The organism is Streptomyces sp. NPDC056835 (genome assembly GCF_042789485.1).
GTDB lineage: Bacteria > Actinomycetota > Actinomycetes > Streptomycetales > Streptomycetaceae > Streptomyces.
The window spans coordinates 1-57671 of record NZ_JBHUBB010000043.1 but is presented as its reverse complement, the minus strand read 5'-3'; the positions used below and the strand labels follow the sequence as shown (position 1 = coordinate 57671).

The following is a 57671-nucleotide window of genomic DNA, read 5'->3' as shown; positions in this document are numbered from 1 at the left end:
ACGGCCCGCGGTCCGTTGATGACGCCGACCGAGACGTCGTCGGCGCCGTCGAGCGCCGCGAGCAGTTCCTCTTCGGTCGCCTCGACCGCGATCATGGCGCCGCCGGGCGGCAGTTCCCCCATCAGCTCGCCGCGGGCGGCGACGAGGGCGGCCGCGTGGGCCAGGGGCAGGGCCCCGGACACATGGGCGGCGACGATCTCGCCGAAGGAGTGGCCGACGAGCAGATCCGGTGTGACGCCCCAGGAGGTGACCAGGCGGTAGAGGGCGACCTGGAAGGCGAACAGGGCGGGCTGCATGTAGCGCATGCCGTCAAGAGCCTGGGCGGCGGCATCGTCGTCGAGGCCGCCGAGCAGCACCTCGCGCAGGTCGAGACCGGGGACGAAGTGGTCGAGCACTTCGTCAAGGGCCTCGGCGAAGACCGGGTACGTCTCGTACAGTTCCCGCCCCATGCCGACGCGGTGGGACCCGACGCCGGAGAACAGAAAGGCGGTCCCGCCGGTCGTGGCGACGCCGTTCACCGCTTCGTCGTTGAGGCGTGCCAGGCTCGCCGTGAGCGCGTCCGTGTCCGTGCCGATGACGACGGCGCGGTGCTCGAACGTGGACCGGCCGACCGCCAGCGACCGGGCGATGTCGGCGGCGTGCGTGTCCGGCCGCTGCTTGAGGTGGGTGAGCAGCCGGGTGGCCTGCGCGTTCAGGGCGCGGCCGGTGCGGGCGGACAGCACCCAGGGCACGGGGCGGCCGGCCGCGGTGCGGTTCACCGGGGCGTCGGGCTGTCCGGTGTACGGCGCGTCGGGCCGTCCGGTGTACGGCGCTTCGGCGAGGACGACATGGCAGTTGGTGCCGCCGACGCCGAACGAGCTGACGCCCGCCACGAGAGGGGCGGCGGGGGCCGGCCAGTCGTCGAGCTCGGTCTGCACCCGGAGGTTCAGCTCCGCCAGAGGTATCGCCGGGTTGGGCGCGTTGAAGTGCAGGCTGGGCGGCAGTTGGCGGTGACGCAGGGACAGCGCGGCCTTGAGCAGGCCCACGATGCCGGCGGCGGCCTCAAGGTGGCCGACGTTCGTCTTCACCGAGCCCACTCGCAGCGGTCCGCGGTCCTCGGTGCTCCGGCCGATGACATCGGACACGGCGGCGGCTTCGACGGGATCCCCGACCGGGGTGCCGGTGCCATGGAGTTCGACGTACTGAACGGCCTCGGGGCTGATCCGGGCGTCGGCGTAGGCCCGGCGCAGGACGTCCCGCTGGCCCGCGACGTCGGGGTCGGTGAGACGGTCACCGCCGCCGTCATTGTTGACGGCGCTGCCCTGGATGACGCAGTAGATGGGGTCGCCGTCGGCGACCGCACGGTCGAGCGGCTTGAGCAGCACCACCCCTCCGCCCTCACCGCGTACGAACCCGTCGGCGCTCTCGTCGAAGGCGGCGCAGCGGCCCTTGGCCGACAGGGCTCCGAGAGCGGCGGTGGTCCGCATGCTCTCCGGCGAGAGGATCAGGTTCACACCGCCTGCGAACGCGAGGTCGGAGTCGCCGCGGCGGAGGCTTTCGCAGGCCAGGTGGACGGCGACCAGCGACGAGGCCTGCGCCGCGTCGACGGCGAGGCTGGGGCCCCGCAGTCCGAAGGACCAGGAGACCCGGTTGGCGATGATGGCGCGGTGCCGGCCCGTGAAGTCGTGCAACTCGCCGTGTTCTGCCCGGTCGCCGCGGGCGGCGAGGGTGGCGTAGTCGTCGGACGAGACGCCCACGAACACTCCGGTGCGTGAGCCCCGCAGCCGGTCGTCGCGGACGCCGGCGTCCTCCATCGCCTCCCAGACCAGCTCCAGCGCGAGCCGCTGCTGCGGGTCCATGGCGGCTGCCTCGGCCGGCTCCACGTCGAAGAACGCGGCGTCGAAGGCGCCGACCTCGTCCAGGAAGCCACCACGCCAGGACCGGCTGCCGGGGCCGCGCTCCGTCGGCCAGGACGAGACGGCGTCGGTTCCCTCCGACAGCAGGCGCCAGAACTCCGCCGGGCCGGACGCCGAGGGGACCCGGCAGGAGGCTCCGATCACTGCGATGGCGGTCTCGCGGGTTCCGCCGATCCCCTGGTCACCTGACATGGATGGCTTCATAGGGGGAGTATCCGTTTCCGACCGGGGGCGGCACTTCGGCCAGAGGATGGGGCTCGGCAGCCGGGCTTCGGTGCAGGACCGTCCCGTGGAACCAGGACTTTCGACCAGGCCTACGGGACAGCCCTTGGCCAGGGCGTGTTGAGTCCTGGGTCCCGACATGACGACGGGGGCGTACGCACGGTATGAACCGCGCGTACGCCCCCTCTCGCTCGTTCGCTCTTGCCCGTTCGCTCGCACGCGGAGCTCGCACGCGGAGCTCGCACGCGGAGCTCGTTCGCGGAGCTCTCACATGGCCACGGCCGACGCGATCAACTGGGCCCGGGACGCCATGTGCGCCTTCGAGAGCACATTGGAGACATGGAACTTGATCGTCTTCTCGCTCAGGCCCAGGCGGCGGGCGATCTCCTTGTTGGCCATTCCCCTTCGCACCAGTTGGAGCACCTCGGACTCGCGTGACGTCAGCGGTTCATGCGTGGGCACGGCCGACAGGTGGCGCGGCAGCGTGGCGCGCATGAACCTGAGCAGCGCCCCGCTGAGGCCGGGAGAGACGTAGCCGGTGCCGTCGCTCACCCGGCGGACCGCCTCCACCAGTTCCTCCTCGGGATCGTCGCAGTGGACGAGGGCGTGCACATTGGCCTGGGTGAAGCGGATCCAGCGCGTGGTAGTGTCCACGTCTCCCACGACGACGATGCCCGCGTCGATGCTGGTGAGTTCCTGCGCCTGGCCGATCTGTAACTGCCCCTCCAGCACTACGACATCCGGTTCGTACAACTCCACTGCCGAAAGGAGTTCGACGATGTCGGCGGCCTCGCCGACCACGACGAATGCGGAATCCTGCTCAAGTGCCCTACGGATGCCACGACGTGCGTATGGATGTGGATCACACACTATGACTCGCGCCTGAATTACACCGTTCAATTTGAACGCCCCTGTCAGTTTTTTCACTTTCCTGTCATGCGGGGGGCGAAAAACGCATGCCAATAAACCATCCTTGAGCCCGTTCGGCGCGCGCGCGTCAATCGGCTCAAATCGCCCGGAGATGGCGACCGCAATGCGAATCCGGGCATGAATGGACAGCGTGACAGCACGCTCGATATCTTCGCGATATTCCAGTACTTGCGAATAGCGGACCCATATCCGGCCCGTCGCCCGCCGAGAAGAACTCGGCGGGCTCCAGGCTTCAGGGCGGGATGGGTCGAGATCCGTGACGAGTATCGAAACGCGGCGTATTCCCCCGTGTGTTACACCGTTACACCGTTACTACGCGATCACGACATCATTGGGTGATCACGCGATGCTGGACGTCGACGTCGATCGCCCCCATCGGACACATCTGCGCGGCCACCTCGACCAGGTGATGGAGATTCTCGGGCGGCTCGCTCATCTGCAGCAGCACCAGGCCCTCCTCGTCGTCCTGGTCGAACACCTCCGGGACGTTCACCACGCAGTTCCCGGAGCCGACGCACCGCTCTCTGTCCACCGTGATGCGCATGGTCACCACGCCACCGGCAGCTCGGCCACCCCGAACGTCACCGCCATGGGACGCTGCGGGACATCGGCCAAGGCCGTTTCCGACCGCAGTTCGGGGAAGCGGCGGGCCAGCTCGACGAGAGCCACCCGCAGCTCGGCCCGGGCCAGCGGCTGGCCGATGCACTGGTGCAGGCCGAAGCCGAACGCCATGTGCCGGTGCGCCTCGGGCCGTGCCGGATCGAACAGCTCCGGATCATGGAAGACCGAGCTGTCCCGGTTGGACATCGCCAGCATCGCCACGACGCCCTCGCCCGCGCGGATCTTCTGACCGCCGATCTCGGCGTCCTCCATGGCGAGGCGGGGCAGCCCGGTACGTACGACGGTGAGGTACCGGAGCAGTTCCTCGACCATCCCCGATGCCAGGCTCGGGTCCTCACGCAGGGCGTCCAGGTGCTCGGGGTGGTCAAGAAGCACGAGGGCGGAGAGCCCGATCATGTTCGCGGTGGTCTCATGGCCCGCGACGAGCAGGAGCATGGCCAGGCTGACGAGTTCGTCCTCCCGGAGCTCGCCGGGCACCACACGCTCGATCACGAGCCGACTCAGCAGATCATCGCCGGGCGCGGTCCGCTTGGCCTCGACCAGGGCTCCGAGGAGGCCGGCCAGAGCGCCGAGGGCCTCGTCGACCTCCGCCGGGCCGGAGTTCCGGTCCATGATCACGCGACTGTGATGCTGGAAGAAGTCGTGGTCGGAGTACGGGACGCCGAGCAGATGACAGATCGTCATCGACGGCACGGGCAGCGCGAACTCGGACATCAGGTCCGCGGGCGAACCGAGAGAGCGCATCCGCTCCAGGGCCTCGACCACCGACTCCTCGATCAGCGGCTCGATCCGGCGGATGTTCTTGATCATGAACTCGGCGGTCAGCATCCGCCGGAAGCGGCTGTGCGCCTCGCCGTCCATGAAGATGAACAGGCCCGAGGCGTCGTCCTGCTTCGGTGGAATCGGATTCAGCACCGGAAACCCGGGCTTGTACTGGTCGGAGCTGAAACCCGGGTGGCGCAGCAGCTGCCGCACGTCTTCGTGCCGGGTGATGAGCCAGGCCCAGCCTCCGAACGGAAGCCGGACCTTACCGACGGGCCCCTCAAGTCGCTCCAGGTCGGATCCCTTGACGGGAATAAATGGATTGTCGTCCGGACCGATGAACGGGTATGCCGGAAGGCCGGCAACATCTATGTCTGCCATGTTCTCCACGGCATCCCCCATGACGTCCCCCACTACTTCAACACCTCGCGGAACTCGGTTATTGAAAAGAGGGGTTCAGTCTAACAAGGAGGTTGGTCGAGAAACGTTCGTCAGTGAGCCAGCTCACACAAGCGGAGATAAGGAAGGATCAATTCCGTATTCCGGCTTCGGAGGTCCACGGAAGTCCCCACGGAAGTCCCCCACGGAGGTCCCCACGGAAGTCCTCCGCGTAAGTCCGCTACAGCAGCTTCGCGATCTGCCGCGACACCGCGGCGGCGACACTCGGCATCTGGTCTGTCAGATAGAAATGGCCGCCCGGGTGGGTGTGCATATCGAAGTCGCCGTCCGTGTGCTCGGCCCACGAGCGCACCTCGTCGAGGGTCGCTTTGGGATCGTCGGTACCCACATGCGCGTGGACGGGAGCCGCGAGCCGGGGTCCGGCGACATAGCGGTAGGTCTCGGCCGCCTTGTAGTCGCTGCGGATGGCGGGCAGCGCCATCCGCAGGAGCTCCTTGTGCTCGAAGATCCGCGCATCGGTACCGCTGAGCGACCGCAGCTCCGCGATCATGCCCTCCTCGTCGCGCAGGTGTACGGGAACGGCGTTCTCACGCAGCCGGGAGGGCGCGCGCCGGCCGGAGGCGAAGACCACGAGCGGTCGCGTCCCCCGCTGTTCGAGACGCAGGGCGAGCTCGAAGGCGATCATCGCGCCCATGCTGTGCCCGAAGATCGCGAGCGGCCGGTCGGCCCACGGAAGCACCTCGCCGACCAGCGCGTCGGCCAGGCCGGTGATGGAGTCGACGCACGGCTCGTCGCGGCGGTCCTGGCGTCCCGGGTACTGGACGGTGAGCGCTTCGACGTCGGGCCCGAGCGAGCGGGAGAAGGGGAGGTAGAACGACGCGGAACCGCCGGCGTGAGGCAGACACAGCAGCCTCGCGCGCGCGTTCGCGGCCGGGTGGTACCGGCGGATCCACGGACTGGTTCCGGTGATGTTCGGACTGGTTCCGGTGATGTTCGCGGTCACCTTCGTGCCTTTCGCGGACTCAGGCAGCGGCAGGGAACGCGAACCGCACGGTGGTCATCTCTTCCGACAGCTCCCACAGCCGACGGCAGGTCTCGGCGTCGGAGGCCCTGGGAGCCAGCTCCACCTTCTTCGGCGCGCCACGCAGCTCGCCCATACCGCCGGGGCCGATGAACTGCCCGCCCGCCGCGTCCGGGGCGGTCGCCGCGTACAGCTGGGACAGCGCACCCTCGTCCGGGGACTGGGCGAGCGGGAGGAGGATGCGGCCGAACAGCAGCTTCACCATGCCGACCGGCGAGCTCGTCTGCAAGTTGGTCGAGGTGTAGCCGGGGTGGGCGAGCACGCTCCGCACCGGGCTGCCGGCCGCGGTCAGCCGCCGGTGGAGCTCCCAGCCGAAGACGGCGTTGGCCAGCTTCGACTGGTTGTAGTACCCCATGGGCGAGTACTTGCGCTCACCGGAGAGGTCGTCGAAGAAGATGGTGCCCTGCCGGTGGTTGGGCGAACTCACCGTGACCACGCGGGGGTTGTTCCCGACCTCCAGCAGGTCGAGCAGCAGGCCGGTGAGCGCGAAGTGGCCAAGGTGGTTGGCCGCGAACTGCACTTCGTGACCCCGCGCGTTGAGCGTCCGGGGCGGCGCCATCAGGCCGGCGTTGTTGATGAGTACATCCAGGTGCGCGCGGTCGGAGTGCAGCTGCTCGGAGAAGGAGCGGACCGAGTCCAGGTCCGCCAGGTCGAGTTGGCGCACCTCAAGCCGGGCACCCGGGTGCTTGGCGGTGATCTCCGCGACCGCCCTGCGCCCCTTGGCCTCGTCTCGTACGGCAAGGATCACGTGCGCGCCCTTGCGGGCGAGGGCCCGGGTGGTCGCCAGGCCGAGGCCGCTGTTGGCACCGGTGACGAGGAACACGCGCTTGCTCTGATCGGGGATCTGCTCGGCGGTCCAGCGCTGCTGATTGCTCATACGACACAAGCTGCCTCATGTGGCATTCAGTGTCAAGCTGATCCCTGGGTGTCATCGACGGCATGGCGTATACGATGGAGGGGTGACTATTCGCCCTGAAGTGAGCCTGGCCCAACGCAAGCGTCAGCTCGTCTCGGACGAGCTGACCGGCGCCGCGCTGAAGCTGCTGGCCCGGAAGGGGTTCGACGCGGTCACGATCGACGAGATCGCGCTCGCCGCCGGCGTGTCCAAGCGGACCTTCTTCCGGTACTTCGCGTCCAAGGAAGACGTGGTCATCCAGTTCCTGGCCGAGATGGGCACAGGCATGCGGGCGGAGCTGGCGGGCCGCCCCGCTCGGGAGTCGCCGTCGGTGGCGCTGCGGCACACTGTCTGGCTTTCCATCGACGCCTGCGCCGGCCATACCGATCAGGCGCTGCGCGTGGTGCAGTTGATTCTGGGTACGCCCGCCCTGCACGCCCGATTCCTGGAGCGTCAGGCTCAGTGGCGCGACGGGCTCGCGGCGGAGGTGGCCGACCGGCTGGACCTGGACCCGGCGACGGACCTGTACCCGCAACTGGCCGCCGGAATCGCCCTGACCGCCTTCGACACCGTGCTGCAGCGATGGAGCGACAGCGACGGCGCCGAGGACCCCGCCGAACTGACCGACCGGGCCTTCGCTGTCATCGCACCGGCCTTGGACGCCGTCGCGTAGGAGAGGGCAGAGGTGCGGGCAGAGGGGTCCACGTCGACGACGTGGGCCCCTTCGCCTCGCGTAAGAGAGACATCGGCGGCTCGATGAGCGGCCGCACGCGATGTATGGCCGGTTCTGTGACGGCCCGCACGGGTCGAGACCCGCGGTACGGGGCAGCCCCGCCCACCGGCACCCGCGTCAGGACAACAGGTCGGCCTAGGAATCCGCACCGGAGGTGCTGAGGGCGGGCTGGGGCGCGGCAGCCGTGCGTACCGGAACCGCGCGCCGGCCGGCCAGCCGGCACCAGAGGCAGCCCGCGTGCCCCTGGCGTGCGGAGCGGTCCCGCACCGTGACGCCCCACTGGCCGGGAGTCCGAACCCCGGGCGGTTTGCCCCAACCCGCGAGGTGCAGGATCCATCCGACCAGAGCCGCCAGCACGATGACGACCGACCCCACCCAGATCCCCGGGCGCCAGCCGACGATGCCCACGCCGGCGACCGCGGCCCCGGCTGTGGCAATGGCGCAACCAACCCATCCCGCGACGGTATGGCCCTCGTCGTGTTCGCTCACGTGCCTGCCTCCTTGCGCCCGCCAAGCCGTGGCACGGCTCGATGCAGGGTCTATGATGTCTTAGTAAGTGAGGAATTTATCCTACGCGCTAAGGGAATTCAATGGAGGGCAAGCCCCGCCCCGCCGCCTCCGCATCGGACGCGAGCAGTGCGATGGACGACCTCGTCGCGACGAGAATCGTCGGTCAGCAGGAGTTCGCCCGGAATCTGGGGCTGAGCGTCACTGACCTCACCTGCTTCGCGTATGTCCTGGACGCGGGGGACTCCCCGGTCACCGCCGGCGACCTGGCCGTGCGTGCGCACGTCACGACGGGAGCGGTGACCGGCATCGTCAACCGCCTGGAGCGCGGCGGACTGGTGACCCGCCGGCCGGACCCGGCCGACCGGCGCCGGGTTCGCATCACCGCGGTCCCGGCCGCCGCCGAGCGTGTGCGGGCCGTCTACGGGCCGTACTACGCGCTCCTCGCAGAGCTCTTCGCGGACTACACGTCCGACGAGATCGCCGTACTCACCGACTGGTTCACGCGCGCCGGTGCGCTGACGCGTACTTACCTCGAAGAGTCCTGTTAGGCGGGACACGGGACACGGGACACGGGACACGGGACACGGGACACGGGACACGGGACACGGGACACGAAGAGAGTCGCCGGCCGGGTCGGCGGCTCCGGCCGGGACCTACAGATCCCGTCCCAGTCATGCCTTTTCATAGTGGGACGGGATCTGCGGCCGGGTGCCGGAACAACCGACGGGTGCCTACCTGGCCCCGGCGATCGCGGCGGACTGTGCGACTACGGAACGGTTCTCCGCCTTGACCTCGTTCAGGGCGGTCAAGTTCTTCTGGACCTGCGCCTGTTGTATCTTCGCCTCGGCGTCGAACCACGTGCGTGTGACGTCGAACCGCGTGCGGCAGTCGAGGTCGGCCTTGGCCGTGGTGATCTCGCTTTCGATCACGTCGGTCGGGTGACTGAACCGGGGGTCCTCAAGGGGTTCCAGCGGTGTCTTGTACGCGTAGCCCTTGTCGTTCATGCATGAGGACCAGTTGGCGAACGCGGCCACCACCGCGGGATCCTTCATCGACTCGGTGTAGGAGTCGCCGTCGATCTGCTGCACCAGCTCATCGGTTTGCGTGTCGGGAGCCTCGCCGTCAGCGGCCTGGACACACCCGCGCAGTGCCTCCGGGTCGGAGCCCGATGTGTCGACGGCCCCGACTTCGAGCGCCGCGTCGTACGCCTCCTGAAGGGCTGCGTCCGGGTGGTAGCCGCGTATGGCGGTCAGTTCGGCGTCATGGATGCCGTACCGACGGTCGGTCAGCGACTCACCGCTGAGGTCCGGCAGGTCCGGGGCAGGCTCCCACTTCTCGTAGCCCGCCTTCCCCATGCACTCGTCGATCAGATCGTCCCGCACACCGCTGACCATGCGGGCCTCTGTTCTGGCCGGGATGTAGGCCTCGACGGGCAGTCGCCACGTGGCGGGGTTGTCCTTGTCGCCGACGGATGCCTGCGGCACACCGGCGGCCGCCGTGTTGGGGCGCGTATCCGCCATCGGCCGGCTCGCGTTGTCCGACGCGTCTCCCTGGGTCCCCCACAGGGCGAACGCCACCGTTCCGACAGCGGCTGCTGCCGCGAAGGGAGCGCACAATTTGACGATTTTTCTATTCGGATTCACTTTTTCTCCCCGTCTTGTTGGCCCTATTCCTTTCCTTGGGTGCGTTCAGGCCCAGGAGAAGGATGCGTTCTCGTTGTAAACGTACCTGAACCGGTCTATGTGCTGATAGGGGTTCATAATGTCTTTGGGTCCCCCGTATCCGCTGTTGAAGTGGACCCTGGCCTTGTATTTGTAATGATCATTTGTGCCGGATGCCGCATTGTTCTTCACCGGCTGATTCGACCCGGGCCACGGATTGCTGGCGCCCAGAATGCAGTAACGCAGCTTCGTGCCACCGCCGGGGGAGTTGTTCCCGTTCCAAAGGACATCGAAGTTGTAGACGTTGTACCCGATGTTCCGGTAGGCGCCATTTTGGCCCGAGTTGTAGTAAAGGTGAAATTTGAACGCGGAAGTGTCGGGATTACTGCATGCCGCCGGATCCCATAGGTTGTCGATATCGCCGCCGGCCATGGCCGCCGTCGGAGTCATCAAGGCGAGAACTGTCCCCGCGATGACTGCAAGTCTTTTTCGCATTGCTCCTGCTTCCTTTGCATGGCTTGGAAGGGGATCGATCACAGGTGAAGCGATAACGCGATGATTCGGGCGTGGATACGCGCGTCGGCGCAGAATTGGCCGATTTTCCCCAGATGTACCGGCAGTAGGTACCGGCAGTAGGTACCGGCAGTGCTTCGGCGGGTCGACATCGGCCCAACCCCAGGTGGGAATGATTCGACAGCCACTGCCGCAAACGCAAGCGATATCGCGATTTTTCTTCTTCGGGTGCGCCTCCTTCAGCCGCTGAATTCGGATTCGCGTGTCGATTGGCGCGCCGATGGTATGCGCTGTGGCTGGACCGGACCAGTGCGCCCATCGTGGCCGCTGAGGCGTGGCCGGAACTAAACGCCCTCAACAAGGAGACTCGTGACCCGGGGCGGGGCGGTTGGCCTGCGTTGATGATCACGCGGCTCGTCCTGCGCTCGGGGACCTGGTGCCTTATGGCCCAAGCGGAATGTCTCATACCTGTCGGCTTGTCGGCTGGCTGCTGCCCGCTGTCCGCTCCCCGCTCTCATCGGTGTGCGCGACCGGGGCCGCGGTCGGATGGTCCTCGACCTGCGCTTCGAAGTCGGCCGGCCCGGTGGGGGGCGCTGGCCGGAGCGGACAACTGGGGCTCAGTTCGCGAGCAGGGAGGCCGGATTGAGCCAATCACGGTGCGTCAGCAGGACTGCACCTGAACTTCCGCTTCACACACCCCACGTGTCATGGGCACGGTCTCTTCTTGCTCAGTCGTCCGAGGGCGGGCGGTTCCGCTTGTGAAAAAGCGTTGACTACGGGCCAGAAGTCAGTGTTGCCTTGCATGTACATGGCGCGGCTACAGTGACCGGGCAGTTGCTGATCACATGCCGCTGCTTATCTACTCGCGAAACGGGGGGCGTCGGGCTCTGCGACGGGTAAGAGCAGCCGTCGATCCCCATCTGCAATGCGCCATGGATACCCAGTGCCTGTTCCAGCGCGTCGGCTCAATGGAACCGCGACTCCTGCGTGGGACCCCGCAGGCCGGCGGGTCGTTCGGCTGGACCTCATAGCTGCTTTTATTTATTGACATTTTTTTAGACGGGGGATATTTGTGTCTACTGCCATGAACTGTCGTGTCGTTGATGCCCTCTTGGCCGCTGCCGCTCTCCTCGACGCCGCAGCCGCCGACAAATCCTTGAGGACCAGTTCGCCGACAGGTCCGCCCGCCTCACCAGTTTCAAGCTGACTACTCGGGTGGACAAGCGGACCTGTCGCACCCGTCGCACCCGGCACATCCGATGCGGACGGCATAGTCACGTCGAAAATGTGTGACTTCACAGGGCAGTTCAACGCAGTTCAACAAGGACTGGGTGAATACCCAGGGCCTGATCTGCCGGACGCCGGCCGTGTCGTTCGATCCGGCCGCTTGTGACCGGTTCGTTTCCGCGGTCGTCCAGGACATTGACGGTGCCGACGAAGGCGTCCTTATCCGGGAGGTGACCGGCTCACCGCTGGTCCACTGACCCGGCCACGGCCCACGAGTCCAACTGGCCGCCACAATCCCGAAAAGGGCGGGGGCGGCCTACGCGCCGCGTACGTGACCGTAGACGCGAAGCGGCACCCGCACGTCCGGAACGAGCAGAACACCGGTCAACAGCGCGCGAGAGAGCCGGAGCCTCTTGCCGTGACCCATTGAGCCCTTCCCGCCGACCGTCACAGTCCCGACCCCGACTCCGACCCCGACCCCTTGGGAACCAGGGCGGTCGGCCGTGCCATGCCCACCTCGGCGACACCCCCATGAACTCCCGTCCTGGCGCGGAACTTCCGCCTACCGGGGCGGGCCGAGCCGTGCCGCGAAGCACGGGAAGACACCGCAGGGCAGAAGGAGAGACGTTGAGATTACGAAGAGGAACACGAGCGGCCATGGCCGTGGTAGCGGCCGGAGGGGTACTGACAAGTCTGCTCCAGGCCGCGGCCTGGGCTGACGAGCCACGGGCAGCGGATCCGCCGGCGTCTTCGGCGGCGAAGCCCGCCCCGGACTCACTCCCCACGAGCGACCGCGCCAAGGTTCTCGGCGAGGACTACAAGAAGTCGGCCGACATCGCCTGGACCACCACCGGCGATGCCCAGGGCTTCCATTTGCTGACCGCGACGGAGAAGAGCGGCTACACGTGGAAGACCCTGGCTTCCCTGGCCGAGCCCGGGTTTGACGCGGACCAGTGGATCGGCAACGCGTGCGTGACCGGCTCGGGCAAGCGCGCGGTCGTTGTCTACGCGCCGCGTACGTTCACCAACGACCCGAAGCTGCTGGCACGCGGCGGGTTCACCGCCATTGTCGACCTGACCAGCGGCGCGGTGACGAAGCTGAAGGTCAACGCGTCACTGTCGTACTACAACCCCGGTTGCGGCACTGGTGAGGAGGCCGTGCTGACGCAGTCCCCGGGCGAGGACAAGAAGCAGACCCGGCTGATCCGCGTGGACGCCGCCACGGGCAAGTTGAGCAAGCCGGTGGTAACTGACGGGCAGGTCACGTCCTCGGTCCCGGCCGGCGGTGGGAAGATCGCGGGAGCCTCCGGACGCACGCTCATCGAGATCGACACCCAGGGCGCCAAGAAGAAGCTCGCGGCGACGGGCACCGTGCCGTACCGCATCAGCAAGGACAGCGAGGGCGGTTACGTCTTCCTGGAGCGCGTGCAGCGGGACAGCCTCAAGCAGCAGGAGACCGCGCTCGTCCACCGCTGGGCGGACAAGAAGGTCTCGAAGCTGGGCTCGGGACCGCTCGGCGGCACCGGCCTGACGCGACTGGGCGGGCACGTCTACCTGACCGGTGACGTCAAGACCGCGACGAGCCTGCCCAAGGCGGTGACGCGCCTGGCCGGCACCTCGAAGGACGCGACGCTCTCCACCACGGGCGCCGCGATCGTCCAGCACACGGTGTGGGCGGACGGCAAGGGATCCCCGCAGTACCTGCAGCCGGAGCAGGCCACCGACGCACGCCCGGTCAAGATCACCGCGTCGGTGCGCGACAGCGGCGAACGGGCCGGGTTCACGGTGACCCCGCTCAAGGCCAAGTCCCCGCAGTGGGAGACCTCCCGTACCCCCTCGCCGCTGCTGGGCACTCCCAGGAGTGCGGCGTCCGACGACGGCGGGATGCGGACGAACTCCGGCGGGACGCGCGCGCTGGCCGATGACCCGGGCGATGTGACCGGCACCCGTACGGAGATCGTGGAGTCCGAGCGGACCTGCTCCGTGCCGCGCAGCGACCCGCGTAACCAGGCCATGCAGCCCAAGCCGCGTCAGGTCGAGTGGGCCGTCAACAAGGCCATCACAGGGAAGCTCGACATCGGCGCCACTCGCCCGGCGAACTGGAAGAACCTGGGGATGCCCGCGTACGCGCCGCAGACCCTCTTCCCGAATCCGGCGCTCGACGGCGGTGGCCGTGTCCCCGCCCAGGTGATGCTCGGCATCACCGCGCAGGAGTCGAACATGTGGCAGGCAGCCCGCTCGGCGGTGCCCGGCGTGACGGGCAGTCCGCTGATCGGGAACTACTACGGCATCGACTACTACGACGGCAACAGCGACAACGACTGGGACGTCAACTGGTCCGAGGCGGACTGCGGCTACGGCATCACCCAGGTCACCGACCACATGCGGCTGGCCGGGCGTGAGCACGGCAAGGGCGGTACGGCCTGGGACTACCAGAAGCAGCGCGCCGTCGCCCTGGACTACGCGGCGAACGTCGCCGCCGGGCTTCAGATCCTGGTCTCGAAGTGGAACCAGACGAAGCAGGCCGGGCTCGTCGTCCACGACGGTAACCCGAACCGCCTTGAGAACTGGTTCTTCGCCCTCTGGTCCTACAACAGCGGGTTCTACGAGAACGTCAACGGCAACGAGCCCTGGGGCGTGGGCTGGGCCAACAACCCCGCCAACCCCGAGTGGGACGCGGGCCGTACGCCCTTCCTGGAGGACCGCCTCGGCAACGAGGACGCCTCGGCCGCCGCGCGCCCGCAGAACTGGCCCTACCCGGAGAAGGTGCTCGGGTTCGCCGCTCATCCGCCCTCCTTTATCGAGTCGCCCGGCAAGATGGTGGCCGCCTTCCTCGGCGCCTGGTGGAACGGCACCAGCGAGGACGCCACGATCAAGGGATCGGCGAAGTACAACCGCGCGGGCGTGAAGCCGCCGGAGGACCTGTTCTGCGGCCCCTACAACTGGTGCGAGCCCTCCAAGATCTCGGACAACGCGCAGAACGAGCCCGGACAGGGCCCGTGCACCCAGGCGGACTTCAAGTGCTGGTTCCACCAGTCGGTGCAGTGGAAGACGGACTGCTCCTACTCGTGCGGTAACGAGTACTTCCGGTTCCCCTCCCCGGACTACGACGCCGAGCAGGCGGACGGCACCGCCTACCCGCCGAACTGCTCCCGCTCCGGTCTGCCCTCGCGGGCGATGATCATTGACGACCTGCCAGGGGGAACCCCGTCCGTCCGGCCGAGCTGTGCCAACAGCGACTGGAGTAACGCGGGCAGCTTCAGCCTCGACTTCGGTGCCGGTGAAGCGGGTGTAGCCCACGACGGAACCACTATCTCCACCGTGTGGCCCGCTAAGGTCGACCTGCACCAACTCGGCGCCGGCTTCGGCGGCCACTTCTACTTCGGCCACACCCGGCAGAACGACGCCAAGGGTGAGCGGCTGAAGATGACGGCCACGTGGAAGCTGAACCAGGCCGTCAACGGCGCCGCAAAAGTGTGGGTGCATCTGCCCGACCACGGCGCGCATACCAAGTACGCCGAGTACAAGGTCGACACGAAGTACGGGACCAAGACCCGTGTGGTCTCCCAGCCGGGCAGCAGCAACCGGTGGGTGCCCATCGGCGCGTTCATGTTCGACGCCGCGCCCGTCGTGCGCCTGTCCACCACCACCAAGGACGGCACCGGCGATCAGGACATCGCGTTCGACGCCATCGCTGTGGAACCGATCGCCGGCCGCTACGTCCAGGACACCGTTGATGCCATCGCGTTCTTCGACGAGGACCAGAACGTCGACACCGACCCGAACAGCACGATGTTCTTCGATACGCCGTTCAAGGACCGACAGTCCCTCTATGACTGGGGCATCGACACCTCGCAGGCGGTCCTGACCCTGCCCACCTGTGTCGACAGCCCCGCGCCGTCGTGCGTGAAGCCCGAGACCAAGGCGGCGATGGGCACATGGAACACATGGGTCAAGGAGTCGGGTACGCACCCGGTCGACCACCCGGACGGTAAGAGCATCCCCGCGTGGGTGCATTTCTCCAACAGGTACCAGGACCGTCCCGGACCCACCAAACCGTCGTACTTCGACACCGACGACAGTACGTACAAGATCAAGAGCAAGGTGAAGGTGAGCTATGTAGCTGCCGACGACGGGTCCGTGATCGAGGGCAGCGAGGACATCGACTACGACTCTCGCACCGCGGACACGCACCTGCCGAATTTCGTGATGGACAGCTTCAAGGCGATCCAGAAGGACTACGGCATAGCCCCTCCGAACCTGAACTACTCGACGGGCGATCTCAACGAGCACGACGGGCGCACGACCACCACGGACACCAACTCGACCGGCATCATCCCCGGTCGCGCGTACGCTCCGGTCGGCAAGAGGCCCGAGATCACCGACACCAAGGGCTACGCGGCCTCCGGTGCGAACGCCAAGTGCGTGAGCGCTGCCTACACCTCCGGAGGCTCGATCGGCTACCGGCCGATGCTCGGCGTCTCCGGCGTGGACGCCGAGGTCAACGCGTGGCGCGCGAGGGCCAACGTGTCCGGCACCGTCGTGCCGCAGGCCGTACGCGACCTGATGAGCGAGATCTACAACGCGTTCTTCAAGTCAGGCATCACGGGATCGATCTTCAATCAGTCCCCGCCGATCTGGCAAGAACTCAACTTCATCTCCTGCTCTGACGGCACGATCCGTAAGCGGCACAGTGAGAACGCCGGCAGCGCGATCCTGCGCTCCAGCTTCATGCCGAACCAGTACCTCTACCGCAACGGCCAGTCCATGGCACTGGACGGCTCTGACGTCAGCTCGTTCGAGCCGGTGATCACCGGTGATTTCAAGGGCTTCAGCCGGGTCGCCACCCTCAATGGCGACAATACCCCCTACGGGTATTGCGACCAGCTCTCCGGGCATGGCGGCAATCCCTGGGGCATCGACCTGACGGACGGGCCGGGCGTTAACCGTGCGGGCCGTAGCTGCTTCGAAGGGTCAAGTGGAGACCCCGACTACAACGTAGGGTAATGCGAAGTTGATCCTGGGAGAGGGCGTGGTCCGCCCTCTCCCAGGGTTCAGGTCAAGGAGAAACCGTCATGGTCCTCATAGCGATTGCCTACGTGGCCGCGTGGTTCGTGTTCTCGCTGCTCGGTTTCTGGAAGTTGACTGACCCGAGGCGCCAGATGCTGTTATCCGGCTCCCTGATCGCGGTCGCTGTCGGGGTCACCTTTGGTGTGCTGCGCAGCGCCGGCCTCGGTGCCTTTGTCTTCGGTATCGGCGTGATCGCGACACTCGTGCGGCTCAGGCGCGCGTGGGGCCGGCTGCCCATCGACCCTCCCCGCTGACTGGCCGTGACCTGAGTTCCCCCAGTGAGAGTGAGGCCGTCCAATGACGCACGGCCCCGGAGTCCCGGTGATCACGGGATGTCGTGGAGGGCAACGGCCACGCGTACGGTAAGCCGAGCGGTCTGCGTTGGTCATGCCCCCATGCAACCCGATGGCTCCGACATACCGCGAATGCGCCGAACAGCCTGTGGATAAAGTTATCCACAGGGGTCGCGGGATCCGGCCCGGCGCGGGACCGTCGAGCCATGAATACGCACCACGAACCGACCGGATCCTCCGACGAGCAGCAGATCACCCTGCGCAGTCCCGCGGAACTCGCCGACGCTCTCCCGTATTTGCTCGGATTCCACCCCACCGATTCCATTGTCATGGTCGCGCTTCAGGGCGACCGGGGACGCTTCGGCGGACGGCTCAGGCTCGGCATCCCGCGCTCGCCGAAGGAATGGCCACCGGTGGCCGATCAGCTGGCCGAGTGCCTGATCGAGGGCAGCGAGCGGCGCGGCGGCCGTCCCGACGGAATCGTCGTCTTCCTCTGCCAGGACCCGGCCGCGGGGGAGACGGGCCGACAGGTGATGGAGCGGCTGCGCCCCCTCGCACAGCGGCTGCGCACCGCGTGCGGAAACCTCGACGTCCCCGTGCACGAGGTGCTCTGTATCTCCGACGGGCGCTTCTGGTCCTACTGCTGTCCCGACGTCCGCTGCTGTCCGCCCGAGGGGACCGGGCTGACCCTGCCCGGTACGTCGGTGATGGCCGCGGCCGCCGCGTACGCCGGAGTCCAGGTGCGGGGATCGCTGCGGGAGATGGAAGCCCGGCTGGAGCCCTGGCGTACGCCGGCCGCCGAGGAGCAGGAGCGGGCGCTGGACGACGCGGGCGCGGCGCTCGTGCCCCGAATCCTGGGCGGTGGAAGCCGGGAACGGGTCGGTGAGGAGACGCTGCGGCTCACGCGGGCCCTGATCGGGCGGCTGAAGGAGGCGCCGAGCGCGGGCCCGGCCGCCACGGACGCCGAGGACGACCGGCTCATCACCCACGAGGAGGCGGCCACCGTCATCCTCGGACTCCAGGACAGGGAGATCCGCGACCGCGCCGCGGAGTGGATGGAGGGACCCGAGGCCGCGCCGGCCCTGCGGCTCTGGCGCGCGCTGTCCCGGCGCTGCGTCGGTCCGTACGCCGAGCACGCGACCGCACCGCTGACCCTGGCCGGCTGGGTCGCCTGGTCGACCGGCGACGAACCGAGCGCGCGGGTCGCCCTGGGACTCGCGTTACGGCTCGATCCCCAGTACGTCTTCGCGCGATTGCTCCACCAGGCGTGCAACGAAGGACTGGACCCCGAGACGCTGCGCCGCTGTCTGCGCGAGGAGCGCGGTGCACGGGCGCTCGCCGGCCCGCACAGGACGAGTGGGCGGCCCAAACTCCGTCCGGTGCGCAGGCCCGTCCCCCGCAAGAGCCTTTCACCCAAGGGGTCCTCGTCCGGTGCGCCGGCCGCGCACAGCCGGGGTGCCAGGCGCAGCGGGCGGCGCGGGACCAGGAGCGGCCGATGAGAGCCGTGACCCGGCCACCCGGGCAGCCGTTCACCTCTGTGGCGAAGTCGTACGAGCCGCGCCGCCGTACACAGCGCGGCTCTCCGGAGCGCACAGAAGGCAGAGCAGACCACCCATGGCCCTCACCGCCCTTCCCTCACCCAACCCAGGTACTTCGAGCGGCGCGCCGTCGCGGGCCGCGCCGTCCCGTGCCGCACCGTCCGGGCCCGCGGGGAGCGGGGGCCCGTCGCACGGCGAGCTGCCCGACGTACACCGCGCGCTCCTCTGTGTCGCACTGCCACGTCTCGCGGTCTCGGCCGAGCACGGCCAACTCACCGGCCAGGGGCTGGAAGGTTTCTACCAGTCGGGCCGTCGGCTCCTCTCCCGCTGTCTGTTGCGCGTCGCCGGACGGGAACCCCTTCCGTTGCAGGGCAGGCTGGTTGCGGCTGACCGGGCGCGGTTCAGCGCGGTGGTCCGTACACCGGCGGACGCCGGACCCGATCCGGAGATCAGTGTCGAACGGCTGCGGGACGCCGACGGCACCGAACGCATCACGCTGCACAGCTCGGCCCGCGGAGTCCGCCGGTTCCCGGTGGAGATCACTCTGGGGACGGATCTGGCGGAGCTGGCCGCGATCGCGGTCGGCCGCGCCGGCCCCGAACTCCCGGCGAGCGTCCACGCCGCGGGTCTGCGCTGGGCCGCGGCCGACGGCGAACACGCCGCCGTCGCCGCCGAGCCGGCGCCGCAGGACGCGCTGGCCTCGGCCGGACTGCTCCGCTGGGACATGGAGCTGGTGCCCGGGGCCTCCCGCACCATCGAGCTGCGGATCAGTGCGGACCGAGCGGCGCGGCCGACCGGCCGGACCGCCAGCAACCCCTTGCCGGAGGCGAGCGCCGAGGGTGACGACCCCCGGGTTCGCCCGCTGTTCGCCGCGAGCCTCGGCGACCTCAAGGCGCTTCTGCTGCGCGGGCCCGGCGGTTCCACGGATGTCCACCCCGCCGCGGGCGTGCCCTGGCGCTGCGGGCCGCCGGCCGCGGAAGCGCTCTGGGCGGTACGGATGGCTCTCCCGCTCGGCACCCGGCTGGCCGCCGGCACGATGCGTACGCTCGCCCGCACCCAGTTCCGCGGCCCAGGACGCGACTTCGGGCGCATTCCCGGCCCCTTGCGGGACGCCGGGCCTCATCTGCCGCCGAGCTGTACGGGAGTTGAGGCGACGCTCGCCTTCCCCGTGGTCCTCGCCGAGGCGCGCCGCTGGGGGCTTCCCGAGAGTGATCTCGCCGAGTTGCTTCCCACGGCGGAGCGCTGTCTGCACTGGCTGCGCACCGCCCTCGGGGCCGACGGGCTGCTGGGGGAGCCGGGCCCCACCGGGCCCCGGCGCGTCGAGACCCAGGCCCACGCACACCGCGCGGCGCTGCTCGGGGCCGATCTGCTGGAGTCCTGCGGCCGGCCGGGGGCTGACAGCTGGCGGGAGTGGGCGGGCGCGCTGCGGCTGCGGTTCCGGCGGACGTTCTGGGCCGATGAGCCCACCGGCGGGCGCCCGGCCGCGGCGCGGTGTGCCGACGGCCGGCTGCTTCCCCATGCGAGCGCCAGCGCCGCCCATCTCCTGGACACGGGTCTGCTCGGCGGAGGGAAGCGGGCCCCGGGACTGCTGGACGCGTCGGAGACCGAGCGGCTGGTCGCCATGCTCCGGGGAGCGGACCTCGACTCGGGGTGGGGGCTGCGCGGCCTCGGGGGCAAGGAGCCCGGACACAACCCGTTCGGCCACCGCGCCGGGGCGGTACGGATCCATGAGACGGCCGTCGCGATCGCGGGCCTGATCGCGGCCGGATACGACGAGGAGGCAGGCTCCCTGCTCCGGGCTGTGCTGGACGCGGCGGAGGCGTTCGGCCACCGGCTCCCCGAGATGTACGCGGGGGAGCGGCGGACCGCGGGCGGTGCTCCCGTCCCGCACCCCGCGGCGTGCCGTCCGGCGGCCGTGGCGGCGGCCGCCGGAATCCATCTGCTCACCGCGCTCGCCGGTATCCGCCCGGACGCGCCCGCCCGCACCGTCGCGCTGCGCCCGGTCCGCTGCGCCCCGCTCGGGGCGGTACAGCTCACCGGGCTGCGGGTGGCGGAGGAGCCCTTCTCCCTACGGGTCAGCGCGCTCGGGCTCGGCATGGTCGAGGAGGCGGCCCCTTGCCTTCAACTGGGGGTCTGATGGGGGTCTGAGCCGTGGCGGGCAGGTGAGCCGGACCGGTGGCGCGAAGATCGTGAAGATGGCGAAGAAGTAGACAGCGCGAGTGACGGAAGGAGTGTTTATCGTCAGGCAGACGACTATGATCGCGGCATGTCGCCCTACGACCCGTCGGCCTTTCCCGCGTTCGCTGTCACCGTCGACCTGGTCGTGCTCACCGTGCGCCGCCACGCGCTCTGCGCGCTGGTGGTGCGGCGCGGGGAGCCGCCGTTCCAGGGCCGGTGGGCGCTGCCGGGCGGCTTCGTCAAGGCCGACGAGGACCTCGCGGGCGCGGCGGCGCGCGAACTCACCGAGGAGACGGGCCTCTGCGCGCACGACCCGGTTTCCCCCGCGCCCGGGAACGCGGCCCATCTCGAACAACTCGCCACCTACGGGGATCCCGGGCGCGATCCCCGGATGCGGGTGGTCAGCGTGGCCCATCTGGCGCTCTCGCCCGACCTTCCCGCGCCCCGTGCCGGAGGTGACGCCAACAGCGCGCGCTGGGCCCCGGTGGACGCGCTGCTCAACCAGGACGGCGGTTTCGCCCGCGAGGACGAACAGCCCGCCCAACTCGCCTTCGACCACGCCCGGATCCTCGCGGACGGGGTGGAACGGGCCCGCTCCAAGATCGAGTACTCCTCGCTCGCCACCGCGTTCTGCCCGTCCGAGTTCACCGTCGGTGAGCTGCGCCGGGTGTACGAGGCGGTGTGGGGCGTGGCGCTCGATCCGCGCAACTTCCACCGGAAGGTGACCGGCACTCCGGGATTCCTCGTCCCGTCGGGCGGAACCACGACCCGCCAGGGCGGCCGGCCAGCCCAGTTGTTCCGGGCCGGCGGGGCGACCGTACTCAACCCGCCGATGCTGCGCCCGGAGGTCTGACGGGGGCCACGTGCCGGACGTCTGACACCCGGGGGCGCCACCCTGCACCACAAGTCGGACATGTCGCGTTATCTTGCTGCGGTACCCACCCTGCCGCCGAGCGGTCTCACCTCCCGCGAGAGAAGCGATGCTCCAGGCCATCGGACTGACCAGCAACCCCCGTCGAGACCTCCCGCCCGCCGTGGACGATCTGACCTTCGAAACACGGTCCGGCTCTGTCACGGCGCTTCTCGGCGCCCCCGGCGCGGGCAAGAGCACCGCGCTCCGGCTGATGCTCGAACTCGAACCAGGCCGCGGGGTCACCTACTTCCGCGGTCGCCCCCTCCATCGAATCGCCCATCCCGCACGCGAGATCGGGGTGCTCCTCGGCGATGTGCCGGGCCACCCCGCGCGCTCGGTCAAGGGCCAGCTCCGGATGCTCTGCGCCGCCGCGGGAGTGCCCGCCTCGCGCGCCGACGAACTCCTCGATGTCGTCGGCCTCGGCGGTCTGCGCGACGAACGGCTCGGCTCGCTCTCGCTCGGCATGGACCGCAGACTCGGGCTCGCCTCCGCGCTGTTGGGGGATCCGCACACCCTGCTGCTCGACGCGCCGTCCGCCGATCTGTCTTCCCGCGAGAACAGCTGGCTGTTCGGACTGCTGCGCGCGCACGCCGACCACGGCGGCACCGTCCTCTACACCACGCAGGACGCCAAAGAGGCCGCGCGCACCGCCGATCATGTCGTCACGATCGACGAGGGCCGGCTCGTGGCCGACCAGGACGCGGTTTCCTTCGCCCGTACCAGGCTGCGTCCCCGCGTCGCCGTCAGGACTCCGCACGCCGCCCGTCTCGCCGACGCCCTCAGCCGCGAGGCCCGCGCGGACCGGCGCTCCGTCGAAGTGGTCTCCGAGCCCGGTGTGGGCAGTCTGCTCACCGTCTACGGCAGCAGCTGCCCGGAGATCGGGGAGACCGCCTTCCGCAACGGCGTTCTCGTCCATCAGCTCGCCGACGAGGTCGGCGACACGGGTCCCACGCCGGGCTCCTCGCCTCTGCCCGTACCCGCGCCCGCCCCCGCCTACGACACCGCTCACGACACCGCTCACGACACCGCTTACGACCCCGCCCGCGATCCCGCCCGCGATCCCGATGACGCGTACGGCTACGAGGACGACCTCGACCGCCGTTACGAGGACGGCGGGCCTCCGCGTCACGACCGCGGTCCGCTCCCGGCGCCGCTGTCGTCGGGGCCGGTAGGCAGTCCTCTCCGGCCGCTGCGCTACGAACTCCGTCATATGTTCGGGATCCGCACCACGGCGGTGATCGCCGTCGCCGTCCTCGTCGCGTCCGTGGCCCTCGCCGTGCCGCTCGCCCGTACCGGCAGCACTTCGCTGCCCGGTCTGCTCAGCGCCTGGCCCGCGATCCTGCCCCTGCCGCCCGCGGCCCTCGGTGCGGGGCTGCTCGGCGCGTACTCGTTCGGCGACGAGTTCCGTTACCCCGCGCTCGCCGGCGCGCGGGGCACCGTCCCGCGCCGCCTGGGTCTGCTTCTCGCCAAGCTCGTCGTGACAGCGGCGGCGGCGCTGGCGCTCGCGGCGCTGACCGTGGCCGCCGACGCCGGGGCGCTGCGCCTGGTGTACGGCGCCGAAGCCGTGCCCGTGCCGGGCAACTGGTTCGCGCTGAGCGCCGGTTGGGCCGGACTTACCGTCGGCTGCGCCTGGGCGGGGCTGCTGGGGGCGGGGGTCTTCCGGGTCACGGCCGCGGGGGTGGCCACGGTCGTGGCCGTACCGACCCTGGTCGTACCGCTGATCCAGCGGGCGCAGGCCGGTCCGTCCGCGCGTTCGGTCGTCGGACTGCCGGGCCGGCTGCGTGAGCTGGCCTGGCTGGACTGGCCCCGTCAGGCCGACCACTGGCTGATGGCCACGTTCAGACTCGTCGCCCAACCGGTCGCCGCGGCCCTCACGTTGTCGCTCTCGGCCCTGCTCTGCGCATATCTGCTCACCGGCCTTCGCCGCAGGGCCCGTTGGTGACCACGGAACGACCGGACCGTTCAATGGTGTTCGCAACTCCCCTGATAACGCCCGCTTCTTTCCGATAAGGCGTCAATCGAAGGGCGGGCGCCGATCACCCTTTCGTGTGCTTTTCACCAAAGACCTCAAGGGTCGCGGGAGCAACGCCGACAAAGGATGCGTGAGTACCCTTGCGCACACCATGATGACCGCCGCCCGTTCCGTCGAGTCCGGCCTCGCCGAGCCGGGTGAACTCGACCGCTACCCCTTCGCGGAGGCGCCCGGCGCCGACCGCGGCGCCGCCCCCGTCTGGGACGGCGCCGACACCGACTTGGGCCGGGTGGGACGACGTACGACGAGCAGCCGCGGCCGCGGGCTCCACGGCCAACTCGTCCAGCAGCTCGGCCAGATGATCGTCTCCGGTGATCTGGGCGCCGACCGGCCGCTCGTACCCGAGGAGATCGGCCAGCGCTTCGAGGTCTCCCGCACGGTGGTGCGGGAGTCGCTGCGCGTGCTGGAGGCCAAGGGCCTGGTGAGCGCCCGGCCCAATGTCGGTACCCGTGTCCGTCCGGTGAGCGACTGGAATCTGCTCGACCCCGACATCATCGAATGGCGCGCTTTCGGGCCGCAGCGCGACGATCAGCGCCGCGAGCTGAGTGAGCTGCGCTGGACGATCGAGCCCCTCGCCGCGCGGCTGGCGGCCGGCCACGGCCGGGCGGATGTCCAGCAGCGGCTCACCGACATGGTGGGGATCATGAGCCACTCCCTCGCGCAGGGTGATTCGATCACCTTTTCGCGTGCGGACGCCGAATATCACTCCCTGCTGATCCAGCTCGCCGGCAACCGCATGCTGGAGCACCTTTCGGGGATCGTCTCGGCGGCCCTCCAGGTCTCCGGCGGCCCGGTCACCGGATGCGACCGGCCCACCGAGGCGTCGCTCTCCCATCACGCGCGGATCGTCGACGCCCTCGGCGCCGGTGACGCGCACGCCGCCGAATCGGCCATGCGTCAACTGCTTACCGTTCAGCCTGAAGTGGAGCGTGTCGTTCCGGCACCGCGCGAGCACTGAGCGCCGCCGAGGGGCGGGCGTACGGGGATGTACGCGTCGTGTGTCGCCGGACCCAGAGGGTCCGGCGACGCGATTATGGGGTCTTAAATCCCCCTTCTGGTCATTTTGTCGCAAATGGAGTGTGACTCGGGCCACGTGGAATGGGCGTAACACTCCTGGAGACAGCGCGATGACCTAAGAGGTGACAGCCGAGGAGGGAATACGTCCGCCGCGCATGGCGCTGTATTCACCTCTGAGGTCCTAGCCCGCGCCGTCGGCACATCCCCAGCCGACGGTCGTCGGCTCCGGCCCGATCCTGGGCGGGGCCGGAAGCCGTTTCCATCGTTCCGAGAGGTTGTTCGTGTCGGCCAGCACATCCCGTACGCTCCCGCCGGAGATCGCCGAGTCCGAGTCTGTGATGGCGCTCATCGAGCGGGGAAAGGCTGATGGGCAGATCGCCGGCGATGACGTGCGTCGGGCCTTCGAGGCCGACCAGATTCCGCCAACCCAGTGGAAGAATGTTCTGCGCAGCCTCAACCAGATCCTCGAGGAAGAGGGTGTGACGCTGATGGTCAGTGCCGCGGAGTCGCCGAAGCGCACCCGCAAGAGCGTCGCAGCGAAGAGCCCGGTCAAGCGCACCGCCACCAAGACCGTCGCGGCCAAGACGACCACGACGAAGACCGTCGCGGCCGCCACCTCGGCTCCGGCGGCAGAGATCGTGGAAGCCGCGGCCGACGAGGCCGGCGCCCCCGCCAAGAAGGCGGCCGCGAAGAAGACCGCCGCGAAGAAGGCCACGGTCAAGAAGACCGCCGCGAAGAAGACGACTGCCAAGAAGGCCGTCGGCAAGAAGGACTCCGACGAGGCCGCCGACGGCGAAGAGCCCACCGATGAGGTGCAGGCGGGCAAGGGCGAGGAGGAGGAGGCCGAGGGCGAGAACAAGGGCTTCGTACTCTCCGACGACGACGAGGACGACGCGCCGGCCCAGCAGGTCGCCGTCGCCGGTGCCACCGCCGACCCGGTCAAGGACTATCTGAAGCAGATCGGCAAGGTCCCGCTCCTCAACGCGGAGCAGGAGGTCGAGCTCGCCAAGCGCATCGAGGCCGGTCTCTTCGCCGAGGACAAGCTGGCCAACTCCGACAAGCTCGCGCCGAAGCTCAAGCGTGAGCTGGAGATCATCGCCGAGGACGGCCGCCGGGCCAAGAACCACCTGCTGGAGGCCAACCTCCGACTGGTGGTCTCACTGGCCAAGCGCTACACCGGCCGCGGCATGCTCTTCCTGGACCTGATCCAGGAGGGCAACCTCGGTCTGATCCGCGCGGTCGAGAAGTTCGACTACACCAAGGGCTACAAGTTCTCCACGTACGCCACCTGGTGGATCCGTCAGGCGATCACCCGCGCCATGGCCGACCAGGCCCGCACCATCCGTATCCCGGTGCACATGGTCGAGGTCATCAACAAGCTCGCGCGGGTGCAGCGCCAGATGCTCCAGGACCTGGGCCGCGAGCCCACCCCGGAGGAGCTGGCCAAGGAACTCGACATGACCCCCGAGAAGGTCATCGAGGTCCAGAAGTACGGCCGTGAGCCGATCTCGCTGCACACTCCGCTGGGCGAGGACGGCGACAGCGAGTTCGGAGACCTCATCGAGGACTCCGAGGCGGTCGTTCCGGCCGACGCCGTGAGCTTCACGCTCCTCCAGGAGCAGTTGCACTCGGTGCTCGACACCCTCTCCGAGCGTGAGGCGGGCGTGGTCTCCATGCGCTTCGGTCTCACGGACGGCCAGCCCAAGACGCTGGACGAGATCGGCAAGGTCTACGGCGTGACGCGTGAGCGCATCCGCCAGATCGAGTCCAAGACGATGTCGAAGCTGCGCCACCCCTCGCGTTCGCAGGTTCTGCGCGACTACCTCGACTAGTCGCTGAGCCCCAGGGGGCGCGCGAAGCACGAGTGAAGGCCCGGATGCCACCGAGGATCCGGGCCTTCGCGTCGTGCGCGGGGGTGCGAGACTCGACCGGTGGGATGACTCTGGGTAGATCGGAGTCCACCGGAGAGTCAGGAGACTGTATGCGTCGTTCCGTAGCCCGAGTGCTGACCGGAGGACTGGCCGTGATCACCGCCGGGGCGGTGCTGCCACTCGTGATGCCTGTCCCCGCCGCTGCCGAACGGGTGATCGTCGGCGGTCAGGCGGTACGGATCGCCGACAGCCCATGGGTCGTGGCCCTGTCCAGCCGTGACCGTTTCGGGGGTACGCGTGCGGGCCAGTTCTGCGGAGGCGTGGTGGTGGCGCCGACGAAAGTGCTGACCGCCGCCCACTGCGTGGGCAGGGACGTCCTCGGGGATGCCCCGAAGGATGTCCCGGACCTCCGGGTCATCGCGGGCCGTGAGCGGCTGCGCGGCTCCGGCGGGCGCGAGGTCGCCGTACGGTCCGTCCAGGTGGATCCGGCGTACGAGCCGCGTTCCAACGCTTCGGACCTCGCCGTACTGACGCTCGCGCGCGCCCTCCCCGGGGAGTACGCGATCCGGCCGGCGGAACCGGGGGACCCGGCCGCGGCGCCCGGCACCGACGCGGCGGTCTATGGCTGGGGCGATACGTCGGGTAACGCCGACTACGCGCAGGCGCTGCGCTCCGCGCCTGTGAAGGTCCTGCCGGACTCCAGCTGCGAGCGGGCGTACCCCGGGGGCTCAGGGGACCGTTACGAGGCCTCCACGATGCTCTGTGCGGGCGATCCCCAGGGCGGGCATGACGCGTGCCAGGGGGACAGCGGCGGGCCGCTGGTGGCCCAGGGGCGGCTTATCGGGCTCGTCTCCTGGGGGAGTGGCTGCGGGCGCGCGGACAGTCCGGGCGTCTATACCCGGATCACCACGGGCGCGCGGGCCGTCGCCGACGCGGTGGGAGCACGGGCCCCGCGCTGATCGGCGTGGGGTTCCCGGGTCGACGTGGGGTCGCCACGCCGAACGGGTCGGCCACGACGACTGAGAACGGGCGGTCACCCTGCGGTACAGGGGTGGCCGCCCGTCGGCCGGCTCGGGACCGGCCCTTGGCTCGTCGTGGATGCGAGGTGTCAGTGTTCCTCTTCACCGCCGCCGGCCGGTACGGCCGTCAGTCGGTCGGTCTCATCCTGTATTTCCGCGGCGATCTTCTTGAGTTCCGGCTCGAACTTGCGTCCGTGGTGGGCGCAGAAGAGCAGTTCACCACCGCTGGACAGGAGGACGCGCAGATAGGCCTGGGCGCCGCACCGGTCGCAGCGATCAGCCGCGGTCAGCGGGCTCGCGGGGGTCAGAACAGTAGTCACGTCGCCTCTTCTCTAGCTCGACGAGCTGTCGTACCAGGGTCAACATCCAACCAGGCCGAAAACGTTCCCGCTCTCGGCTTTTCCTCGAAAGTTTCTTCCGTTGTGGCTGGCTGCTGACGGTTGGCGGCGAATGGGCCGTATTGCTCGCGGGGCTTCGCACTACGGGTTTCGCGTTGCTTGACGTTGCTTGTCAGGGGGATCGCCCTCGCCGGCCGGCTTGCCGGTTGTTGATGAGGACGTGCCCGGAGCCTAAATGGTTCATGCCTGGAAGGGAACGTGATGTGTGCTTCACTCCATCGAAGGATCGAACACCTATGCGACCTTGGACTAGCATGAGAATTCGCGAGGGTGGCGTGACAACGGCTCTACCAGGCCTCTGTACCCTCTGACCGGTGACAGACGCCGGGCCTTTACCCCACGGAGGCCCATCTCAAATTCAGCGAGGAGCGAACCGCGTGACCGCCGATACGTCCGTGCCGTCCACTGCGCTGCTGACAGCAGACCGTGACGGCTCCAACTACACCGCGCGGCACCTGCTCGTCCTTGAAGGGCTCGAAGCGGTCCGCAAACGCCCCGGAATGTATATCGGCTCGACCGACAGCCGCGGCCTGATGCACTGCCTCTGGGAGATCATCGACAACTCGGTCGATGAGGCCCTTGGCGGCTACTGCGACCACATCGAGGTGATCCTCCACGAGGACGGCTCGGTCGAGGTCAAGGACAACGGCCGGGGCATCCCCGTCGACGTCGAGCCCAAGACCGGCCTCTCCGGCATCGAGGTCGTGATGACCAAGCTGCACGCCGGCGGAAAGTTCGGCGGCGGCTCGTACGCCGCCTCGGGCGGTCTGCACGGCGTGGGCGCCTCCGTCGTCAACGCCCTCTCCGCCCGGCTGGACGTCGAGGTGGACCGCAACACCACGCACTCGATCAGCTTCCGGCGCGGTGTCCCCGGGATGTTCACCGAGCAGGGCCCCGACAGCCCCTTCGATCCCGCGAACGGGCTCCGCAAGGGCAAGCGGGTGCCCAAGACCCGTACCGGCACGCGTGTGCGCTACTGGGCCGACCGGCAGATCTTCCTCAAGGACGCCAAGCTTTCCCTGGACACGCTCTACCAGCGTGCCCGGCAGACCGCCTTCCTGGTCCCCGGACTGACGATCGTCGTCAGGGACGAGCGGGATCTCGGCGCGGGTGAGGGCAGCGGCGCGAGCGAGGAGACGTTCCGGTTCGACGGCGGCATCAGCGAGTTCTGTGAATATCTCGCGCAGGACAAGGCCGTCTGCGATGTGCTGCGGCTGACCGGCCAGGGCACCTTCAAGGAGACCGTGCCGGTCCTGGACGACCGCGGGCACATGACCCCCACCGAGGTCACCCGCGAGCTGGGCGTCGATGTCGCCCTGCGCTGGGGCACCGGGTACGACACCACCGTCAGGTCGTTCGTGAACATCATCGCCACCCCCAAGGGCGGCACCCATGTGAGCGGATTCGAGCGTTCTCTGACCAAAACGGTCAATGAGGCGCTGCGCTCGGCCAAGATGCTGCGCGTCGCGGAGGACGACGTCGTCAAGGACGACGCCCTGGAGGGCCTCACGGCCGTGGTCACGGTGCGGCTCGCCGAGCCGCAGTTCGAGGGCCAGACCAAGGAGGTCCTCGGTACGTCCGCGGCCAACCGGATCGTCGCCAACGTCATCGCCAAGGAGCTCAAGGAGTTCCTGACCTCGACCAAGCGCGACGCCAAGGCGCAGGCCCGCGCCGTGCTGGAGAAGGCCGTCGCCGCCGCCCGTACGCGGATCGCGGCCCGCCAGCACAAGGAGGCGCAGCGCAGGAAGACGGCGCTGGAGTCCTCCTCGCTGCCGGCCAAGCTCGCCGACTGCCGCAGTGACGACGTCGAGCGCAGCGAGCTGTTCATCGTGGAGGGCGACTCCGCGCTCGGTACGGCCAAGCTCGCCAGGAACAGCGAGTTCCAGGCGCTGCTGCCGATCCGGGGCAAGATCCTCAATGTCCAGAAGTCATCCGTCTCGGACATGCTCAAGAACGCCGAGTGCGGGGCGATCATCCAGGTCATAGGGGCGGGCTCGGGCCGGACCTTCGACATCGACGCCGCCCGTTACGGCAAGATCGTGCTGCTGGTCGACGCCGATGTCGACGGCGCCCATATCCGCTGCCTGCTGCTCACGCTCTTCCAGCGCTACATGCGGCCGATGGTGGCGGCGGGCCGGGTCTTCGCCGCCGTGCCGCCGCTGCACCGGATCGAGCTGGTCCAGCCCAAGAAGGGCCAGGACAAGTACGTCTACACATACTCGGACAACGAGCTGCGGCAGACGCTGCTGGAGTTCCAGCGCAAGAACGTGCGCTTCAAGGACTCCATCCAGCGCTACAAGGGCCTCGGTGAGATGGACGCCGATCAGCTGGCGGAGACCACGATGGACCCCCGCCACCGCACCCTGCGGCGGATCAACATCGGGGACCTGGAGTCGTCCGAGCAGATCTTCGATCTGCTGATGGGCAACGAGGTGGCTCCCCGCAAGGAGTTCATCACCAGCTCCGCGGCGACGCTGGACCGCTCGCGCATCGACGCCTGAGGCATACGCCGAGGGATACGCCGAGGGCATGCGGGACAACGGCCTCCACCCACGGGTGGAGGCCGTACTTCCACCCGTGATCAACCCTCGCGCCGATGCTCTGACCTGGTGTTTCTCCGTAGCGTCGAAGTCGTTGAACTTCTTCGTCCCCGGAGGCCCCGATGTCCTCGCTCCTCAACGTACTGGTGGCCGTCGCGGTGGTCGCCCTGATCGCCGCCCGGCAGCTCAAGCCCCAGCGGGTCAGCGCCGACGGGCACCGCTGGCTGGTGCTGCCCGTCATCCTGGTCGTGATCGCGCTGCGTGAGCCCGGCCTCCTCGACACACGGGAACCGTCGCTGTCGGCGCTGCTGCTCGGCGCCGAGCTGGTCGTGGGGCTGCTGATGGGCGTGGGCTGGGCCCGGACCAGTCATCTCTGGACCGAGCGGGACGGTTCCGTATGGTCGAAGGGTACGAGGGCGACCGCCGCGGTCTGGGTCGCCGGAATCGCCCTGCGGCTGGGGCTCATGGGCGTCGGTGCGCTGATCGGCGTCCACCAGGGCAGCGGGGCGCTGCTGCTCGCGCTCGCCGCCTCGGTACTGGTCCGCAGGGGTCTGCTGGTGTGGCGGGCCCGCGCCGGCCGGCCGTCGTACGGTGACGGCGTAGCCGCCGAACCGTGGAAGGACCGTGTGTGACCCCCGAGGCCTGGACGAACTGGCCCTCCCGGGAAGCTCTCTCCCGGGCGGGCCGCACCGACGCACGGCGATGGCTGAACGGCGGCATTCGCGCGCTGGTCCTCGGTGCCCTTCTCTGGTCAACGTTCAGCGAGCGCCCGGTGGTCGGCTGGGGCGTGGTCGCGGCCGTCGCCGCGGTGCTGCTCACCGGGTTTCTCGCCTGGTGCTTCCACCGCACCACGCTGCGCAACGATCTCTGGTCGTCGGTCGGGCTGCTCGTCCTGCTGATGGGCGGGGCGGTCGGCGCGCGGCACGGCGGGTTCGAGATCCCGGCCACCGTGCTCTGGTGCGGCTGCGCGGTCGTCGCCATGGAACGGCTGCCGCTCATCGCCGCGCTGCCCGTCACCCTCGCCGCCCTCGGCGGGTTCACGGCGTACAACCAGGACAGCTGGGTCACCATCACGATCACCACCGCCGGGCTGCTCCTCGGCGGGTACGTACTGCGGCTCGCCGCGGAGGCGCGCGGCAACGCCCAGCGGCTGCTTGCCCAGGAGCGCGCCGCCCTCGCCGCCGAGGCGGAGTCGGCCGCCCTCGTGGAACGGGCCAGGATCGCCCGGGACATCCATGACGTGCTGGCGCACAGCCTCTCCGCGCAGCTCGTCCATCTGGAGGCGGCGCGGCTGCGGATCGAGCGCGAGCCGCGGGGCCCGTTCCGCGACCAGATCCTGGAACGGGTCGTCGCCGCGCGCTCCATGGCACGTGAAGGACTCGCCGAGACCAGGCAGGCGCTCTCCGCGCTGCGCGGCGAGATGACGCCCCTCGGCGACTACCTGCGTGAACTGGCCGCGATGGACGGTGCCGAGGTCGTGATCGGCGGCGAGCCGCGGCCGCTGCCCGCGGAGGCGTCCCAGACCGTGCGCCGGGTGGTGCAGGAGGCGCTGACCAACGTACGGAAACACGCCCCGGGCGCCCGGGTGCTGATCCGGCTCACGTACGGCGCGGACGAGGTCACGCTGGACGTAAGGAACTCCGGCGGGAAGGGCGCGGCCCCGGCCGGGCTGGGGTCCTCGGGCTCCGGGTACGGTCTGCTGGGGATGAAGGAGCGCGCCGAACTGCTCGGCGGCACTCTGGAGGCCGGTCCCGGAGGCCCGGAGGACCCCGACGAGAAGGGTTTCAACGTGCGTTTGCGAGTGCCCGCATGACGGCGAGGGTGATCGTCGCCGATGACCAGGCCGTGGTGCGCGAGGGCATCGTGATGCTGCTCGGGCTGCTGCCGGGCATTGAGGTCGTCGGCGCGGCGAGGGACGGCGAGGAGGCCGTGGCCCTGGTCGCCGAACTCGCCCCCGATGTGGTCCTGATGGATCTGCGGATGCCGCGCTGCGACGGCGTGGAGGCCACCCGCCGTATCCGCGCGGAGTACCCGGGCACCCAGGTCGTGGTGCTCACGACATACGCCGACGACGATTCGCTCTTCGCCGCGCTCCGGGCCGGGGCCCGCGGCTATCTCACCAAGGACGCCGGGGGCGAGGAGATCGTCAGGGCCGTCGACGACGTACTCGCGGGGCAGGCCGGACTGGCGCCCGCCGTACAGCGACGGCTGCTGGAGCAGGTCACGGCCCCGCCCGCCGATCCCGCACCGGCGGAGCTGCCCGACGGGCTCACCGCCCGCGAGGCCGAGGTGCTTTCGCTGGTCGCCGAGGGGCTTTCCAACAAGGAGATCGCGCAGCGGCTGCACATCGGGGCGGCCACGGTGAAGACCCACATCAACAACCTCTTCGCCAAGACCGGTGTGCGCGATCGCGCGCAGGCCGTGCGCTATGCCTATCAGCGCGGGCTCATCCCGCGACCCGGGACATCCGGTCCATCGGGCTGATCGGCGGCTTCTGTCCGGAAGCGCGGTCGTCAGCCGTTCGACGCCCAGGCGTAGCGGTGCTCCGGGCGCCCCGTCTCCCCGTACCGCAGCGTGAGCCGTACCCGCCCGGCCCGCTCCAGCAGTTTGAGATAGCGCTGCGCGGTCTGCCGGCTCATCCCCGCGCGCTCCGCGATCTCCTGCGCCGAGAGCGGTCCGTCGGCGCGCATCAGCACCTTGCGCACCACCTCGGCGGTGGTGGGGGAGTGGCCCTTGGGGAGGGCGGGGGCGCTCGCGGCGGAGAGCGCCCCGAACATCCGGTCCACCTCCGACTGTTCCGCCTCGCCGCCGCCCTCCAGGGTGCGGCGCAGCGTCGCGTACGCCTCCAGCTTGGCCCGTAGCCCGGCGAAGTTGAACGGTTTGACCAGGTACTGGAGCGCGCCGTGGCGCATCGCGGACTGGACGGTGGCGACATCGCGCGCCGCCGTCACCATGATCACGTCGGTCTGATGGCCGAGCCGCCGCAACTCCCGTACCACCGCGAGCCCGTTCTCGTCCGGGAGATAGTGGTCGAGAAGGATGAGATCGACGGGGTGTTCGGCGATCCGGCCCAGGGCCTCGGCGGCGGTGTGGGCCTGCGCCACCACCCGGAAGCCCGCGACCTTCGCCACATAGGCCGTATTGATCTGCGCGACCCGGATGTCGTCGTCCACGACCAGTACGTCGATCATCGTGTCTCCCCTGCCGTGGCCTGCTGACTGGCCGTCCCGGGTGGCGCCCCGGACCCCGTGGTCCCGTCGCGCTCCATGCTCCCGCCGGGTTCGGCTTCCGTCAGTGCCTCCGGCAGGACGACCGTGAACTCCGCCCCGCCGTGCGCCCCCGCGCCCACCAGTGCGGTGCCGCCCTGCCGTTCGGCGAGTCTGCGCACCAGGGCCAGCCCGAGGCCGCGTTTGCCGTGGGCCGGTGGTTCCTTGGTCGACCAGCCCTCGGAGAAGACCAGTTCACGCTGGTCGGGCGGGACGCCGGGGCCGCTGTCGGAGATCACGAGAACGACCGTACGGCCTTCGGCGCGCAGCTCCACCTCGATCCGCGGGTCCTCGGAGCCGGCCGCCGCGTCCAGCGCGTTGTCGACGAGGTTTCCGACGACCGTGACCAGGCCCTGCGGATCGATCAGCCGGTCCGGCAGCAGCGTGCCGGGGGAGAGCCGCAGCGAGACGCCCCGCTCCGCCGCGACCGTGGCCTTGCCGACCAGCAGCGCGGCCGGCAGCGGATCGTAGATCCGCTCGGTGATCTGCTCGGCGGTGGCCCGGTGCACCCCGACGACCTCGGTGACGAACTCCACCGCTTCCTCGTGCATCTCCAGCTCCAGCAGCCCCAGCAGGGTGTGCATCCGGTTCGCGTGCTCGTGGTCCTGGGCGCGCAGGGCGTCGATCAGCCCCTTGGTGGCGTCCAGCTCCCGGCCGAGCCGCTCCAGCTCCGTACGGTCGCGGAGGGTCACGACGGCGCCTCCGTCGTCGGTGGGCATCCGGTTGGCGACCAGGACGCGGCTGCCCTGGACGGCCAGCAGATCCTCGCCGACCACCCTCCCCGCCAGTACCTCGGTGGTGCGCCCGGCGCAGAGCACGTCATCCAGCGGCCGGCCGATGGCGTCGGCGCCGAGCCCGAGCAGCCGCTGCGCCTCGTCGTTCATCAGCCGGATCCGGCCGGTCCCGTCCAGCGCCACGACGCCTTCCCGCAGGCTGTGCAGCATGGCCTCGCGCTCGGTGAGCAGTGCCGAGATATCGGAGAAGGCCAGGTCATGGGTCTGCCGCTGGAGACGTCTGGAGATCAGATACGCGGCGAGCGCCCCGGCTGCCAGCGCGCCGCCCGCGTACGCGAGCAGCCCGGGGATCGCGGCCAGGAACCGGTCGCGCACGCTGTCGTACGCGATACCGACCGAGACGGCTCCGACGATCCGCCCGCTCTCGTCGCGCAACGGCACCTTGCCCCGGGCCGAACGGCCGAGCGTGCCGCTGTCCAGCTCCATGACGTCCTTGCCCGCGAGGGCGTCGCTGGGGTCGGTGGAGACGACCCTGCCGATCTCGTTCAGCTCGGTGTGCGACCAGCGCACCCCGCGCCTGTCCATGATCACCACATACTCGGCGCCGGTGGACTGTCTGATGCGCTCGGCCTCGGCCTGTACGGGGCCGTCGGCCGTCGGGTCCGTGGCCACGAGGTCGGCGGCCACATCGGTGGACGCCGTGGTCTCGGCGATCGCGAGCGCGCGGCGCATCGCCTGGTCGTCCAGCTCGGCGCTGAAGGGCGCGAGAAAGAGCCCCGTGGCCAGCACGGTGACGCCCGCGGCGATGGCGAGCTGCATCAGCAGCACCTGCGAGAAGACCCGGCGTGGCCAGCCGAATCGCCGTCGTCTGCCCGCGGTGCTCGGTGCGGCGTTCATATGTACGAACGGTAGAGGGCCGGACGCTCTTTCCGAAACTTCCACATTGACGCAAATGGCTTGCAAGATTTGCGGCGTACTTACGGTTCCCTGTTGAGCGGCGGGAAACCGGCGTGTGTGGCGCATTGGCGGCCAACCCGGGTGGGGAACCTGGGGATTTGGTTCTGTCCGAGCGGTGGACGCACTCGCATTTCTCTGCAACTCTCTGACCGCAAAACGCAAAAGTCTCTGTTCAGCAATGCAGAAATGCCTGTCCTACAGGTACGCAGCCAGAGCCGCGCCCTCGTCGCCCCCCGCGCCGAGGCCGAAGATCGGGGATCCATGAGATCGCTACGCCGGAGATGGCGGGTCCTCTCCGCCGCCATAGCCACCAGTCTTTTGATGATCGGCTGGCCGTCGATGACCGCTGCGGCGGCCGACGGTCCCAATATCGCCGCGGGGCGGACCGCGGCGGCGAGCACGACGTCGGGCGACGGGACCGCCCGGAACGTGACGGACGGGGATCAGTCCACGTACTGGGAAGGTGACGGCAAGAAGTTCCCCCAGTGGGTGCAGTCGGACCTGGGGTCGAGCAAGCGTGTCGACCAGGTGGTGCTGAAGCTCCCCGCGGGGTGGGAGTCCCGGAAGCAGACCCTCTCCCTCCAGGGCAGCGCGGACGGCACCAGCTTCTCCACGCTGAAGTCCTCCGCCACGTACACCTTCAGCAAGGGCGCGGGCAACAAGGTCACCGTGTCCTTCCCGGCCACCAAGGCACGTTTCGTACGGGCGAACATCACGGACAACACGGCAGGGAAGAAGGCCCAGCTCTCCGAGCTTGAGGTGCACGCGGCCGCCGCGGCGTCGGTGAACCTCGCCCTCGGCAGGACGCTCACGGCGAGCAGCTTCACCGAGGTCTACGGGCCCGGCAACGCCAATGACGGCAACAAGGCCAGCTACTGGGAGAGCAGGAACAACACCTTCCCGCAGTGGATCCAGGCCGACCTCGGCTCCTCGGTCCGCGTCAACCAGGTGGTACTGAAGCTGCCTGACGGCTGGGGAGCCAGGGACCAGACGCTGAAGATCCAGGGCAGCGACAACAACTCCGCCTTCACGGATCTGACCGCGTCCAAGGCGTACACCTTCAACGCCGCGGGCGGCCAGGCGGTGACGATCCCCTTCGACGCCGTCACCACGCGCTATGTCCGCGTGCTGATCACGGCCAACACCGGCCAGCCCGGCGGCCAGCTCTCCGAACTGGAGATCTACGGCCCCGAGACCGGTGACACGCAGGCGCCCAGCGCGCCCACCGGGCTGGCCTACACCGAGCCGGCCACCGGCCAGATCAAGCTGACCTGGAACGCGTCCACCGACAACACGGGCGTGACCGGCTACGACATCTACGCCAACAACGAGCTGCGCACCAGCGTCGCCGGCAATGTGACGACGTTCACCGACACCCAGCCCGCCGGCTCGACCGTCGCGTACTACGTACGGGCCAAGGACGCGGCCGGAAACGTCTCGGGCAACAGCAACACCGTCACCCGCCAGGGCGACAGCGGTGACACCCAGGCGCCCACCACCCCCGCCAACCTCGCCTTCACCGAGCCGTCCTCCGGTCAGATCAAGCTGACCTGGGGCGCCTCGACGGACAACAAGGGCGTGACGGGGTACGAGATCTACGCCAACAACGTGCTGCGCCAGACCGTGGCCGGCGATGTCACCACGTACACGGACACCCAGCCCGCCGGGACGACCGTCTCGTACTACGTACGGGCCAAGGACGCGGCGGGCAACCGCTCCGGCAACAGCAACACGGTCACCAGGAACGGCAGCAGCGGCTCGGCGTCGAACCTCGCCGTCGGCAAGCCGATCTCCGCGTCCTCCGTGGTCCACACCTTCGTCGCGGAGAACGCCAACGACAACAGCGTCACCACCTACTGGGAGGGCGCGGGCGGCAGTTACCCCAACACCCTCACCGTGAAACTGGGCGCCAACGCCGACACCCAGAGCGTCGTCGTCAAGCTCAACCCGGACAGCAGCTGGGGAGCGCGGACCCAGAACATCCAGGTACTGGGACGTGAGCAGAGCGCGTCGGGCCTCACCAGCCTGGTGGCCGCCAAGGACTACGCGTTCAGCCCGGCGACCGGGAACTCGGTGACCATTCCGGTCACCGCGCGCGTCGCCGACGTCCAGCTGAAGTTCACCTCCAACACCGGCTCGGGCGCGGGACAGGTGGCGGAGTTCCAGGTGCTCGGCGACCCGGCGCCCAACCCCGACCTCCAGGTCACGGCGGTCAGCGCGGCCCCCGCCGCGCCGGTCGAGTCCGACCCGATCACCCTGTCGGCGACCGTACGCAACTCCGGAGCGATCGCCGCGCCCGCCAGCACGGTCGAGTTCCAGCTCGGCGGCAGCAAGGCGGCCACCGCTTCGGTGGGCGCCCTGGCGGCCGGGGCCTCGGCCACCGTCACGGCGGACATCGGCCCGCGTGACGCCGGTTCGTACCAGCTCGGCGCGGTCGCGGACCCGGCCAACGCGGTCATCGAGCAGAACGAGACCAACAACTCCTACACCAGCCCCACCGCGCTGGTGGTGAGGCCGGTCTCCAGCTCGGACCTGGTCGCCGCGACCGTCTCCACCTCACCGTCCTCGCCCTCGGCCGGGGACACCGTCACCTTCTCGGTGGCGGTCAAGAACCAGGGCACGGTGGCCTCCGCGGCCGGCGCCCATGGCATCACGCTCTCCCTGCTCGACTCCAAGGGCGCCACGGTCAAGACCCTGACCGGCGCGTACAACGGCACCATCGCGGCCGGGGCGACCACCCCGCCGGTGGGCCTCGGCACCTGGGCCGCGGCCAACGGCTCGTACACGGTGAAGGTGGTCCTCGCCGACGACACCAACGAACTGCCGGTCAAGCGCGCGAACAACACCAGCACGCAGCCGCTGTTCGTCGGGCGCGGCGCCAACATGCCGTACGACATGTACGAGGCGGAGGACGGCACCACGGGCGGCGGCGCACAGGTCGTCGGCCCGAACAGGACCGTCGGTGATGTCGCGGGCGAGGCGTCGGGCCGTAAGGCCGTCACGCTCAACAACACCGGCAACTACGTCGAGTTCACCACCAAGGCCAGCACGAACACGCTGGTCACGCGGTTCTCGATACCGGACTCGGCGGGCGGCGGTGGCATCAACTCCACGCTGAACGTCTATGTCGACGGCACCTACCTCAAGGCGATCGACCTCACCTCCAAGTACGCGTGGCTGTACGGAGCGGAGACCGGCCCAGGCAACTCGCCCGGTTCCGGTGCGCCCCGGCACATCTACGACGAGGCGAACGTCATGCTGGGCAAGACCGTCCCGGCGGGCAGCAAGATCAGGCTCCAGAAGGACGCGGCCAACACCACCACGTACGCGATCGACTTCATCAACCTGGAGCAGGTCGCGCAGATCGCCAACCCGGACCCGGCCACGTACACGGTCCCGGCCGGATTCACCCACCAGGACGTGCAGAACGCTCTGGACCGGGTCCGGATGGACACCACGGGGAAGCTGGTCGGCGTCTATCTGCCGCCCGGTGACTACCAGACGTCCAGCAAGTTCCAGGTGTACGGGAAGCCGGTGCAGGTCGTCGGCGCCGGTCCCTGGTTCACCAGGTTCCATGCCCCGGCGACGCAGGAGAACACCGATATCGGCTTCCGCGCGGAGGCCGCGGCGAAGGGCTCGTCCTTCACCGGCTTCGCGTACTTCGGCAACTACACCTCGCGCATCGACGGTCCCGGCAAGGTGTTCGACTTCGCTAATGTCTCCGACATCACGATCGACAACATCTGGAACGAGCACATGGTCTGCCTGTACTGGGGCGCCAACGCGGACCGGATCACGATCAAGAACTCCCGGATCCGGAACATGTTCGCCGACGGCATCAACATGACCAACGGCTCCACGGACAACCACGTGGTCAACAATGACGCGCGGGCCACGGGAGACGACAGCTTCGCGCTGTTCTCGGCGATCGATGCCGGCGGCGCGGACATGTTCAACAACGTCTACGAGAATCTGTCCTCGACGCTGACCTGGCGTGCGGCGGGTCTCGCGGTGTACGGCGGCTACCGCAACACCTTCCGCAACATCCATATCGCGGACACCCTCGTCTACTCGGGGATCACGGTCAGCTCGCTGGACTTCGGTTATCCGATGAACGGCTTCGGGACCGAACCGACGACGATCGAGAACGTGTCGATCGTCCGGGCCGGCGGCCACTTCTGGGGAGCGCAGACCTTCCCGGGGATCTGGCTGTTCTCGGCGTCGAAGGTGTTCCAGGGGATCCGGATCAACAATGTCGACATCGTCGATCCGACCTACAGCGGCATCATGTTCCAGACCAACTATGTGGGCGGTCAGCCGCAGTTCCCGATCAAGGACACCATCCTCACGGACATCTCGATCACCGGCGCACGCAAGAGCGGTGACGCGTTCGACGCCAAGTCCGGTTTCGGACTGTGGGCCAACGAGATGCCGGAGGCGGGTCAGGGGCCGGCCGTCGGTGAGGTCACCTTCAACGGTCTGACGCTCAACAACAACGCCCTGGACGTGAAGAACACCACGCCCAACTTCAAGATCAACATCAACCCGTAGGAGGGGGCGCGGGCCCTCGCGGGCCGTAGTGTGGGTGCCGGCCGGGTCGCTTCCGGTCGGCACCTCGCTTACCGGCGCCTTGACGCTCGAATTACGCTCTCAAGCAAGTAGCTTGCATGCCTTGCGATAGTCTTGCGTGTATGACGCGACGACTTGCTCAGGTGGCGAAGAAGGTTGGGGTCAGCGAGGCCACGGTCAGCCGGGTGCTCAATGGCAAGCCCGGGGTCTCGCAGGCCACGCGCCAGTCGGTGCTGACCGCGCTGGACGTCCTGGGTTACGAGCGGCCGACGCAGCTGCGCGGCGAGCGCGCCCGACTCGTCGGTCTGGTGCTTCCGGAATTGCAGAACCCCATCTTCCCGGCGTTCGCCGAGGTGATCGGCGGGGCGCTGGCCCAGCAGGGCCTGACGCCTGTGCTGTGCACCCAGACGAAGGGGGGCGTCTCCGAGGCGGACTATGTGGAACTGCTGCTTCAGCAGCAGGTGTCCGGGGTGGTCTTCGCGGGCGGGCTGTTCGCGCAGGCAGACGCCCCGCACGACCACTACCGGCTGCTCGCCGAGCGCAAGATCCCGGTCGTCCTGATCAACGCGCCCATCGAGAACCTCGACTTCCCCTGTATCTCCTGCGACGACGCCGTGGCGGTCGAGCAGGCCTGGCGCCATCTCGCCTCGCTCGGCCACGAGCGCGTCGGTCTCGTACTCGGCCCGTCCGACCACGTGCCCTCCCGGCGCAAGCTCGCGGCGGCGCTGGCGGCGGCGAAGGCCGCCGGGGTGAAGCTTCCCGACGAGTGCGTCGAGCGGGCCATGTTCTCGCTGGAGGGCGGTCACGCGGCGGCGTCGCGGCTGCTGGACCGGGGTGTCACGGGCATCATCTGCGCGAGTGACCCACTGGCGCTCGGCGCGGTACGGGCCGCCCGCCGGCGCGGTCTCGACGTGCCGCGTGAGGTGTCCGTCGTCGGTTTCGACGATTCCGCTTTCATGAATTGCACCGAGCCGCCGCTGACCACCGTCCGGCAGCCCATCGAGGCCATGGGCCGGGCGGCCGTCGAGATGCTGAGCGCCCAGATCCAGGGCGGCGCGGTGCCGCCCGGTGAGCTGCTCTTCGAGCCGGAACTGGTCGTACGCGGTTCCACGGCGCAGGCTCCGCGCGGCTGACGGGCTGATACGCCGAGCCGTACGACGGTGGCCGGGCGACGACGGTACGACGGCAGGCAGGATCCGGGCTCCGCACGCGAACAGCGTGCGGGGCCCGCCGCGTTGCGGGGCCGTTCCGCATACAGATGACCGGACATGCGCACCAGCTGTCAAGTATTTGCGAAATCGGGGCGACATATTGCGGACATCCGTAGTTGGTGGTTGAGTGAGCGCCGCCACACAGCGAGCAGCTGTGGGTTTCCCACGCTCCTGCCCAAGAGGGGTCCCACCGATGAGAAGTTCCGGGTTCCGCCGCACCTGTACCGCAGCCATAGCCTCCGCGCTCGCCCTCACTGGTCTGGCCGCGTGCGGCTCGGGCAGCGAGGACACCGCCGGGGGCAAAACGCGTATCACTGTGAACTGCATGCCGCCGAAGAGCGCCAAGACCGACCGGCAGAGCTTCGAGGACGACATCAAGACGTTCGAGAAGGCGAACCCGGACATCGACGTCGTCGGCCGCGACGCCTTCCCCTGCCAGGACCCGAAGACCTTCGACGCGAAGCTCGCCGGCGGTCAGATGGAGGACGTCTTCTACACGTACTTCACGGACGCCAAGCACGTCGTCGACATCAACCAGGCGGCCGACATCACCTCGTACGTGAAGGAGATGAAGGGCTACAGCGACATGCAGCAGTCGCTGCGTGACGTCTACACCGTCGACGGCAAGGTCTACGGCGTTCCGCGGTCGAACTACTCGATGGGCCTCCTCTACAACAAGAAGCTCTTCCAGCAGGCCGGTCTCGACCCCGACAAGCCGCCGGCCACCTGGGAAGAGGTCCGGGCCGCCGCCAAGAAGATCGCGGGGCTCGGCAAGGGCTATGTGGGATACGCCGATTACAGCGCGCAGAACCAGGGCGGCTGGCACTTCACCGCCGAGATCTACTCGCAGGGCGGCGATGTCGTCACCCCGGACGGCAAGAAGGGGGCCGTCGACACCCCCGAGGGCAAGGCCGTCCTGCAGAACCTCAAGGACATGCGCTGGACCGACAACTCCATGGGGACCAAGCAGCTCCTGATCCTCAACGACGTCCAGCAGATGATGGGCTCCGGCAAGCTCGGTATGTACATCTCCGCGCCGGACAACGTGCCGATCCTGGTCAAGGAGAAGGGCGGCAAGTACGAGGACCTCGCGCTCGCCCCCATGCCCGGCGGCAAGGGCACGCTCATCGGCGGCGACGGCTACATGTTCAACAAGAAGGCCTCCCCCGAGCAGATCAGGGCCGGTCTGAAGTGGCTGGAGTTCGAGCCGAACGGTCCGGGCACCGGGCGCAACAACTGGAAGCGCGCCGCCGATCTGAAGGCCCCGGTCGGTCTGCCCGAGCCCCGGCTGTGGACCGGCGCCACGGATGCCAAGGACCAGGAGCTGAAGAAGCAGTACGCCAACGTCCCGGTCGAGAACTACCAGGCGTTCCTGGACGGCAGCCAGCAGCTCACCGCGAAGCTGGAGCCCCCGAAGGCCCAGCAGATCTACTCGGTCCTCGACGGGGCGGTCTCCGCGGTCCTCACCAAGGAGGACGCCGACATCGACGGTCTCCTGAAGGACGCCCAGTCCAAGATCGACGGAATCCTGGCACGAGGCTGACGCGTCGATGAAGACTGCCCAGGCCCCCCACCGGTCCGCCGCCGCGCCGCCCGCCACCCCGGGGCCGCGCCCGGCGGGCCGCGCCGCCGCGGGCCCCCTCCGCCGCAAGCTGTCCCATCAGGCGCGCGCCTACGGGTTCCTGATCGGCGGCCTCATCTGCTTCGCGCTGTTCTCCTGGTATCCGGCGATCCGCGCGGTGATCATCGCCTTCCAGAAGTACACCCCCGGATCGGCTCCGGAGTGGGTCGGGACCGCCAACTTCACCCATGTCTTCGACGACCCCGAGTTCGGGGCGGCCTGGCGCAACACCCTCACCTTCACCCTGATCGCCCTGCTGATCGGCTTCGCGGTCCCGTTCGTGATGGCGCTCGTCCTCAATGAACTGCGCCACGCGAAGGCGTTCTTCCGGGTGGTCGTCTATCTCCCGGTGATGATCCCGCCGGTGGTCAGCGCCCTGCTGTGGAAGTGGTTCTACGATCCGGGCGCCGGTCTCGCCAACGAGGCGCTGCGCTTCCTCCATCTGCCCACCTCGAACTGGACGAACGGCGCGGACACCGCGCTCCTCTCCCTCGTCATCGTCGCGACCTGGGCGAACATGGGCGGCACGGTCCTGATCTATCTCGCCGCGCTCCAGGGCATCCCGGGAGAGCTGTACGAGGCCGCGGAGCTGGACGGCGCCAGCATCTGGCAGCGCGTGCGCCACGTGACCATCCCGCAGACCCGCTTCATCATCCTGATGCTGATGCTGCTCCAGATCATCGCCACGATGCAGGTGTTCACGGAGCCCTTCGTGATCACCGGCGGCGGGCCGGAGAACTCCACCGTCACGATCCTCTACCTGATCTACAAGTACGCCTTCCTCTACAACGACTTCGGCGGGGCCTGCGCCCTGAGCGTGATGCTGCTGATCGTGCTCAGCCTCTTCTCCGCCCTCTATCTGCGGTTCACCCGCACCGACGACTGAGAGAGGAGCGCGGCGCATGAACCGACGTACCTCGGCCGTACGTACCCCCGCTGTACGCACCCCGGCCGTACGCACCCTCGTCTCCCCGCTCGCGCTCGCGAGCACCCGGGGCAGGACGCTCTACTGGACCGTCTTCTCCGGTGTCGTCATCGCGTTCGTCCTGGCCTTCCTGTTCCCGGTGTACTGGATGGCCTCCGGGGCCATGAAGTCCCCGGACGAACTGGTGCGGACACCGCCGACGCTGGTCCCCGACAGCTGGCATCTCAGCGCGTACACCGATGCCTGGGACCTGATGCAGCTCCCGACTCATCTGTGGAACACCGTGGTCCAGGCCGCCGGAGCCTGGATCCTCCAGCTCGTCTTCTGTACGGCGGCGGCCTACGCCCTGTCCAAACTGAAGCCGGCGTTCGGGAAGGTGATCCTGGGCGGCATCCTCGCCACCCTGATGGTCCCCGCCCAGGCACTGCTCGTACCGAAGTATCTGACCATCGCCGACCTGCCGCTGATCCACACCAGTCTGCTCAACGACCCGCTGGGGATCTGGCTGCCGGCCGTGGCCAACGCGTTCAACCTCTATCTGCTGAAGCGGTTCTTCGACCAGATCCCGCGCGATGTGCTGGAGGCGGCGGAGATCGACGGTGCGGGAAAGTTCCGTACCCTCTGGTCGATCCTGCTGCCCATGTCACGGCCGGTGCTCGGCGTGGTCTCCATCTTCGCGCTGGTCGCCGTGTGGCAGGACTTCCTCTGGCCGCTGATGGTCTTCTCGGACACCGACAAACAACCCATCAGCGTCGCGCTGGTCCAGCTGTCGCAGAACATCCCGCTGTCGGTACTCATCGCCGCCATGGTGATCGCCAGTATCCCGATGGTCCTGATGTTCCTGGTGTTCCAGCGCCACATCATCGCCGGCATCAGCACCGGCAGCATCAAGGGCTGACCAGAACCCCCCAGGGCCCAACATCGTGAAAGGAAGTCGTATGGAAGGCAGCCCTCTGGCGCCCGCCGACACGAATTGGTGGCGCGACGCCGCCATCTACCAGATCTACGTACGCAGCTTCGCCGACGGTGACGGAGACGGCACCGGAGATCTCGCGGGCGTACGGGCGAGGCTGCCGTATCTCGTGCGACTCGGGGTGGACGCCATCTGGTTCACCCCCTGGTATCTCTCGCCCCTCGCCGACGGCGGTTACGACGTGGCGGACTACCGCGCCATCGACCCCGCCTTCGGCACCCTCGCCGAGGCCGAGAAGCTCATCGCCGAGGCGCGTGAACTGGGTATCCGTACGATCATCGACGTCGTACCCAACCATGTCTCCGACCAGCACGCCTGGTTCAAGGCCGCGCTGGCCGCCGGCTCAGGCAGCCCCGAGCGTGAGCTGTTCCACTTCAGACCCGGGCGCGGCGAGAACGGTGAGATCCCGCCGAACGACTGGATCTCCGAATTCGGCGGCACCCCCTGGACCCGGCTGGACGACGGCGAGTGGTACCTGCATCTCTTCGCCCCCGAGCAGCCCGATCTCAACTGGGCCCATCCCGCGGTGCGCCGGGAACACGAGGACGTGCTGCGCTTCTGGTTCGAGCGGGGCGTCGCCGGCGTACGGATCGACTCGGCCGCGCTGCTCGCCAAGGACCCGGCGCTGCCCGACTTCACCGCGGGCCGCGACCCGCATCCCTATGTCGACCTCGATGAACTGCACGACATCTACCGCTCCTGGCGCGCCATCGCCGATGAGTACGACGCCATCTTCGTCGGCGAGGTCTGGCTGCCCGACACCGAGCGGTTCGTGCGCTATCTGCGCCCGGACGAACTGCACACGGCGTTCAACTTCAACTTCCTGGCCTGCCCGTGGGACGCGGACCTGCTGCGCACCGCGATAGACGAGACGGTCGCCGAGCACGCGCCCGTCGGCGCCCCGGCCACCTGGGTGCTCTGCAACCACGATGTGACCCGCACGGTCACCCGGTACGGGCGGGAGGCCAGCGGCTTCGACTTCGCGGCCAAGGCGTTCGGCACCCCGACGGACACGGCCCTCGGCACCCGCCGGGCGCGCGCCGCCGCGCTGCTCTCGCTGGCGCTCCCCGGCGCCGTCTATCTCTACCAGGGCGAGGAACTGGGGCTGCCCGAGGTGGAGATCCCGCGCGACCGGATCCAGGACCCGATGCACTTCCGCTCCGGCGGCACGGACCCGGGGCGTGACGGCTGCCGGGTGCCGCTGCCGTGGACGGCGGACGCGCCGTACGCGGGGTTCGGCTCGGAGACCGAACCATGGCTGCCGCAGCCGGAGTCATGGGCCTCGTACGCCGCGGATCTCCAGGGGGCCGATCCGGCGTCGATGCTCGCCCTCTACCGCGAGGCGCTTCGGCTGCGCCGTACGGAACCGGGCTTCGGGGACGGACCGATGAGCTGGCTGGAGGCCGCTGCCGGGGTGCTCTCCTTCGCCCGCACCGACGGTCTGGTCTGTGTGGTCAACCTCGCGGAGGAACCGGCGGAACTCCCCGCCCACACACGTGTCCTGCTCACCAGCGGCCCGTTGCAAAGCGGGCGCCTCCCGCAGGACACGGCGGCCTGGCTGCGGAGCTGAGCCACCGGACGAGCGAGTCCGCGGACGGGACCCGCGGACTTGGAGGCCGCGCCTCTTACTCGTCCAGGCATCCGCGACGGCCATGCCGTACGGTCCCCGTCCGCTCAGCTCGGATCCGTCCCGATCAGGGCAGGTCCCTGGGGGGACGGGGGCCGTTGTACCGGCCGCTCGGGCGCATCCGCAGCGGCCGTTCCGCGTACTCCTCGATGGCGTGCGCGATCCACCCCGCCGTACGGGCCACCGCGAAGACCGTCTCGCCCGCCTCGGCCGGCATGCCGGCGGTCACCGACAGCGCCGCCAGCGCCAGATCGACATTGGGGTAGAGCGTCACATGGCGAGCGGTGGTCGCCTCCACCTCGCGCGCCGCCGCCAGCACGGGACCCGCGCCCGGCAGCTCGGCCACGACGGTGAACAGCGCCTCGGCGCGCGGGTCCCGGCCCGGATAGAGGCGGTGGCCGAGGCCAGGCACCCGGCGGCCTGCCCGCAGATGGTCCGCCACCACGGCCGCCGCGCTGCCCCGCTCCAGCACGTCGGTCAGCATCCGGTGGGCGAGGCCGCTGGCCGCGCCGTGCAGCGGTCCCTCCAGCGCGCCAAGACCCGCCGACACCACGGCATAGGGGTGCGCGCGGGCGGACGCGGCGACCCGGACGGCCAGCGTGGAAGCCGCCAGATCATGGTCGATGAGCAGGGAAAGCGCCATGTCCAGGGCGCGTACGCCCGGTTCACCCGCGTCGCGCGCGGTCAGCCGCGACCACAGCCGGCGGGCCAGCAGGCCGTCACCGTCCCGGGGCGGACCGACCGCGGGGAGCGCGTCCACGAGCGTGGGGATGAGCGTACGGGCGGTGGCCAGTACGGCGTCCCGTGAGAGGTCGAAGCGCAGCGGATCGGCGACCGACGCCGCGATGGCCGCCACCCGCAGCCGGTCCGTCGGGCCGCTGTGCGCGGGCAGGGCCCCGACCGCGCGCCGGGCGGCGGCGAGGGCTTCGGCGGGGGCGTTGAACCGTACCCCCGTGCGCAGCGTGTCCGTCCAGAGCCAGTCGGCGATCTCCTCGTAGTGGAAGCGCCGCGCCAGCTCCGTCGCGTCCACACCCCGGAAGTAGTAGCGGTCCGTGTCGATGAGCGTGATGCCGGTACGGATCTGGGGGGCGTCGCCGCCCGCCGAGGGCTCGCGCCTGCCCTTGCGGACGAGCGCGTCGACCTCTCCGGCGTCGAAGGTACTGCCGCGTCCCGCCGGGTCGCGGCGGCTGGAGAGCTGGCCCCGGCTGACATACGCGTAGACCGTCTCCGGCTTCACCCCGAGCCGATCGGCCGCCTCCCGGGTGGTCAGCCGCTGTTCCTCATCGCCCATGGGCTCACCGTACATGTATTGATTCAATCAATATTGACAGTGATTGAGTAAAGCATGGACAGTCGAATCAAGCTCAAGGAGGAATCATGCCGACCACCGGGACCACCACCCCCGCCAGCACGCCTGCCGTCACCCCGGCCCGCGCTCCGGCCCCCGCCGCCGTACCGCGCGGACTCGCCGGCGTCGTCGTCACCGACACCGCGCTCGGGGACGTGAGGGGAGCCGAGGGCTTCTACCACTACCGCCAGTACTCCGCCGTCGAACTGGCACGGGAGCGGGGCTTCGAGGACGTCTGGTACCTGATGTTCCACGGCGAACTGCCGGACGCAGCGAGGCTGGCGGAGTTCACCGAGCGGACCGCCCGCCTGCGCCGGCTGCCCGAGGACATCAGGGCCGCACTGCCCGTCATCGCCGGGGCCTCCGCCCGGTCAGGGCCGCTCGCCGGGCTGCGCACCGCCCTCTCGCTCTTCGGCGCCCGCGCCGGGCTGCGCCCGCTGTACGACATCGACGCCGAGGAGCGGCGTACGGACGCCCTCGCGGCCTGCGCCGCCGTACCGACGATCCTGACGGCCCTGTACCGGCTCGGCCAGGGCCTGGAACCGGTCGAACCACGCGGCGATCTGCCGCACGCCGCCAACTACCTCTACATGCTCACCGGTTCGGAACCGGCCCCGGAGCGGGCGCGGGCGATCGAGCGCTATCTGATCTCCACCATCGACCACGGCTTCAACGCGTCCACCTTCACCGCCCGGGTCATCACCTCCACCGGGGCCGATCTGGCCGCCGCTCTGGTGGGCGCCGTCGGGGCGCTCTCGGGGCCGCTGCACGGCGGCGCGCCCAGCCGGGCCCTCGACACCCTCGACGCCATCGGGAGCGTGGACCGTATCGACCCCTGGATCAGGGAACGCGTCGGCGCGGGGGACCGGATCATGGGCTTCGGACACCCCGTCTACCGCACCGAGGACCCCCGCTCCCGCATGCTGCGCGAGATCGCCGAGAGCTTCGGCGGCCCGCTGGCCGACTTCGCCGTCCAGGTCGAGTCCCGGGTGGAGGCGATCCTCGCCGAGCTGAAGCCGGGCCGTGAGCTGCACACCAATGTGGAGTTCTACGCGGGCGTGGTCATGGAGCTCTGCGGGCTGCCGCGCGCGATGTTCACGCCGACCTTCGCCGCCGCGCGGGTGGTCGGCTGGAGCGCCAATATCCTGGAGCAGGCGGCGGACTCCAAGATCATCCGCCCGGCGGCCCGTTACGTCGGACCGCCCCCGCCCCAGCCGGTGCCGGCCGGCTGAGCGGGACGGAACCGGACCCGGACCCGGCACGGCACGGAGGCGCGCGCGTGAGCAGGAAGCAGATCCCGGTGGTCGTCCTCACCGGCTTTCTGGGATCGGGCAAGACGACCTTGCTCAACCATCTGCTGCGCCGCCGCGCGGGCAACAGGATCGCGGTGGTCGTCAATGACTTCGGCGCCATCGAGATCGACACCATGACGGTCGCCGGACAGGTCGGCTCGACGGTCTCGCTCGGCAACGGCTGTCTGTGCTGTGCCGTGGACGCGAGCGAACTCGACGGCTATCTGGAGCGGCTGACCCGGCCCTCCGCCGGGATCGACATCGTCGTCATCGAGGCCAGCGGACTGGCGGAGCCGCAGGAACTCGTCCGGATGATCCTCACCGGCGACCATCCGCACGCCGTGTACGGGGGACTGGTCCAGGTCGTCGACGCCGCCGAGTTCGACGCCACCCGGGCACGCCATCCCGAGATCGACCGGCATATCTCGATCGCCGATCTCGTGGTGCTCAACAAGACCGACCGGGTGGCGGAGACGGAACACCGGCGCGTACTGGCCACCCTGGAGGGACTGGGCCCGGGGACGCCGGTGGTCTCCGCCTCGTACGGGCGGATCGACCCGGAACTGCTCTTCGACCCGGCGGTCCGTCCCGACGAGGAGGAGAAGGCGCGCCAGCTCTCCTTCGAGGACCTGTACGAGGACCTGTACGAGGACACGCACGGCGAGGTGGCGCACGGCGAGGTGGCGCGCGCCGCCCACGACGATCACGACGATCACGCGTCCCACGACGGACATCTCCACACGGCCTACGAGAGCGTGTCCTTCACCGCCGGGGCACCGATGAACCCGCGGCGGCTCATGGCCTTTCTCGACTCCCGGCCGCCGGGGCTCTACCGGATCAAGGGATTCGTCGACTTCGGCGCGGCCGACCCGGCCAACCGCTATGCCCTGCACGCGGTCGGCCGGTCGCTGCGCTTCCACCCGGCGCCCTGGGGCCGCGGCGGGGAACGCCTCACCCAACTGGTGCTGATCGGCGCGGGGATCGACCGGGAGGCCCTGCTCAAGGAGTTGGACGCCTGCCAGGAGCAGGGGCCACAGGCAGCGGCATCGCAGGCACAGGCACCACAGGCCGCCCCCGCCGCCGACCACAGCGCCATGTGGGGCGTCCTGCGCTACGTACCCGACCTGACCGAGCCCGAGCCCGGGTCCGGATCCGAGCCCGGGTCCGAGCCCGAAGGCCCGGACCCGGACATGCCGTGAGCGGACCGTCCGTCAGTGCGCGGGGCCGGCCAGTGTCTCGACCGCCTTCGTGAACGGCGTACCCGAGCCGTCCCGGCGCGGGTCGGGCTCCGGCAGCTCCACCGGAGCCCCGGCCTTCGTGGCCGCCCGTACGGGACTCGCTCCCGCCCAGGCCAGAACCAGCATGTCCTCGCCCTTCAGGAACCGGTGACAGCGCACACCGCCCGTTGCCCGCCCCTTGCGCGGGTACTGGTCGAACGGGGTGAGCTTGGCCGTACGCACCGAATCGTCCAGCGTGCCGTGCGAGCCGGTGACCGTGAAGACCATGCCGTCCACCGCCGGATCCACCGCGGTGAACGAGATCACCGAGGCGCCCTCGGTGAGCTTGATCCCCGCCATACCGCCCGCGGGCCGGCCCTGAGGCCGTACCTGCGAGGCCGGATAGCGCAGCAGTTGGGCGTCGGAGGTGATGAACACCAGATCCTCCTCGCCGGTCCGCAGCTCCGCGCCGCCGACGACCCGGTCGCCCTCCTTGAGACTGATGACCTCCAACTCGTCCTTGTTGGACGGGTAGTCGGGCACCACCCGCTTGACCACGCCCTGGAGCGTGCCCAGCGCGAGCCCCGGGGACGACTCGTCCAGCGTGGTCAGACAGACCAGCTCCTCGTCACCCTCCAGCGCAAGGAACTCCGAGACGGGCGCCCCGCCCGACAGACTCGGCGCCGAAGCCGTGTCCGGCAGCTGGGGCAGGTCGATCACCGCGATCCTCAGCAGCCGTCCGGTGGAGGTCACCGCGCCGATGTCGCCGCGGGCCGTCGCCGGCACGGCCGAGACGATCACATCGTGCTTGACGCGCTTGCCCTCACCGCCCTCCAGCGGCTCGCCATTGACCGTACGGGCCAGCAGACCGGTGGACGAGAGCAGCACCCGGCACGGATCGTCCGCGACCTCCAGCGGCACTGACGCGACGGACGAACTCGCGGACTCCAGCAGCACCGTGCGCCGGGGGGTGCCGAACTTCTTGGACACCGCGGCCAGTTCGGACGAGACCAGCTTGCGCAGCTCGACGTCCGACTCCAGGATTCCGGTCAGCTCGTCGATCTCGCCATTGAGCCGGTCCCGCTCGCTCTCCAGCTCGATCCGGTCGAACCGGGTGAGCCGGCGCAGCGGCGTGTCCAGGATGTACTGCGTCTGGATGTCGCTGAGCGAGAAGCGCTCGATCAGCCGCTCCTTGGCCTGCGCGGAGTTGTCGCTGGACCGGATGAGCCGGATGACCTCATCGATGTCGATGAGCGCGACGAGCAGTCCCTCGACCAGGTGAAGCCGGTCACGCCGCTTCGTACGCCGGAACTCGCTGCGCCGCCGCACCACCGTGAAGCGATGGTCGAGATAGACCTCAAGCAGCTCCTTCAGGCCCAGCGTCAGCGGCTGGCCGTCGACCAGCGCCACATTGTTGATCCCGAAGGTCTCCTCCATGGGCGTGAGCTTGTAAAGCTGCTCAAGCACCGCCTCGGGCACGAAACCGTTCTTGACCTCGATGACCAGGCGCAGTCCGTGCGCGCGGTCCGTGAGGTCCTTGACGTCCGCGATGCCGAGGAGTTTCTTGGCCGAAACCAGATCCTTGATCTTCGCGATCACCTTCTCGGGACCGACCGAGAACGGCAGTTCCGTGATGACCAGGCCCTTGCGGCGCGCGGAGACATCCTCGACCGTCGCGGTGGACCGGATCCTGAACGTGCCCCGGCCCTTCTCGTAGGCGTCCTTGATGCCGGTCAGCCCGACGATCCGGCCACCGGTGGGCAGATCGGGGCCCGGCACGAAACGCATCAGCGTCTCCAGGTCCGCGCCCGGGTGCTTGATCAGATGGCGTGCGGCCGCCACGACCTCCCCGAGGTTGTGCGGCGGCATGTTCGTCGCCATCCCGACCGCGATCCCGGAGGCGCCATTGACCAGCAGGTTCGGATACGCGGCCGGAAGTGTGACCGGTTCCCGCTCCTGCCCGTCGTAATTCGACTCGAAATCGACGGTGTCCTCGTCGATCGACTCCGTCATCAGTGACGTGGCGTCGGCCATCCGGCACTCGGTGTAACGCATGGCGGCCGGCGGGTCGTCGTTGCCGAGCGAACCGAAGTTGCCATGGCCGTCCACCAGCGGCAGCCGCATGGAGAACGGCTGTGCCATGCGGACCATCGCGTCATAGATCGACGCGTCTCCGTGCGGGTGGAGCTTGCCCATCACCTCACCCACGACGCGCGCGCACTTCACATAGCCGCGGTCGGGGCGCAGGCCCATCTCATTCATCTGGTACACGATGCGGCGGTGCACCGGCTTCATACCGTCGCGGGCGTCCGGCAGGGCCCGGGAGTAGATCACCGAGTAGGCGTACTCAAGGAAGGAGCCCTGCATTTCATCGACCACGTCGATGTCGAGGATCTTCTCCTCGAAGTCCTCCGGCGGCGGGGTCTTCGTGCTGCGGCGGGCCATCGCTGCTGCGGCTCCTTCACAGGTTCTGAACGGCAACTTCTCTGACTGACGCGGACCATTGTGGACTGCGCCACTGACAACCCCGACCTCGACCCGTCGTTGAGCACGCGTCGGGGGTGCCCGGCACCGGGAACTTCGCCAGGTGCGAGCACGCTTGCATACAGTGGCAGGACTTCTCCATATCGCGATCGAAGGGACGTACATGCCCATGGGTCACACGGCCACAGCGCAGGCCGGTTCCGGCGGCCTGACAGCGACCGAGCACCGCCTGGCCAACGGCCTGCGCGTGGTGCTCTCCGAGGACCACCTGACCCCGGTCGCCGCGGTGTGCCTCTGGTACGACGTCGGCTCACGCCACGAGGTCAAGGGCCGTACGGGACTCGCCCACCTCTTCGAGCACCTGATGTTCCAGGGCTCGGCGCAGGTGAAGGGGAACGGCCACTTCGAGCTGGTGCAGGGGGCCGGCGGCTCCCTGAACGGCACCACCAGCTTCGAGCGCACCAACTATTTCGAGACGATGCCCACCCACCAGCTGGAGCTGGCGCTCTGGCTGGAAGCCGACCGGATGGGCTCACTGCTCGCCGCGCTCGACGACGAGTCCATGGAGAACCAGCGGGACGTCGTCAAGAACGAGCGCCGCCAGCGGTACGACAATGTGCCCTACGGTACGGCCTTCGAGCGGCTGACCGCGCTCGCGTACCCCGAGGGCCATCCGTACCACCACACCCCGATCGGCTCGATGGCCGACCTGGACGCGGCGACCCTGGAGGACGCCCGCGCGTTCTTCCGTACGAACTACGCGCCGAACAACGCGGTGCTCTCGGTCGTCGGCGACATCGACCCCGAGCAGACGCTCGCCTGGATCGAGAAGTACTTCGGCTCGATCCCGTCCCACGACGGCAAGCAGCCGCCGCGCGACGGCTCGCTCCCCGGCATCATCGGTGAGCAGCTGCGCGAGGAGATCCACGAGGAGGTCCCGGCGCGCGCGCTGATGGCCGCCTACCGGCTGCCGCACGACGGCACCCGCGAGTGTGACGCCGCGGATCTGGCGCTGACCGTCCTCGGCGGCGGCGAGTCCTCCCGGCTCCACAACCGGCTGGTGCGCCGCGACCGGACCGCGGTCGCCGCGGGCTTCGGGCTGCTGCGCCTGGCGGGCGCGCCCTCCCTCGGCTGGCTGGACGTGAAGACGTCCGGCGGAGTCGAGGTCCCGGAGATCGAGAGCGCGGTCGACGAGGAGCTGGCACGCTTCGCCGCCGAGGGCCCGACCGCGGAGGAGATGGAGCGGGCCCAGGCGCAGCTGGAGCGCGAGTGGCTGGACCGGCTCGGTACGGTCGCCGGCCGCGCCGACGAGCTGTGCAGGTTCGCCGTGCTCTTCGGTGACCCGCAGCTGGCGCTGACCGCCGTGACCCGCGTCCTGGACGTCACCGCCGAAGAGGTACGAGCCGTCGCCGCGGCGCGGCTGCGCCCCGACAACCGCGCGGTGCTGGTCTACGAGCCGGTCACCGCCGACGGCGACGACGCCTCCGCCGATGAAGACGAGACCGACGAGCACGAGGGGGCGGACCAGTGAGCGACGCTGCCGTGACCATGGACTTCCACCCGCGTCCGACGGCCGGCGAGGCCAGGCCCTGGGCCTTCCCCGCCCCCGAGCGCGGCGCTCTCGACAACGGCCTGACGGTGCTGCGCTGCGACCGTCCCGGACAGCAGGTGGTGGCGGTCGAGATCAATCTCGACGCCCCGCTGGACGCCGAGCCCGAAGGGCTCGACGGCATCGCCACGATCATGGCGCGGGCGTTCTCCGAGGGCACCGACAAGCACAGCGCCGAGGAGTTCGCCGCGGAGCTGGAGCGCTGCGGCGCCACGCTCGACGCGCACGCCGACCACCCGGGCGTCCGGCTCTCCCTGGAGGTCCCCGTCTCCCGGCTGCCCAAGGCGCTGGGCCTGCTCGCCGAGGCGCTGCGGGCGCCCGCCTTCGCGGACAGCGAGGTCGAGCGGCTGGTACGCAACCGCCTCGACGAGATCCCGCACGAGACCGCCAACCCGGGCCGCCGCGCCGCCAAGCAGCTCTCCAAGGAGCTGTTCCCGGCATCCTCGCGCATGTCACGGCCGCGCCAGGGCACCGAGGAGACGGTGGAGCGCATCGACTCCGCGGGCGTGCGCGCCTTCTACGAGGCGTACGTACGCCCCGCCACCGCCACCGCCGTGATCGTCGGTGATCTCACCGGTGTCGATCTGGACGAGGTCCTTGCCGACACCCTCGGCACCTGGACGGGCGACACCGTCGCACCCCGTCCCGTACCGCCCGTGACCGCCGACGACACGGGCCGCGTGGTGATCGTGGACCGGCCCGGCGCCGTGCAGACCCAGCTGCTGATCGGCCGCATCGGCGCCGACCGGCACGACCGGGTCTGGCCCGCCCAGGTCCTCGGCACGTACTGCCTGGGCGGCACCCTCACCTCCCGGCTCGACCGCGTGCTGCGCGAGGAGAAGGGCTACACCTACGGTGTCCGGGCCTTCGGCCAGGTGCTGCGCTCCTCGGCACCCGACGCCCCGGGCGGTGCGACCGGCGCGGCGATGCTCGCCATCAGCGGCTCCGTGGACACCGCGTCCACCGGCCCGGCGCTCGACGACCTCTGGACGGTGCTGCGCACCCTCGCGGCCGAGGGACTGACCGACGCCGAGCGCGATGTGGCCGTTCAGAACCTGGTGGGGGTGGCCCCGCTGAAGTACGAGACGGCGGCCTCCGTCGCGGGCACGCTGGCCGACCAGGTCGAGCAGTTCCTCCCGGACGACTTCCAGGCGCAGCTGTACGCGCGGCTGGCCGAGACCGGCACCGTCGAGGCGACGGCCGCGGCCGTCAACGCCTTCCCGGTGGACCGGCTCGTCACCGTGCTCGTCGGTGACGCCGCCCAGATCAAGGAGCCGGTCACGGCTCTCGGGATCGGTGAAGTGACGGTCGTCACCGGCTGATCCGGCCTCTCCATGGAACCCCGGCGGCTTCGGCCGCCGGGGTTTCCCTTTATGTCCCTCTTTGTTGGGGAGAGTGGCTGTATGCCCTGTGGTGTGCGCTACAAAGGGGCCTGTCTGTTTGGTGATTGAAAGACGACCCGCTTAACGTCGGTCCGGCTGTCCGCCAGTTACGCCGCGTCCGCGGCACCGGACAGTCATCGCCGAGTCCCCGCCAGGCGCGAGCCCGGGGAGCCGGGGACCCATGAAGTCCCTGGGGTGAATCGGACGGCCTTCGCGGCTCGATCGCGTGGAGGGGTCCGTAGGAGACCTTCCTGCTCCGAACCCGTCAGCTAACCCGGTAGGCGAGAAGGAAGGAAAGGACCAGCCACTCCATGGCGTTCACCCGTGCCACCGGGAAGCATCGTGCCCGCGGCCGCAGGATCCGCGGGAGCGCGAAGGTCGCGGGCGCCGCGACGCTCACCGCCACCGGCGTCATCAGCACCCTCGCCGCTTCCCCGGCGCTCGCCGCCGACACCGACGTGGCCGCCGCCCGGCAGACCGGGCTGATCCAGGCCCTGGTTATCAACGACTCCCTCGCCGGCACCATCGACGCCCAGGCCGACGCGCAGCGTCTGGCCGCCGCCGAGGCCAGGGCGAGGGCCGCGGCGAAGGCGGAGGCGGCGCGCAAGGCGGAGGCCCGCGCCCAGGAGATCCGCGCCGAGAAGGAGCGCGCGGCGCGGGCCGCGGAGCGCGAGCGCCTCAACGCCTTCCAGCTCCCCATCGCCGGCTCGTACGTCACGACCGGGTACCGGGCGGGCGGCTCGCTCTGGTCCTCGGGCAGCCACTCGGGTGTCGACTTCCGCGCCGCCTCCGGCACATCCGTCGTGGCCGTGGGGGCGGGCACCGTGGTCGAGGCGGGCTGGGGCGGCTCGTACGGCAACAACATCGTGCTGCGGATGAGCGACGGCACGTACACCCAGTACGGCCACCTCTCCTCGATCGGCGTCGCCGTCGGCCAGAGCGTCACCCCGGGACAGCGGATCGGCTTCTCGGGCGCGACCGGCAACGCCACCGGGCCGCACCTCCACTTCGAGGCCAGGACGGGCCCCGACTACGGCTCGGACATCGACCCCGTCGCGTATCTGCGCGCGCACGGCGTGAACGTCTGACCACTCCGCCCACCCGAAGGCCCCGGCGCACCGCCGGGGCCTTCGGCGTTCCGCCCGCCCCCGCCCCCGGCCACGCTCCGCTGGCCAAAAGATATCCATGGATTACGGGCACCCATCGGAAATTCTCGATGACTGCAATAGAGTCACGGAACAGGCGTCAATCGGCAGCGTTTCGCGCGGATTAAGGCGGAGGTTCGGACATGCGCATTCCCGCGCACTCGGTATGCACGGCGATTCGCGACGACATCATCTCCGGCGTATTCGAACGTGGCAGCCGGCTCACGGAGGAGCAGCTGGCACGGCGCTACGGCGTCTCCCGCGTCCCGGTGCGCGAGGCCCTGCGCACGCTGGAGTCGGAGGGCTTCGTGACCACCCGCCGCCATGTCGGCGCCTGTGTGGCCGAGCCCACGGAGCAGGAGGCGGCGGACCTGCTTGAGGTGCGGCTGCTGCTGGAGCCGCTGGGCGCCGCGCGCGCCGCCCAGCGCCGTACGGAAGCCCATCTCAAGGTCCTGCGTGGCCTGGTCAGACTGGGTCAGGAGCGGGCCCGCAGAGGCCAGGGCGAGGATCTGCGCTCGCTCGGCGCGTGGTTCCACGAGACGCTCGCCCAGGCGTCGGGAAGCCTGGCGCTCACCGCCCCGCTCACCCAGCTCCGGCACAAGATCGCCTGGATGTACGTGGTCGACCAGCCCACCGCCCCCGTGGAGTCCTGGGCGGAGCACGGCGCGATCGTGGACGCCGTGGCGCGCGGCGACGCGGAGCGGGCGCGGACGCTGACGTCGCTGCACGCGGAGCGGACCGCGGCGGTACACCGGCTGAAGCGGCCGGAGCGCCGCGGGGAAAAGGTGAGGGCTTCGCAACATGCCGTAAACATCGCGAGCGTCCGCAATTAACAATCACGCCGTATACAAATGAAGAGAAAAGAGCAGGGCGCCCTTTTTGCTGCCCGCACGGAAAACGGAGCCGCGGGGGGCGGGAGTTATCGGCACCCCGCGACCGCCGGGGGAAAAAAAACATAGGAACAGGGAGTGGTGAGAACGGAACGGGGAGGGA

The 57671-nt window shown here is 69.4% G+C and carries 42 protein-coding genes and 1 riboswitch (1 of these 43 running past the window's edge); of the genes, 28 read left to right on the top strand and 14 right to left on the bottom strand.

Features of this window, described 5'->3' with window-relative positions:
- The 6 genes from ACFRMN_RS34360 to ACFRMN_RS34335 form a co-directional block, all read right to left on the bottom strand.
- The coding region annotated (locus ACFRMN_RS34360; protein ID WP_383027329.1) for an SDR family NAD(P)-dependent oxidoreductase crosses the window boundary (this coding region is incomplete at its 3' end): on the bottom strand, nucleotides 1-2087 show 2087 of its 8696 nt. The annotated region extends 6609 nt beyond the left edge of the window.
- Nucleotides 2088-2384: 297 nt separating this feature from the next.
- Entirely contained in the window at nucleotides 2385-2918 is a 534-nt protein-coding gene (locus ACFRMN_RS34355) for a LuxR C-terminal-related transcriptional regulator (protein ID WP_383027327.1), read from the bottom strand.
- A 457-nt stretch (nucleotides 2919-3375) separates the two neighbouring features.
- Complete coding sequence (locus tag ACFRMN_RS34350; RefSeq protein ID WP_383027324.1) at nucleotides 3376-3591, bottom strand: ferredoxin; 216 nt, start codon at nucleotides 3589-3591, stop codon at nucleotides 3376-3378.
- Between the two features lie 2 nt (nucleotides 3592-3593).
- The gene (locus ACFRMN_RS34345; protein ID WP_383027322.1) at nucleotides 3594-4811 is read right to left on the bottom strand and encodes a cytochrome P450; all 1218 of its coding nucleotides are present in this window, start codon (nucleotides 4809-4811) and stop codon (nucleotides 3594-3596) included.
- A 238-nt stretch (nucleotides 4812-5049) separates the two neighbouring features.
- A complete protein-coding gene (locus ACFRMN_RS34340) occupies nucleotides 5050-5832 on the bottom strand; it encodes a thioesterase II family protein (RefSeq protein WP_383027320.1) in 783 nt (260 codons plus the stop codon).
- A 19-nt stretch (nucleotides 5833-5851) separates the two neighbouring features.
- A complete protein-coding gene (locus ACFRMN_RS34335) occupies nucleotides 5852-6787 on the bottom strand; it encodes an oxidoreductase (protein ID WP_383027317.1) in 936 nt (311 codons plus the stop codon).
- Between the two features lie 82 nt (nucleotides 6788-6869).
- Here ACFRMN_RS34335 and ACFRMN_RS34330 point away from each other — a divergent pair, with 82 nt between their 5' ends.
- Entirely contained in the window at nucleotides 6870-7478 is a 609-nt protein-coding gene (locus ACFRMN_RS34330; RefSeq protein ID WP_383027315.1) for a TetR family transcriptional regulator, read from the top strand.
- Nucleotides 7479-7673: 195 nt separating this feature from the next.
- Here ACFRMN_RS34330 and ACFRMN_RS34325 read toward each other — a convergent pair whose 3' ends face one another.
- Entirely contained in the window at nucleotides 7674-8027 is a 354-nt protein-coding gene (locus tag ACFRMN_RS34325) for an HGxxPAAW family protein (protein ID WP_383027312.1), read from the bottom strand.
- A 101-nt stretch (nucleotides 8028-8128) separates the two neighbouring features.
- On the opposite strand from ACFRMN_RS34325, the gene ACFRMN_RS34320 reads away from it, so the two are divergent.
- Nucleotides 8129-8596: a MarR family winged helix-turn-helix transcriptional regulator gene (locus ACFRMN_RS34320; RefSeq protein WP_383027309.1), complete on the top strand. Its 468-nt coding sequence runs from the start codon at nucleotides 8129-8131 to the stop codon at nucleotides 8594-8596.
- 183 nt (nucleotides 8597-8779) lie between these two features.
- Here ACFRMN_RS34320 and ACFRMN_RS34315 read toward each other — a convergent pair whose 3' ends face one another.
- Together ACFRMN_RS34315 and ACFRMN_RS34310 are read right to left on the bottom strand one after the other, a co-directional pair.
- Entirely contained in the window at nucleotides 8780-9664 is an 885-nt protein-coding gene (locus ACFRMN_RS34315) for a hypothetical protein (protein WP_383027306.1), read from the bottom strand.
- A gap of 72 nt (nucleotides 9665-9736) precedes the next feature.
- Nucleotides 9737-10246: a hypothetical protein gene (locus ACFRMN_RS34310; RefSeq protein ID WP_383027303.1), complete on the bottom strand. Its 510-nt coding sequence runs from the start codon at nucleotides 10244-10246 to the stop codon at nucleotides 9737-9739.
- Nucleotides 10247-11553: 1307 nt separating this feature from the next.
- On the opposite strand from ACFRMN_RS34310, the gene ACFRMN_RS34305 reads away from it, so the two are divergent.
- The 10 genes from ACFRMN_RS34305 (at nucleotide 11554) to ACFRMN_RS34260 (ending at nucleotide 27320) form a co-directional block, all read left to right on the top strand.
- Complete coding sequence (locus tag ACFRMN_RS34305; RefSeq protein WP_383027300.1) at nucleotides 11554-11706, top strand: hypothetical protein; 153 nt, start codon at nucleotides 11554-11556, stop codon at nucleotides 11704-11706.
- A gap of 400 nt (nucleotides 11707-12106) precedes the next feature.
- The gene (locus ACFRMN_RS34300; RefSeq protein ID WP_383027298.1) at nucleotides 12107-16456 is read left to right on the top strand and encodes a hypothetical protein; all 4350 of its coding nucleotides are present in this window, start codon (nucleotides 12107-12109) and stop codon (nucleotides 16454-16456) included.
- A 68-nt stretch (nucleotides 16457-16524) separates the two neighbouring features.
- Entirely contained in the window at nucleotides 16525-16773 is a 249-nt protein-coding gene (locus ACFRMN_RS34295; RefSeq protein ID WP_383027295.1) for a hypothetical protein, read from the top strand.
- A gap of 245 nt (nucleotides 16774-17018) precedes the next feature.
- On the top strand, nucleotides 17019-18311 hold the full coding sequence (locus ACFRMN_RS34290; RefSeq protein WP_383027292.1) for a DUF4192 domain-containing protein: 1293 nt from the start codon (nucleotides 17019-17021) through the stop codon (nucleotides 18309-18311).
- A gap of 115 nt (nucleotides 18312-18426) precedes the next feature.
- Complete coding sequence (locus ACFRMN_RS34285; protein WP_383027289.1) at nucleotides 18427-20487, top strand: glycogen debranching N-terminal domain-containing protein; 2061 nt, start codon at nucleotides 18427-18429, stop codon at nucleotides 20485-20487.
- 129 nt (nucleotides 20488-20616) lie between these two features.
- The gene (locus ACFRMN_RS34280; protein WP_383027286.1) at nucleotides 20617-21381 is read left to right on the top strand and encodes an NUDIX domain-containing protein; all 765 of its coding nucleotides are present in this window, start codon (nucleotides 20617-20619) and stop codon (nucleotides 21379-21381) included.
- A 127-nt stretch (nucleotides 21382-21508) separates the two neighbouring features.
- Nucleotides 21509-23383: an ATP-binding cassette domain-containing protein gene (locus ACFRMN_RS34275; RefSeq protein ID WP_383027284.1), complete on the top strand. Its 1875-nt coding sequence runs from the start codon at nucleotides 21509-21511 to the stop codon at nucleotides 23381-23383.
- Between the two features lie 160 nt (nucleotides 23384-23543).
- On the top strand, nucleotides 23544-24431 hold the full coding sequence (locus tag ACFRMN_RS34270) for a FadR/GntR family transcriptional regulator (RefSeq protein ID WP_383027281.1): 888 nt from the start codon (nucleotides 23544-23546) through the stop codon (nucleotides 24429-24431).
- Nucleotides 24432-24771: 340 nt separating this feature from the next.
- The gene (locus ACFRMN_RS34265; protein ID WP_383027278.1) at nucleotides 24772-26322 is read left to right on the top strand and encodes an RNA polymerase sigma factor; all 1551 of its coding nucleotides are present in this window, start codon (nucleotides 24772-24774) and stop codon (nucleotides 26320-26322) included.
- 149 nt (nucleotides 26323-26471) lie between these two features.
- On the top strand, nucleotides 26472-27320 hold the full coding sequence (locus ACFRMN_RS34260; protein WP_383027276.1) for a S1 family peptidase: 849 nt from the start codon (nucleotides 26472-26474) through the stop codon (nucleotides 27318-27320).
- 149 nt (nucleotides 27321-27469) lie between these two features.
- Here the strand turns inward: ACFRMN_RS34260 and ACFRMN_RS34255 are convergent, their stop codons facing one another.
- A complete protein-coding gene (locus ACFRMN_RS34255; protein ID WP_030350144.1) occupies nucleotides 27470-27700 on the bottom strand; it encodes a hypothetical protein in 231 nt (76 codons plus the stop codon).
- A 455-nt stretch (nucleotides 27701-28155) separates the two neighbouring features.
- Here ACFRMN_RS34255 and ACFRMN_RS34250 point away from each other — a divergent pair, with 455 nt between their 5' ends.
- The 4 genes from ACFRMN_RS34250 (at nucleotide 28156) to ACFRMN_RS34235 (ending at nucleotide 32802) form a co-directional block, all read left to right on the top strand.
- A complete protein-coding gene (locus tag ACFRMN_RS34250; protein ID WP_383027274.1) occupies nucleotides 28156-30279 on the top strand; it encodes a type IIA DNA topoisomerase subunit B in 2124 nt (707 codons plus the stop codon).
- Nucleotides 30280-30440: 161 nt separating this feature from the next.
- Nucleotides 30441-30950, top strand: coding sequence for a DUF1453 domain-containing protein (locus tag ACFRMN_RS34245; protein WP_383027271.1), 510 nt, complete (start codon nucleotides 30441-30443; stop codon nucleotides 30948-30950).
- On the top strand, nucleotides 30947-32131 hold the full coding sequence (locus ACFRMN_RS34240; protein WP_383027269.1) for a sensor histidine kinase: 1185 nt from the start codon (nucleotides 30947-30949) through the stop codon (nucleotides 32129-32131). Before ACFRMN_RS34245 ends, ACFRMN_RS34240 begins: the two co-directional genes overlap by 4 nt.
- Nucleotides 32128-32802, top strand: a complete 675-nt coding sequence (locus ACFRMN_RS34235; protein ID WP_383027266.1) for a response regulator — start codon at nucleotides 32128-32130, stop codon at nucleotides 32800-32802. Before ACFRMN_RS34240 ends, ACFRMN_RS34235 begins: the two co-directional genes overlap by 4 nt.
- A 29-nt stretch (nucleotides 32803-32831) precedes the next feature.
- Here the strand turns inward: ACFRMN_RS34235 and ACFRMN_RS34230 are convergent, their stop codons facing one another.
- Both ACFRMN_RS34230 and ACFRMN_RS34225 read right to left on the bottom strand, forming a co-directional pair.
- Nucleotides 32832-33509 (bottom strand): response regulator, encoded by a 678-nt coding sequence (locus ACFRMN_RS34230; protein ID WP_383027264.1) that lies wholly within the window; start codon nucleotides 33507-33509, stop codon nucleotides 32832-32834.
- Complete coding sequence (locus tag ACFRMN_RS34225) at nucleotides 33506-35215, bottom strand: ATP-binding protein (RefSeq protein ID WP_383027261.1); 1710 nt, start codon at nucleotides 35213-35215, stop codon at nucleotides 33506-33508. Before ACFRMN_RS34225 ends, ACFRMN_RS34230 begins: the two co-directional genes overlap by 4 nt.
- Nucleotides 35216-35536: 321 nt before the next feature.
- Between ACFRMN_RS34225 and ACFRMN_RS34220 the strand changes: the two genes are divergently transcribed.
- The 6 genes from ACFRMN_RS34220 (at nucleotide 35537) to ACFRMN_RS34195 (ending at nucleotide 46144) form a co-directional block, all read left to right on the top strand.
- Nucleotides 35537-39826 (top strand): discoidin domain-containing protein, encoded by a 4290-nt coding sequence (locus ACFRMN_RS34220; RefSeq protein WP_383027259.1) that lies wholly within the window; start codon nucleotides 35537-35539, stop codon nucleotides 39824-39826.
- Nucleotides 39827-39966: 140 nt separating this feature from the next.
- Entirely contained in the window at nucleotides 39967-40977 is a 1011-nt protein-coding gene (locus tag ACFRMN_RS34215) for a LacI family DNA-binding transcriptional regulator (protein WP_383027257.1), read from the top strand.
- Between the two features lie 271 nt (nucleotides 40978-41248).
- Complete coding sequence (locus ACFRMN_RS34210) at nucleotides 41249-42598, top strand: extracellular solute-binding protein (protein ID WP_365751111.1); 1350 nt, start codon at nucleotides 41249-41251, stop codon at nucleotides 42596-42598.
- A gap of 7 nt (nucleotides 42599-42605) precedes the next feature.
- Nucleotides 42606-43562 carry a carbohydrate ABC transporter permease gene (locus ACFRMN_RS34205; protein WP_383027255.1) on the top strand — a complete coding sequence of 319 codons (957 nt, stop codon included), beginning with the start codon at nucleotides 42606-42608 and terminating at the stop codon, nucleotides 43560-43562.
- A 16-nt stretch (nucleotides 43563-43578) separates the two neighbouring features.
- On the top strand, nucleotides 43579-44499 hold the full coding sequence (locus ACFRMN_RS34200; protein ID WP_383027253.1) for a carbohydrate ABC transporter permease: 921 nt from the start codon (nucleotides 43579-43581) through the stop codon (nucleotides 44497-44499).
- Nucleotides 44500-44539: 40 nt separating this feature from the next.
- Nucleotides 44540-46144 (top strand): glycoside hydrolase family 13 protein, encoded by a 1605-nt coding sequence (locus ACFRMN_RS34195; protein WP_383027251.1) that lies wholly within the window; start codon nucleotides 44540-44542, stop codon nucleotides 46142-46144.
- Between the two features lie 124 nt (nucleotides 46145-46268).
- On the opposite strand, the gene ACFRMN_RS34190 is transcribed toward ACFRMN_RS34195, so the two are convergent.
- Nucleotides 46269-47492: a citrate synthase gene (locus ACFRMN_RS34190; RefSeq protein ID WP_383027249.1), complete on the bottom strand. Its 1224-nt coding sequence runs from the start codon at nucleotides 47490-47492 to the stop codon at nucleotides 46269-46271.
- A gap of 86 nt (nucleotides 47493-47578) precedes the next feature.
- Here ACFRMN_RS34190 and ACFRMN_RS34185 point away from each other — a divergent pair, with 86 nt between their 5' ends.
- The gene (locus ACFRMN_RS34185; protein WP_383027247.1) at nucleotides 47579-48781 is read left to right on the top strand and encodes a citrate synthase; all 1203 of its coding nucleotides are present in this window, start codon (nucleotides 47579-47581) and stop codon (nucleotides 48779-48781) included.
- A 47-nt stretch (nucleotides 48782-48828) separates the two neighbouring features.
- Entirely contained in the window at nucleotides 48829-50040 is a 1212-nt protein-coding gene (locus tag ACFRMN_RS34180; protein ID WP_383027245.1) for a CobW family GTP-binding protein, read from the top strand.
- Between the two features lie 12 nt (nucleotides 50041-50052).
- On the opposite strand, the gene ACFRMN_RS34175 is transcribed toward ACFRMN_RS34180, so the two are convergent.
- Entirely contained in the window at nucleotides 50053-52503 is a 2451-nt protein-coding gene (locus tag ACFRMN_RS34175) for a DNA topoisomerase (ATP-hydrolyzing) subunit A (protein ID WP_383027243.1), read from the bottom strand.
- Between the two features lie 202 nt (nucleotides 52504-52705).
- Here ACFRMN_RS34175 and ACFRMN_RS34170 point away from each other — a divergent pair, with 202 nt between their 5' ends.
- The 4 genes from ACFRMN_RS34170 to ACFRMN_RS34155 all read left to right on the top strand — a co-directional run bounded on the left by ACFRMN_RS34170 (nucleotide 52706) and on the right by ACFRMN_RS34155 (nucleotide 57511).
- Complete coding sequence (locus ACFRMN_RS34170) at nucleotides 52706-54073, top strand: M16 family metallopeptidase (RefSeq protein ID WP_383027335.1); 1368 nt, start codon at nucleotides 52706-52708, stop codon at nucleotides 54071-54073.
- Nucleotides 54074-54090: 17 nt separating this feature from the next.
- Nucleotides 54091-55473, top strand: coding sequence for a M16 family metallopeptidase (locus ACFRMN_RS34165; protein WP_383027332.1), 1383 nt, complete (start codon nucleotides 54091-54093; stop codon nucleotides 55471-55473).
- 188 nt (nucleotides 55474-55661) lie between these two features.
- A riboswitch (cyclic di-AMP (ydaO/yuaA leader) is annotated at nucleotides 55662-55831 on the top strand.
- 13 nt (nucleotides 55832-55844) lie between these two features.
- Nucleotides 55845-56621, top strand: a complete 777-nt coding sequence (locus ACFRMN_RS34160) for a M23 family metallopeptidase (protein WP_383027241.1) — start codon at nucleotides 55845-55847, stop codon at nucleotides 56619-56621.
- 200 nt (nucleotides 56622-56821) lie between these two features.
- Nucleotides 56822-57511, top strand: a complete 690-nt coding sequence (locus ACFRMN_RS34155) for a GntR family transcriptional regulator (protein WP_383027239.1) — start codon at nucleotides 56822-56824, stop codon at nucleotides 57509-57511.
- The last annotated feature ends 160 nt before the right edge of the window (nucleotides 57512-57671 follow it).

What these genes read in the sequence shown, in the direction of transcription:
- ACFRMN_RS34350 (WP_383027324.1), bottom strand. Translation starts at nt 3,591, where the DNA reads ATGCGCATCACGGTGGACAGAGAGCGGTGCGTCGGCTCCGGGAACTGC.
- ACFRMN_RS34345 (WP_383027322.1), bottom strand. Translation starts at nt 4,811, where the DNA reads ATGGCAGACATAGATGTTGCCGGCCTTCCGGCATACCCGTTCATCGGT.
- ACFRMN_RS34335 (WP_383027317.1), bottom strand. Translation starts at nt 6,787, where the DNA reads ATGAGCAATCAGCAGCGCTGGACCGCCGAGCAGATCCCCGATCAGAGC.
- ACFRMN_RS34320 (WP_383027309.1), top strand. Translation starts at nt 8,129, where the DNA reads ATGGAGGGCAAGCCCCGCCCCGCCGCCTCCGCATCGGACGCGAGCAGT.
- ACFRMN_RS34300 (WP_383027298.1), top strand. Translation starts at nt 12,107, where the DNA reads ATGGCCGTGGTAGCGGCCGGAGGGGTACTGACAAGTCTGCTCCAGGCC.
- ACFRMN_RS34295 (WP_383027295.1), top strand. Translation starts at nt 16,525, where the DNA reads ATGGTCCTCATAGCGATTGCCTACGTGGCCGCGTGGTTCGTGTTCTCG.
- ACFRMN_RS34290 (WP_383027292.1), top strand. Translation starts at nt 17,019, where the DNA reads ATGAATACGCACCACGAACCGACCGGATCCTCCGACGAGCAGCAGATC.
- ACFRMN_RS34285 (WP_383027289.1), top strand. Translation starts at nt 18,427, where the DNA reads ATGGCCCTCACCGCCCTTCCCTCACCCAACCCAGGTACTTCGAGCGGC.
- ACFRMN_RS34280 (WP_383027286.1), top strand. Translation starts at nt 20,617, where the DNA reads ATGTCGCCCTACGACCCGTCGGCCTTTCCCGCGTTCGCTGTCACCGTC.
- ACFRMN_RS34275 (WP_383027284.1), top strand. Translation starts at nt 21,509, where the DNA reads ATGCTCCAGGCCATCGGACTGACCAGCAACCCCCGTCGAGACCTCCCG.
- ACFRMN_RS34260 (WP_383027276.1), top strand. Translation starts at nt 26,472, where the DNA reads ATGCGTCGTTCCGTAGCCCGAGTGCTGACCGGAGGACTGGCCGTGATC.
- ACFRMN_RS34245 (WP_383027271.1), top strand. Translation starts at nt 30,441, where the DNA reads ATGTCCTCGCTCCTCAACGTACTGGTGGCCGTCGCGGTGGTCGCCCTG.
- ACFRMN_RS34235 (WP_383027266.1), top strand. Translation starts at nt 32,128, where the DNA reads ATGACGGCGAGGGTGATCGTCGCCGATGACCAGGCCGTGGTGCGCGAG.
- ACFRMN_RS34230 (WP_383027264.1), bottom strand. Translation starts at nt 33,509, where the DNA reads ATGATCGACGTACTGGTCGTGGACGACGACATCCGGGTCGCGCAGATC.
- ACFRMN_RS34225 (WP_383027261.1), bottom strand. Translation starts at nt 35,215, where the DNA reads ATGAACGCCGCACCGAGCACCGCGGGCAGACGACGGCGATTCGGCTGG.
- ACFRMN_RS34220 (WP_383027259.1), top strand. Translation starts at nt 35,537, where the DNA reads ATGAGATCGCTACGCCGGAGATGGCGGGTCCTCTCCGCCGCCATAGCC.
- ACFRMN_RS34215 (WP_383027257.1), top strand. Translation starts at nt 39,967, where the DNA reads ATGACGCGACGACTTGCTCAGGTGGCGAAGAAGGTTGGGGTCAGCGAG.
- ACFRMN_RS34210 (WP_365751111.1), top strand. Translation starts at nt 41,249, where the DNA reads ATGAGAAGTTCCGGGTTCCGCCGCACCTGTACCGCAGCCATAGCCTCC.
- ACFRMN_RS34205 (WP_383027255.1), top strand. Translation starts at nt 42,606, where the DNA reads ATGAAGACTGCCCAGGCCCCCCACCGGTCCGCCGCCGCGCCGCCCGCC.
- ACFRMN_RS34200 (WP_383027253.1), top strand. Translation starts at nt 43,579, where the DNA reads ATGAACCGACGTACCTCGGCCGTACGTACCCCCGCTGTACGCACCCCG.
- ACFRMN_RS34195 (WP_383027251.1), top strand. Translation starts at nt 44,540, where the DNA reads ATGGAAGGCAGCCCTCTGGCGCCCGCCGACACGAATTGGTGGCGCGAC.
- ACFRMN_RS34190 (WP_383027249.1), bottom strand. Translation starts at nt 47,492, where the DNA reads ATGGGCGATGAGGAACAGCGGCTGACCACCCGGGAGGCGGCCGATCGG.
- ACFRMN_RS34185 (WP_383027247.1), top strand. Translation starts at nt 47,579, where the DNA reads ATGCCGACCACCGGGACCACCACCCCCGCCAGCACGCCTGCCGTCACC.
- ACFRMN_RS34175 (WP_383027243.1), bottom strand. Translation starts at nt 52,503, where the DNA reads ATGGCCCGCCGCAGCACGAAGACCCCGCCGCCGGAGGACTTCGAGGAG.
- ACFRMN_RS34170 (WP_383027335.1), top strand. Translation starts at nt 52,706, where the DNA reads ATGCCCATGGGTCACACGGCCACAGCGCAGGCCGGTTCCGGCGGCCTG.
- ACFRMN_RS34165 (WP_383027332.1), top strand. Translation starts at nt 54,091, where the DNA reads ATGGACTTCCACCCGCGTCCGACGGCCGGCGAGGCCAGGCCCTGGGCC.
- ACFRMN_RS34160 (WP_383027241.1), top strand. Translation starts at nt 55,845, where the DNA reads ATGGCGTTCACCCGTGCCACCGGGAAGCATCGTGCCCGCGGCCGCAGG.
- ACFRMN_RS34155 (WP_383027239.1), top strand. Translation starts at nt 56,822, where the DNA reads ATGCGCATTCCCGCGCACTCGGTATGCACGGCGATTCGCGACGACATC.